This is a genomic window from Streptococcus downii (genome assembly GCF_004353325.1).
In the GTDB taxonomy this organism is placed as follows: Bacteria; Bacillota; Bacilli; order Lactobacillales; family Streptococcaceae; genus Streptococcus; species Streptococcus downii.
Genome location: NZ_MZNX01000006.1, coordinates 245344 through 294594 on the forward strand (window position 1 = coordinate 245344; position 49251 = coordinate 294594).

The 49251-nt window shown below is 42.6% G+C and carries 48 protein-coding genes, 1 pseudogene and 1 riboswitch (1 of these 50 only partly in view); of the genes and pseudogenes, 12 read left to right on the forward strand and 37 right to left on the reverse strand.

What is annotated here, in order from left to right; translation table 11 throughout:
- The 17 genes from cls to uvrA form a co-directional block, all read right to left on the reverse strand.
- Window positions 1-1420: the 5' portion of a cardiolipin synthase gene (gene cls, locus E2R31_RS03105; RefSeq protein ID WP_132972759.1), read on the reverse strand. Its footprint begins 113 nt before the window's first position; the window shows 1420 of its 1533 coding nt (coding positions 1-1420); it begins with the start codon at window positions 1418-1420; the stop codon falls past the left edge of the window.
- 135 nt (window positions 1421-1555) lie between these two features.
- Window positions 1556-2500, reverse strand: a complete 945-nt coding sequence (locus E2R31_RS03110; protein ID WP_132972761.1) for a 3-oxoacyl-[acyl-carrier-protein] synthase III C-terminal domain-containing protein — start codon at window positions 2498-2500, stop codon at window positions 1556-1558.
- A gap of 14 nt (window positions 2501-2514) precedes the next feature.
- Window positions 2515-3777, reverse strand: a complete 1263-nt coding sequence (locus tag E2R31_RS03115) for a F390 synthetase-related protein (protein ID WP_132972763.1) — start codon at window positions 3775-3777, stop codon at window positions 2515-2517.
- Window positions 3755-4570, reverse strand: a complete 816-nt coding sequence (locus tag E2R31_RS03120; RefSeq protein ID WP_132972765.1) for an MBL fold metallo-hydrolase — start codon at window positions 4568-4570, stop codon at window positions 3755-3757. Before E2R31_RS03120 ends, E2R31_RS03115 begins: the two co-directional genes overlap by 23 nt.
- Window positions 4545-5525: an NAD-dependent epimerase/dehydratase family protein gene (locus E2R31_RS03125; RefSeq protein ID WP_132972767.1), complete on the reverse strand. Its 981-nt coding sequence runs from the start codon at window positions 5523-5525 to the stop codon at window positions 4545-4547. Before E2R31_RS03125 ends, E2R31_RS03120 begins: the two co-directional genes overlap by 26 nt.
- Before the next feature lie 3 nt (window positions 5526-5528).
- A complete protein-coding gene (locus tag E2R31_RS03130) occupies window positions 5529-6797 on the reverse strand; it encodes a glycosyltransferase (RefSeq protein WP_132972769.1) in 1269 nt (422 codons plus the stop codon).
- Window positions 6798-6901: 104 nt separating this feature from the next.
- Entirely contained in the window at window positions 6902-8053 is a 1152-nt protein-coding gene (locus E2R31_RS03135; protein WP_132972771.1) for an iron-containing alcohol dehydrogenase, read from the reverse strand.
- 185 nt (window positions 8054-8238) lie between these two features.
- Window positions 8239-8694, reverse strand: a complete 456-nt coding sequence (locus E2R31_RS03140) for an SP_0198 family lipoprotein (protein WP_132972773.1) — start codon at window positions 8692-8694, stop codon at window positions 8239-8241.
- Between the two features lie 91 nt (window positions 8695-8785).
- A complete protein-coding gene (locus E2R31_RS03145; protein ID WP_162284877.1) occupies window positions 8786-10036 on the reverse strand; it encodes a bifunctional folylpolyglutamate synthase/dihydrofolate synthase in 1251 nt (416 codons plus the stop codon).
- Window positions 10037-10243: 207 nt separating this feature from the next.
- On the reverse strand, window positions 10244-10549 hold the full coding sequence (locus E2R31_RS03150) for a DUF1292 domain-containing protein (protein ID WP_000017624.1): 306 nt from the start codon (window positions 10547-10549) through the stop codon (window positions 10244-10246).
- Window positions 10550-10564: 15 nt separating this feature from the next.
- Window positions 10565-10984, reverse strand: a complete 420-nt coding sequence (gene ruvX / locus E2R31_RS03155; RefSeq protein ID WP_084948329.1) for a Holliday junction resolvase RuvX — start codon at window positions 10982-10984, stop codon at window positions 10565-10567.
- A 3-nt stretch (window positions 10985-10987) separates the two neighbouring features.
- Window positions 10988-11254, reverse strand: coding sequence for an IreB family regulatory phosphoprotein (locus tag E2R31_RS03160; RefSeq protein WP_000507060.1), 267 nt, complete (start codon window positions 11252-11254; stop codon window positions 10988-10990).
- A gap of 87 nt (window positions 11255-11341) precedes the next feature.
- A complete protein-coding gene (locus E2R31_RS03165) occupies window positions 11342-11911 on the reverse strand; it encodes an SP0191 family lipoprotein (protein ID WP_000724879.1) in 570 nt (189 codons plus the stop codon).
- A gap of 63 nt (window positions 11912-11974) precedes the next feature.
- Window positions 11975-12373 (reverse strand): transcriptional regulator Spx, encoded by a 399-nt coding sequence (gene spx / locus E2R31_RS03170; protein ID WP_000591165.1) that lies wholly within the window; start codon window positions 12371-12373, stop codon window positions 11975-11977.
- 134 nt (window positions 12374-12507) lie between these two features.
- Window positions 12508-15168 (reverse strand): magnesium-translocating P-type ATPase, encoded by a 2661-nt coding sequence (gene mgtA, locus E2R31_RS03180; protein ID WP_132972775.1) that lies wholly within the window; start codon window positions 15166-15168, stop codon window positions 12508-12510.
- A 195-nt stretch (window positions 15169-15363) separates the two neighbouring features.
- Window positions 15364-15515: riboswitch (M-box (ykoK) riboswitch) on the reverse strand.
- 55 nt (window positions 15516-15570) lie between these two features.
- On the reverse strand, window positions 15571-16632 hold the full coding sequence (locus E2R31_RS03185) for a M24 family metallopeptidase (protein WP_132972777.1): 1062 nt from the start codon (window positions 16630-16632) through the stop codon (window positions 15571-15573).
- Window positions 16625-19456, reverse strand: coding sequence for an excinuclease ABC subunit UvrA (uvrA, locus tag E2R31_RS03190; protein ID WP_132972779.1), 2832 nt, complete (start codon window positions 19454-19456; stop codon window positions 16625-16627). The genes E2R31_RS03185 and uvrA overlap by 8 nt, the downstream gene beginning before the upstream one ends.
- Window positions 19457-19592: 136 nt before the next feature.
- Here uvrA and E2R31_RS03195 point away from each other — a divergent pair, with 136 nt between their 5' ends.
- The 5 genes from E2R31_RS03195 (at window position 19593) to E2R31_RS03215 (ending at window position 23156) form a co-directional block, all read left to right on the forward strand.
- The gene (locus E2R31_RS03195; protein WP_132972781.1) at window positions 19593-20537 is read left to right on the forward strand and encodes a magnesium transporter CorA family protein; all 945 of its coding nucleotides are present in this window, start codon (window positions 19593-19595) and stop codon (window positions 20535-20537) included.
- Between the two features lie 11 nt (window positions 20538-20548).
- Window positions 20549-21226, forward strand: a complete 678-nt coding sequence (locus E2R31_RS03200; protein ID WP_165941781.1) for a DUF1129 domain-containing protein — start codon at window positions 20549-20551, stop codon at window positions 21224-21226.
- A 15-nt stretch (window positions 21227-21241) separates the two neighbouring features.
- Window positions 21242-21589 carry a TfoX/Sxy family protein gene (locus E2R31_RS03205; RefSeq protein ID WP_132972785.1) on the forward strand — a complete coding sequence of 116 codons (348 nt, stop codon included), beginning with the start codon at window positions 21242-21244 and terminating at the stop codon, window positions 21587-21589.
- Between the two features lie 163 nt (window positions 21590-21752).
- Window positions 21753-22787, forward strand: a complete 1035-nt coding sequence (locus E2R31_RS03210; protein WP_132972787.1) for a S66 family peptidase — start codon at window positions 21753-21755, stop codon at window positions 22785-22787.
- Between the two features lie 105 nt (window positions 22788-22892).
- Window positions 22893-23156: a SemiSWEET family transporter gene (locus E2R31_RS03215; RefSeq protein WP_000166112.1), complete on the forward strand. Its 264-nt coding sequence runs from the start codon at window positions 22893-22895 to the stop codon at window positions 23154-23156.
- Between the two features lie 82 nt (window positions 23157-23238).
- Here the strand turns inward: E2R31_RS03215 and E2R31_RS03220 are convergent, their stop codons facing one another.
- Complete coding sequence (locus E2R31_RS03220) at window positions 23239-23802, reverse strand: DNA-3-methyladenine glycosylase I (RefSeq protein ID WP_084971934.1); 564 nt, start codon at window positions 23800-23802, stop codon at window positions 23239-23241.
- A 9-nt stretch (window positions 23803-23811) separates the two neighbouring features.
- Window positions 23812-24405, reverse strand: a complete 594-nt coding sequence (gene ruvA / locus E2R31_RS03225; protein ID WP_084971935.1) for a Holliday junction branch migration protein RuvA — start codon at window positions 24403-24405, stop codon at window positions 23812-23814.
- 158 nt (window positions 24406-24563) lie between these two features.
- Between ruvA and E2R31_RS03230 the strand changes: the two genes are divergently transcribed.
- On the forward strand, window positions 24564-25061 hold the full coding sequence (locus E2R31_RS03230) for a helix-turn-helix domain-containing protein (RefSeq protein ID WP_132972954.1): 498 nt from the start codon (window positions 24564-24566) through the stop codon (window positions 25059-25061).
- Between the two features lie 150 nt (window positions 25062-25211).
- Here E2R31_RS03230 and mutL read toward each other — a convergent pair whose 3' ends face one another.
- Window positions 25212-27161: a DNA mismatch repair endonuclease MutL gene (mutL, locus tag E2R31_RS03235; protein ID WP_132972789.1), complete on the reverse strand. Its 1950-nt coding sequence runs from the start codon at window positions 27159-27161 to the stop codon at window positions 25212-25214.
- A 208-nt stretch (window positions 27162-27369) separates the two neighbouring features.
- Here mutL and E2R31_RS03245 point away from each other — a divergent pair, with 208 nt between their 5' ends.
- On the forward strand, window positions 27370-27810 hold the full coding sequence (locus E2R31_RS03245) for a LytTR family DNA-binding domain-containing protein (RefSeq protein ID WP_084925443.1): 441 nt from the start codon (window positions 27370-27372) through the stop codon (window positions 27808-27810).
- Complete coding sequence (locus E2R31_RS03250; protein WP_084925441.1) at window positions 27807-28265, forward strand: DUF3021 domain-containing protein; 459 nt, start codon at window positions 27807-27809, stop codon at window positions 28263-28265. Before E2R31_RS03245 ends, E2R31_RS03250 begins: the two co-directional genes overlap by 4 nt.
- A 42-nt stretch (window positions 28266-28307) precedes the next feature.
- Here the strand turns inward: E2R31_RS03250 and mutS are convergent, their stop codons facing one another.
- Window positions 28308-30842 carry a DNA mismatch repair protein MutS gene (mutS, locus tag E2R31_RS03255; protein ID WP_132972791.1) on the reverse strand — a complete coding sequence of 845 codons (2535 nt, stop codon included), beginning with the start codon at window positions 30840-30842 and terminating at the stop codon, window positions 28308-28310.
- A gap of 50 nt (window positions 30843-30892) precedes the next feature.
- Window positions 30893-31339, reverse strand: a complete 447-nt coding sequence (gene argR, locus E2R31_RS03260) for an arginine repressor (protein WP_061418468.1) — start codon at window positions 31337-31339, stop codon at window positions 30893-30895.
- Window positions 31340-31486: 147 nt separating this feature from the next.
- Between argR and argS the strand changes: the two genes are divergently transcribed.
- The 3 genes from argS (at window position 31487) to E2R31_RS03275 (ending at window position 35198) form a co-directional block, all read left to right on the forward strand.
- Window positions 31487-33175, forward strand: coding sequence for an arginine--tRNA ligase (gene argS / locus E2R31_RS03265; protein ID WP_132972793.1), 1689 nt, complete (start codon window positions 31487-31489; stop codon window positions 33173-33175).
- A gap of 317 nt (window positions 33176-33492) precedes the next feature.
- Window positions 33493-33738 carry a MarR family transcriptional regulator gene (locus E2R31_RS03270; protein WP_132972795.1) on the forward strand — a complete coding sequence of 82 codons (246 nt, stop codon included), beginning with the start codon at window positions 33493-33495 and terminating at the stop codon, window positions 33736-33738.
- 197 nt (window positions 33739-33935) lie between these two features.
- Window positions 33936-35198 carry an NRAMP family divalent metal transporter gene (locus E2R31_RS03275; RefSeq protein WP_132972797.1) on the forward strand — a complete coding sequence of 421 codons (1263 nt, stop codon included), beginning with the start codon at window positions 33936-33938 and terminating at the stop codon, window positions 35196-35198.
- Between the two features lie 84 nt (window positions 35199-35282).
- Here E2R31_RS03275 and nrdI read toward each other — a convergent pair whose 3' ends face one another.
- From nrdI to E2R31_RS03300, 5 genes are all read right to left on the reverse strand, one after another.
- The gene (gene nrdI, locus E2R31_RS03280) at window positions 35283-35753 is read right to left on the reverse strand and encodes a class Ib ribonucleoside-diphosphate reductase assembly flavoprotein NrdI (protein ID WP_125398522.1); all 471 of its coding nucleotides are present in this window, start codon (window positions 35751-35753) and stop codon (window positions 35283-35285) included.
- Between the two features lie 77 nt (window positions 35754-35830).
- Complete coding sequence (locus E2R31_RS03285) at window positions 35831-36364, reverse strand: ABC transporter permease (RefSeq protein ID WP_125398523.1); 534 nt, start codon at window positions 36362-36364, stop codon at window positions 35831-35833.
- Between the two features lie 60 nt (window positions 36365-36424).
- Window positions 36425-37711 carry a response regulator transcription factor gene (locus E2R31_RS03290; protein ID WP_132972799.1) on the reverse strand — a complete coding sequence of 429 codons (1287 nt, stop codon included), beginning with the start codon at window positions 37709-37711 and terminating at the stop codon, window positions 36425-36427.
- Between the two features lie 12 nt (window positions 37712-37723).
- The gene (locus E2R31_RS03295; protein WP_131199978.1) at window positions 37724-39394 is read right to left on the reverse strand and encodes a sensor histidine kinase; all 1671 of its coding nucleotides are present in this window, start codon (window positions 39392-39394) and stop codon (window positions 37724-37726) included.
- Complete coding sequence (locus E2R31_RS03300) at window positions 39372-39986, reverse strand: YesL family protein (RefSeq protein WP_132972801.1); 615 nt, start codon at window positions 39984-39986, stop codon at window positions 39372-39374. The genes E2R31_RS03295 and E2R31_RS03300 overlap by 23 nt, the downstream gene beginning before the upstream one ends.
- Before the next feature lie 133 nt (window positions 39987-40119).
- On the opposite strand from E2R31_RS03300, the gene E2R31_RS03305 reads away from it, so the two are divergent.
- Complete coding sequence (locus tag E2R31_RS03305) at window positions 40120-40689, forward strand: MptD family putative ECF transporter S component (protein ID WP_132972803.1); 570 nt, start codon at window positions 40120-40122, stop codon at window positions 40687-40689.
- 28 nt (window positions 40690-40717) lie between these two features.
- On the opposite strand, the gene E2R31_RS03310 is transcribed toward E2R31_RS03305, so the two are convergent.
- The 10 genes and pseudogenes from E2R31_RS03310 to E2R31_RS09955 all read right to left on the reverse strand — a co-directional run.
- The gene (locus E2R31_RS03310) at window positions 40718-41410 is read right to left on the reverse strand and encodes a methionine ABC transporter permease (RefSeq protein ID WP_000137510.1); all 693 of its coding nucleotides are present in this window, start codon (window positions 41408-41410) and stop codon (window positions 40718-40720) included.
- Between the two features lies 1 nt (window position 41411).
- Window positions 41412-42473: a methionine ABC transporter ATP-binding protein gene (locus E2R31_RS03315; RefSeq protein WP_132972805.1), complete on the reverse strand. Its 1062-nt coding sequence runs from the start codon at window positions 42471-42473 to the stop codon at window positions 41412-41414.
- Window positions 42466-43839: a M20 family metallopeptidase gene (locus tag E2R31_RS03320; RefSeq protein ID WP_132972807.1), complete on the reverse strand. Its 1374-nt coding sequence runs from the start codon at window positions 43837-43839 to the stop codon at window positions 42466-42468. The genes E2R31_RS03315 and E2R31_RS03320 overlap by 8 nt, the downstream gene beginning before the upstream one ends.
- A gap of 118 nt (window positions 43840-43957) precedes the next feature.
- Window positions 43958-44812: a MetQ/NlpA family ABC transporter substrate-binding protein gene (locus E2R31_RS03325; protein WP_132972809.1), complete on the reverse strand. Its 855-nt coding sequence runs from the start codon at window positions 44810-44812 to the stop codon at window positions 43958-43960.
- A gap of 154 nt (window positions 44813-44966) precedes the next feature.
- Window positions 44967-45812: a transporter substrate-binding domain-containing protein gene (locus tag E2R31_RS03330; RefSeq protein ID WP_125398529.1), complete on the reverse strand. Its 846-nt coding sequence runs from the start codon at window positions 45810-45812 to the stop codon at window positions 44967-44969.
- Window positions 45813-45914: 102 nt separating this feature from the next.
- Window positions 45915-46238 (reverse strand): AzlD domain-containing protein, encoded by a 324-nt coding sequence (locus tag E2R31_RS03335; protein WP_000253910.1) that lies wholly within the window; start codon window positions 46236-46238, stop codon window positions 45915-45917.
- Window positions 46228-46923, reverse strand: coding sequence for an AzlC family ABC transporter permease (locus tag E2R31_RS03340; RefSeq protein WP_132972813.1), 696 nt, complete (start codon window positions 46921-46923; stop codon window positions 46228-46230). Before E2R31_RS03340 ends, E2R31_RS03335 begins: the two co-directional genes overlap by 11 nt.
- 143 nt (window positions 46924-47066) lie before the next feature.
- Window positions 47067-47669 carry a hypothetical protein gene (locus E2R31_RS03345; protein WP_132972815.1) on the reverse strand — a complete coding sequence of 201 codons (603 nt, stop codon included), beginning with the start codon at window positions 47667-47669 and terminating at the stop codon, window positions 47067-47069.
- Between the two features lie 185 nt (window positions 47670-47854).
- A complete protein-coding gene (locus E2R31_RS03350; RefSeq protein WP_132972817.1) occupies window positions 47855-49081 on the reverse strand; it encodes an MFS transporter in 1227 nt (408 codons plus the stop codon).
- 71 nt (window positions 49082-49152) lie between these two features.
- Window positions 49153-49251: pseudogene (locus tag E2R31_RS09955) on the reverse strand (CPBP family intramembrane glutamic endopeptidase); the annotation flags it as partial.

A 49251-nucleotide genomic window follows, 5' to 3' on the forward strand; every position in this document is an offset into this window, starting at 1 on the left:
CCCTCTCAATATCGATGATAGACTGTGTTCTATAAAGTAAAACGGCATTTTCATAGTGGTGAAGCAAGCTACGATAATCAAAATTGATGGTTCCCACAGTGGCCACCTCTCCATCGACAAGCATTTGCTTGCTGTGAAGAAATCCGGGACTGTACTCGTAAATGCGAACTCCAGCAGACAACAAGTCAGGATAGGCTCCGCGAGTAACCAATTGGATGACCTTCTTATCTGGGATATATGGCGTCACAATTCGCACATCTACCCCTCTCAGAGCTGCATTTTTGATACTTTCGGTGAGATCATAGTCGGCAATCAGGTAAGGAGTCGTGATATAGACATAATCTGTAGCTTGATTGATAAGGTTTTGATAGACCGTTTTCCCAACCTGGGAGCGATAGATAGGTTTTGGCCCACTACTATAGGGAATGCAAAGTCCCATCCCATCTTTGGGTTGATTCTCGAGATGGTATTGATCAAAATCACTAATCTCTCCACGGTTGATATACCAAGTGGATAAAAAGAGCCTGGTAAAAGCCTTTACAGCCGGCCCATCCAACCGAATACCGCTATCCTTCCAATAACCAAAGCGTTCGATATGGTTGATGTACTCATCTGCCAGATTGACACCACCTGTATAGGCAATCTGCCCATCGATAATCATGATTTTACGGTGATCACGGTTGTTATAGGCGACGGTCAAGCGTGGAATCACCTTGTTAAATTTATGGGCTTCAATCCCTCGTCCACGAAGCTGGATGGTATAATCTCCAGGCAGGGTAGCCATACAACCAATGTCATCATAGAGGAGTTTGACTTCTATTCCTTGAGCAGCCTTTTCTTCCAAAATCTCCAAAATGCTGTTCCACATCAAGCCTTCTTCGATGATATAGTATTCGAGAAAGATAAATTTCTCAGCTTTTTTGAGATCCTCCAACATCTGGCGCCACATACTTTCACCTGAAGGGAAGAAATGGGTATCTGTTCGATTATAGACATCCGCATTCGTATCCATACTGAGGAGGGATTTGATGACTCCGTAAGCCGACTTATCCTCTTCCTTTAACTCCAAACGGAGGGTTCTGCTATTATCCTCTCTGTCAACCATTGATTGAAGCTGCTTTAGCTGTTTCATTTCTTTTTTCGATAGACGGCGTTCTCCAAACATGATATAGAGCAAGGGGCCAAATACTGGCACAAAGGCTACTAACAGCCATGTTACCTTACTCTCAGGATTCATGGACCGATTGACAATCGATACAATGGTCGCTAAGCTTACTAAAATGACAAGGATAATCCAGAGAATCGGAGCCATCTGTCCTAGATAGATAAATAAACCAAAGACGATAAACAACTCTGCCAACATAATGGTAATACTAAAACCATATTTGGACATGAGTAGCTGCATTTTTCTAGCTGTCATACATCCCCTTCCTTTTCTAACATTCTCCTTAACCGCTTGATAAACTAATGTTTCTACTAGTATACCTCAGTTCAGGGGGAGATGGCAACCTTTTACCTTTGCTAAAGTTCCAGCCGTTCCGTGTTTAGATGATTGTTACAATTTCAGAGCCAACATATTGACCGTCATACCAGCTGCGGTTCCCATAAGGTAGACGACATCTCCCTCCTTGACCAGCCCATGATCTAAAGAATAAGCCAAGCCAAACGGTACAGAGACTGACACCATATTTCCATAGTCAGTGACGAGATTGAGGTACCGATCCTCGGCCACACCTAGTTTTTCCATGACCAAAGGAAGAGCGCGACTTGCTTGGTGAGGAATGATATAGTCCACGTCTGCCAAGGCTAGCTGTGTTTTTTCTTGAAACTCTTCAAACATGACTGGGATTTTACGAGCAGACAAGAGGAGGATTTTCTTCCCCTTCATGTCAAACATATAGTTGGTCTTAGTCGCTTCAGAGTACTCTTTTGGTTGAAAAGAAGTCAGACCTCCACGAATCTCCGTATCGTGAGCCCCTTCTGACCAAGTACGTTGGAGACTTGCAATGACCCCTTTTTCCTGATGACTTTTTTGGAAAATAAAGGCTGCTGCCCCATCACTAAAGAGTTCAAAACTTTCTTTTTGCTTGGGATTTAGCCCTAAACTTCCAACCTCACTAGACACAATCAAGACACAATTGTATTCGCCCGCCTCAATCAAGTGGGACATGGTCGATAGAGCAGAAATAAAGCTGGTACAGGTCGTATTGATATCCATAGCCGGGATTGAGAGTTCTTTTGCCACGCGCTCATGAATCAAGGCAGCCGTACAAGGAATAGGCTGAACACCAACTGCACTAGCTGATACAAGACAATCGATATCTTTAATATCCAGATTTGCATGTTCAAGTGCACGCTGGATAGCTCCTTCTGCCAAGTCAAGTTGCGTTTCTTCATTTTCAACTACACGATAACGGGTCTGGTCTTTGAATTGAACGGTATGCTTGGGAAGGCAAACACCATAACCTGCGATTTCTACATGTCTTTTTACTTCTGTCATTGTCTTTTTTCCTTTCATAAACGTTGAATTCGTTTGAGTTTACGGCTAGTATCCCAGTGATAATCTGAAAATTGGATTTGAGGAACTATGAACTCTTTTTGCTGGGCCAAGAGTTGGAACTGTGCTAAAATTGCTGTCTCTACATCCTCATCTCGTTGGCTTAGACAAACTTCCACTAATTTCTCAGAATGTTGCTTAACTTGATAATCTCCCACATTCTCCACAAAGAGGATGCACCGTCTGATAAAGTCTGGATAGATGGTCACCTGTCCCCCATCTAGTCCTTCAAAATAGAAGATGTCGTCAGAACGTCCTTCGACCTTGTCAATCCGTGTATAGCAGGAGCCACAGGGACAAGGCTCCGGATTTTCAACCAAGATATCATTGAGCTGGTAGCGATAAACAGGCTGACTGCTTCGTTTAAAGTCCGTAATCACTGGATAAAAACGGCGATCATCCAGATAATCTTTTTCCACATAGATAATATCTTCGTTGAGATGCAAATTGCCAGCTGAGCAAGTGCAGGCTAGGAAACCTTCTGTCGCCTGATAAACTTGGTCAATAATGGATAAAGAAAAGGCTTCTGCAATCCGTCCCCTATCACTATCTTCCAAGATTTCCGCCACCGAAACGATTTTTTGTGGGTGAATAGCTAACTCTCCATCCTTGAGACGCTTGCTCAATTCAATTAACATTGAGGCTGGTGCCACAATAATCGTTGGTTGATAGTTGTTGAGTCGCTCTATATGCTCATCTGTATGTTTGAAAATATCAAAATACTCTAGACGAATGAGCGCCGTATTGATGGTCTGATAGAGTTCATTATCAGCTCTCAGGAAAAAGGCGATACGGTGCCCAAAAAGCTGCCCCTTTGGCAACATCTTTGCCAAGATAGCCGCTGCCCACATACTTCGCTCTTTCTCTGTTGTGATAAAGAGGCCTCGATGTCCAGACGTCCCTGAAGACAGCCCAACCGCCACTTCACCTTTGAGCTCGGTAAAATCACGGGTCTGTTCACTTTCAATAGCCAAGGCCAAGGCTTCATCTCTATCCACTCCTTGGGTGTTGAGCTCATTGAAATGTTCCATCATAAAGGCCTTGTCCATATGGTCAAAGTTGCTAGGAACTCCATTTTTAAAGTAGGGCGACTCTCGCTTTAAAAAGTCCATATAGTTGGTTAATTGCTTTTTCTGATAGTTTTCTAAAGCTTCTCGAGATTTGAAATGATGAAGCCAACGCGTTTGGATAAAGGTTTTAAGAAAGGTTATTTTTTTCATACAAAATCCGCTCGATCCTTTCTACAGGGTCATGGCTAACAACTACCTCAATACCGTCTCTCAGGACTTCCTCCAGAAACTCTGTCCCCTTGATATAGTCTGCCTTATTGTCCTGCACCAGGGAAGGAAGCAGGTGCATCTGCTTGGTGTAAGGCAAGAGGTCAATTCCCCAACAGAGGTCTGCTGCGATGAGAAGATTAAGCTCTGGAAGGCACAGACAAGCTTGCCCCCTGGCATGCCCGTCAACAGAGGCTATTAGGATACTGCCATCTCCGAAAAGATCACTAATCAGACGATAGGGAAATGCTGGGTGTTGCTGGTCAGCTCTGATAATAGTTAGATTTTTTTCAAAAGAAGTTGGTAAAAACTCCTTTAAAATCAAGTCTTTCAACTTGGGTTTTTGGTAGACTTCATATACCTCTTTAGTCAGGATAAAGGTTGCATGAGGAAAGAAGCTAGCTCCTCCCAGATGATCTGGATGTAGATGAGATAGGATGACATAATTTATTTCTTCTGGTTTGATTCCCTTGGCTTCCAACAAATGTGAAATCTGGTCCTTTTCCGTCATTTGAACAGGTGTTCCTAGTCTATAGAAACCATAGCGAAGCCGAGTCTTAATATCGTAGTGATAACCTGTGTCATAGAGGAGATAGCCCCTGTCTCTGTGTTTAATCAGAAAGACACCAGCTGGGAAGGTCATCTTTTGATTCTTGACTCCCTTGAATAGCAAAGCCGCATAACTAGTACAATATCCGGCAGGGAAATAATCAATGCTTTCGATAATCTTGGACATATTGTTCAATCCCTTCCGAAATACTGATTTGAGGGCGATACCCCAAGTCTCGCTCCGCCTTGCTGATGTCCAACGTCTGGCTATAACGGAGCAGATAATAGGTATAGCGTGTCAGAGCTGGCTCGCCTTTGAGTTTCAAGGTCTTATAAAGAAACTCCAAACTACTTGCAATAGCTGAAAGAAGAGGAGCCGGCACTTTTCTGTATGTTATCGGATAGCCCAGTCCTCTCAGGGTTTCTTCTATCAAATCCTTAAAGGCTCTTGGTTCCCCATTGGTAATATTATAAACTTCGCCACTAGCTTGAGGGGCCTCTAGTGCCAAGCGAATTGCCAGAGCGACATTTTCCACACAGGTCATATCCATGAGCTGACGACCGTCCCCTATCAAGGGAATGCCAATCTTCTGACTGAGTTTGAGAACTCGGGGCAAAATACTGGTATCCCCAATCCCAAAAAGCCCACGAGGTCGTAAAATAATACTCGGAACATCGGGATAATCCTTAAACAGCTTCTCCGAAGCCAGCTTACTACGAATGTAGTTGTTCAGATTGTTTTCCTGAGGCGCAACACTTTCTTTGATAGCTAGCTGATTTCGAGGCGCAGCATAGATGCTAGGCGAGGACACATAAACCAAACGCTGAATACCAGCCTCTCGGCAAGCATCCAGAACATACTTGGTCCCTAAGACATTTGTCTGGTAGAAATCCTCCCAAGGACCCCAAACGGTAGAAAGAGCTCCCGCATGCACAACCATGTCCATACCCTGACAAGCCTGAGTCAAATCCTCTTGCTTGGTCAAATCTCCCTGAAAAAATGATACTAGGGAGTTCTCCAAAGACTGACCCACCTTGCGATTGCGTCCAAAAGCACGTACCTGATAGCCTTGCTGACTGAGTTCTTCAACAACATACTTACCTAGAAAGCCCGTAGCACCTGTTACCAATACTTTCTTCATTTTTTACTTCTCCTTGTCCCCTAAAAGCCGATGTATTTCGCTCTTCAGAATCTCTGTTGGCTGATAGACTTGGGCTGCGCGACTGAGTTTGTTCAAGTCTGACCAGTCATCTCCAGCCAATAACTCATCAAAAGCTCGCCCAATCGCTTCCGTATCCTCTCGTTTAGCAGTCAGGGCAATCCCCGCCTCTAAGCCACGAACCGCATAGTCATACTGATCATAGTCATGAGGGAGAATCAAGGCAGGCTTGCCATAGATGATACATTGGTAAAAAATACCCGCACCACCATGATGAATCACATAATCCATCTGAGGAATGTATTCCTTATAGGGAAGATAGGATACCACAGAAACATTGTCCATGAGCTCTTCACATTGGAAGTCTTGTCCGCCAAACCCCAGAGTCACAAAGAAGTGACAGTCCGGATGGGCTTTTGCCAATTGTTGTGTCTGGTAGAGGAGGTTGTCTTTAGCCCATGCTAGCTGAGTGCCGCAGGATACAAGGACCTTCTTATAACCTAAAAAAGGAGACAAATCGAGGGGATAATTTTCTGCCCTCTCAATCGAAGAGCCAAAAGGTCCCACCCAAAGGTAATGCTCTGGAAAACCACTTTTCAGCTCCAACTCTTTCATCCCAATCCCTAAGATAGAATAGGGGGAATAGATAGTTTCTTGACCTTTCTGATTGTAGAACTTAAAATCGTAACGTTTTAAGCGTTCTCTCAATAAAAAGGTTACGATTCGTTTCCCTAAACGAGTCACTTTTCTCCCCAGCCATTGCTGGACAGATTGGAACGGTGTCTTTGGACTGCCCATTCCTCCAAAGAAACAAGGCGGTCCATCTGTCGTTTCAATGGCAAATTGTGTCGCCATAGTGGTAATCCAAGGGATTCCCAACTGTTCCGCTACTAACCCCCCAGATAAGGTGATGAAGTCGGCAATCACAATATCAGGTCGATTTTCCTGCCACTCTTGCACTAGTTGGTCAGACACCACATCGATCAAATCAAGACTAGCTGACAACTGTCGATAAGCAGAAATAAGGTTTAATTGCCCTTCATTGTTGGCTACGCGCTCAAATTCATCTACAGAATTTTCTAAAATGGGAATCACCTGGAATCCCATCTCCTCTGCGACAACTTTTCGTTGTGGTCCTGTAAATAATCGAATCTCATACAAGGGATCCTTCAACAAGGGTGCGAGTAGATTCAAGGTTGGGAAGAGATGCCCACTTAAGGGCACTACAACCACATCAATTTTGATTTTTCTCATATGTCTAGGATAGCAAATTTTTAAAAAAAGAACTACCAAAATGATAGTTCTTTCCAATATTATTTATATTTTGGGGGATACGTCGCTTCCGCTCTACTTAATCTTTAGAAGAGTTCTTTGTAGAGAGCAATGGTTTCTTCCAAGGTTGGCATAAATGGATTGCCTGGCGCACATGCATCAATCAAGGCATTCTTAGAAAGGTAGTCAAAGTCAAAGTCTTTTTCTTCGATACCGAGTTCAGTGAGTTTCTTCGGAATACCTACTGTTTCAGACAGTTTCTCAATTTCAGCGATAGCATAGGCCGCACATTCTTGGTCTGTTTTCCCTTCCACATGAAGTCCCAAAGCCTTGGCTACATTGCGGAAAGCTTCTGGTACACGTTTGGCATTTTCACGCTCTACAACTGGAAGAAGCATGGCACAGCAGACACCATGCGGCAAGTTATATACCGCACCGAGTTGGTGAGCCATAGAATGAACATATCCCAAACCAGCATTGTTAAAGCTCATACCACCGAGGAAGATGGCATTGACCATCGCCTCACGCGCTTCAATATCTTGGCCATTTGCCACAGCACGAGGAAGATACTCCTTGATGAGTTCAATCGCTCCGATAGAGAGTTTCTTGGTCACATTATAAGCACCTGGTGTTACTAAAGCCTCGACAGCATGGGTAAGAGCATCCATACCTGTCGCTGCTGTCAATCCTTTCGGTTTTGAAAGCATGAGTTCTGGATCATTGACAGAGATAAGAGCGAGGCTGTTCTTATCAACCATTACCATCTTGACCTTGCGTTCTTCGTCAGTAATGACATAGTTAATCGTAATTTCTGCAGAAGTTCCAGCTGTTGTATTGATTGCAACCACTGGCAACCCTTTTTTATCAGACTTGTGAAGACCTTCGTAATTCTGTGGTTTTCCACCATTTGTAGCGATGATAGAGATACAGCTAGCCGCATCCTGAGGAGATCCTCCCCCAAGACTGATGATGAAGTCACAACCATGCTCTTTCAGGGCAGTCACTCCGTCTGTGACGTTCTTGCAAGTCGGATTTGGCTCAACATCGCTAAAGATCACATATTCAATCCCTTCAGCATCTAGTGGTTTTAGGACCTTAGGTAAAATATCGCTGCCTTCGATGAACTTATCTGTTACCAAAAGGGCCTTCTTATACCCCAGTTCCTTGATATACGGACCTACTTCATTTACAACACCTTTACCAATAAGGTTAACTGATGGAACGTAAAATGTAGCCATATGCTTTTCCTCCTGCGCCTCTGCGCTATTTGATTATTTACTATAAGTATACGACCTTATAAGAAGTTTTACAAATATTTGTAAGCGTTTTAAGTAAAAAGTTAGTAAAGAACAGCCAGCCACTTTTTCAAGAAAAAAAGCTCCAAAAAGATGGATTTCATCTCATTGGAACTTTTACTTAATCATTATTGTTTCGTTAAGACTACTCGGTCAGATGCCTCTTGGTCCATATCGTCGATAATCAATTGATTATCATTAACTGCGTAAATCTTGACATCATCACCGATGATGACACGTTGATTTTCCGGCTCAAAACTAACTTGTTTGATTTCCTTATCTCCATCTGGCTCGACCTCAGTCCATGTACCAGTCTTACCTGTTACAACTAGAGTGATCTGGGCATTCTCATCTTTTCCAGTGTAGGTACCATCGATGTTCGTAGGTTGAGCTACAGTAGTGTCCTGACTTGAGGAGGCTTGTGGTTGGCTGGCACTTGTTGCAGCGCTAGAAGATGATTCTTGTTGAGAAGATGATTGCTGTGCAGATTGCTGGGTAGGGGCTTGTGCCTTAGGTCCACAAGCTGCTAAAAGACTAAGAATTGCTAGGGAAGCAATAGAAAGTGTGAATGTTTTCGTTTTCATAGCGATTTCCTTTCTTTTTGTGCCAATGTTTTGCTGGAATCGTTTCCAGATGTACCTCCTACCTTCAGTATAGCAACTTAAACCTAGAAGGTCAACTAGTCCCATCGCTTCCAACCAAACTCGCTCGAACTTCCGAGATAAAGTAGAGTGACCCCGTCACGAAAAGCAAGTTCTGGTTATTGGCCTTTTCTTCAAATTCTCTGATAAAGTCCCCATAGGAAGGAATCAAATCGTAACCCGCCACATCCTTTTCATCCAGAGAGCCTTGGTAGTCAAAGCCTGTTACCTTAAGTTTTACCTGAGGCAACTGCTCCGTTAGATAGCCTAACATCCCCTGATAATCCTTGCGTTTAAGGGCACCAAAAAGGATATGAACCTGATAGCCTTGCTGGATTTTCCCCTGGATAAACTCGACTAGACGAGTCAAGGCTGGAAGATTGTGAGCCCCATCTAGGTAGATTTTCGGGCGAATCCGTTCTAATCGACCTGCCCAATGTGTCTCCTTCAAAGCCCGTCTGACAAACTCTTCTTCGACCCTTTCACCTCTTGACGCCATAAACAGAAGAAAAGTTTGTAAAGCCAAGGCGGCATTTTCTTGCTGATAAGCACCCTCCAAACTGATTTTAAGTTGTGAAAAGCTTTCTATCCTACTTGAGAAATTTCCAACTTTCAAAGCGAAGTCTTGCCCAGCTTGATAAAGGTCAACAGCTAACTCTCTCGCTTTACTTTGACAGACAAGCTCCGCTTCTGGAGCGAGCTTGGCAATGACCGCCTTCTTGCCGGCCTTGAAGATACCAGCTTTCTGCTCTGCTATTTCTTCCAAACTATCGCCCAAGGTCTCCTGATGATCTAGACCAATCGAAGTAATAACTGCAATCTCTCCTGTTACGACATTAGTGGTATCAAGTAGACCACCTATCCCCACTTCTAGCAAAACCAAATCCACTTCTTGTTCCCTAAAATAGAGGAAAGCAATCAAGGTCAGCAACTCAAAAAAGGACAACTGGTCATGAGTTTCCAAAAGAGTTTTTTCCATCTCCTTAACTTGGTTAGCTATACGGGTAAAGTCTTCATCTACGATCGGTAGCCCATTGATACAGATTCGATCATGGATACTGACGATATGAGGAGAGGTAAAAGTGCCAACTTTTTTTCCATGAGCTACAAACAACTCCCTCATAAAGGCGATAGTTGACCCCTTACCGTTAGTCCCTGTTACGTGGATAATAGGATAAGTCTTCTCAGGATTTCCCAGCAAATCCACAGCTCGCTGCATTCGTCCAAGACCAGATCTAAAGTTTAAACCAATCCGACTATGCAGCCATTCTTCTACTTCAAACACACACATCTCCTTAACAAAAGTACAATCAACTACTGCATCAAAGTATGATTACAAATAAAAAGCGAGGTCGGGACAAAAATTCCAACCTCTTACCTGGTTAGCTAATCACTAGCTACTATGAATTTCAACGTGGGCTAAAAACATCCACTGGATGTTCCAACTCTTCCAATTTTTAGGAGTTGGGCTAAAAACGTCCCCTGGACGTTTTTACTCCTCCATAAAGCTGTTGAAGACTTCTTCAATCATATTCCATTCGTCTTCTGAGTCTTCTGGGATTGGTTGCAATTCGCCTTCTGTTCCGTCTTCGTTTTCGATGAATGAGTAAGCTTGGATTTCAACTTCACCGTTTTCGTCTTCTTCTGCGTTAACTGGCACTAGGAGAACATAGTTTTTACCAAACTCTTCTTTCCCATCAATCGTCAAAAGAATTTCAAACAAGGTTTCATTTCCTTGCTCGTCTACTAGTGTAATCAATTCGCGTTCTTCGTGGTCATGGTTGTGATCGTGTGACATAGTTTCTCCTCTGTCTTAAAATTTTCTATCTAAATAATTTTGCAAAATCAGCTGAGCAGCCAACTTATCAATAACTTTCTTGCGTTTGTTACGGCTGATATCTGCTTGTTCAATCAACATACGCTCAGCTGCGACTGTCGTCAAGCGCTCATCCTGATAGTCTACTGGCAAACTAAAAAGTTCCTCTAGTTTTGCTCCATAGGCTTGACTAGCTTCTACTCGCGGACCGCTGGTATTGTTCATGTTTTTAGGCAGACCTACTACAAAACGTTCCACCTTATAGCTATCAACCAATTCCTTGATACGGTCAAAACCAAACTGGCCCTGATCCTCATTAATCTGGATGATTTCAAGTCCTTGAGCGGTGAAGCCTAGTGGATCGCTAATCGCAACACCCACTGTTTTTGAACCGACGTCCAATCCCATAATTCTCATAGATTATAGATCGACTCCTTGTCCTTTAAGGTAATAGCGCACCAATTCTTCAACAATTTCATCACGCTCATACTTACGAATTTGATTTCGTGCATTATTGTAACGAGGAACGTAGGCAGGGTCTCCACTCAATACATAACCGACGATTTGATTTATCGGATTATAACCCTTTTCATTCAGAGAAGCATAGACATCTGTCAACGTTTCACTGATTTCCTTCTTGTTGGAATCATCCAATTTAAAACGTACAGTTTCTTCAGTAAATCCCATTCTAACACCCTCTTTCCTTAGAATAGTACTATTATAGCATATTTCCTTACGTTCTACAATTAAGTCAATCCATTTATTTGGATTTTCTTACTGTTCTGTCGCACCATTTGCCACTCTGTCTGCGATATATTGGCTTGGTTCATTTTTCAAAAGAGTCTCTAAGCCAAGATTTTTCAAATAATCTGTCTGTGACGCCTTTTTGACATCCAAGACTTGTAAATCATAGGTCGTTGTGGTCTGGATTTCAGTCTCACTGAGCAGTTTGGTTTCAAGTGTAAAACCTGCCAATTTGCGCGCTTCCTGAAGCATTTCATCCTTTTCTTCTGCTTCTAAAAGAGCTTTTTGAGTTTCTTCAAGACCGTGGTCAGCGATAAAGGATTTCAATTCCTCACTTAAGGGCCGTATCTGCCGAATAACCAATTTTAGAAATTGTTTCCCTTTATAGGTGATGGTTTGCGTTTGCTTGACGCCATCTCCTGACTCAGGGAAAATCAAAGTCTTGGTCACAACCGTATTCTTTTCCGCATTTTCCAAAACGGGCAGAGTAGACTGGAGCGTTTCGGATTCATGTTTTGAACTGGATGTCGTTTCCTTCTTTTGGCCACATCCTGCAAGTAGCAGGAGGAGAGTAGCTGCGCCAATTACTATCTTTTTCATAATTCCTCACATAATTTTTTGATAAAAAATGAACAAGGCTAGGAGATACCCCAGCCTCGATGTTTATAGAGCTGCACGCAAACGTGCTTCTGCATTTTCTACATTACGGACAGAGCGTGGTAAAAAGGCACGGATATCATCTTCTTTGTAACCGACCTGCAAACGCTTCTCGTCAACTAGAATAGGACTTTTTAAGATCCGTGGTGTTTCCATGATTAAGTTGAGTACTTCATTCACACTCAAATCTTCGATGTCAACTCCTAAAGCTTTCGCATAGCGGTTTTTTGATGATACAATGCTGGCAATTCCATTATCTGTCTTTGTCAGAATATCAAGCAGTTCTTCTCTCGTAATCCCTTCTTTACCAAGGTTTTGTTCTTTATAACTTAACTGGTGTGCGTTGAGCCAAGTCTTCGCTTTCTTACAGCTTGTGCAACTGGAGACGGTATAAATCTTAATCATGTGCCTACCCCTTTCGCTACATGTTACTATCAGTTTAGTCTATTATACCATAAAAAACATCCGACTTGCGACCTATTTTTAAAAAAATTTAACTTTTTTAGCGATTTCCGTACTTTTTTCTTGACAAAATCAATTTATAGCCAACTTTTAAATTTTTTGATATAGATTCGTTTCACAACTGTAACACTGATCATATAGAGAACGATGATCAAAAGCAAAAAGAGGAAATAAATTAGTTCCAAAGGGGTTAAATGAAGCAGGCTAGCAATTGAAGAGTAGGGAAGGAAGGTCACAAAGCTAGCTGCTAGCAAGGTTGTTCCAAGAACAAACCATGATGGACGACTTTGTAAGAAAGGAAGCTTTGCTGAACGAAGCATATGGATGACCATAGTTTGGGACCACATGGATTCAATGAACCAGCCTGTCTGGAACAGAATGATAAAGCCCGTTGCAGACTCTGCTCCGTGAACATAGGCTTGGCCTGTCGCCATCGGGACAATGACAAAATAGAGCAAGATAAAGGTCAAAATATCAAAGGCAGAAGAAATCGGACCCATCCAAATCATAAAACGAGTAATAGACTTAGCCTCCCACTTATGAGGATGTTTCAAAAAGTCTTCATCCACATTATCAAATGGTAAGGCAATGCAAGAAAGGTCGTAGACGAGGTTTAACACAATCAAGTGAATCGGAGCCATAGGAAGGAAAGGTAAAAAGATACCAGACACTAAGAGTGACAGAATATTCCCGAAATTAGAGCTGACCGTCATCTTGATATATTTGGTCATATTGGCATAGACTTTTCGTCCTTCAACCAGACCTTTTTCAAGCACCATCAAATCCTTATCTAGCAAAATGACATCAGCTGTCTCTTTGGCAATATCTACTGCTGTATCGACAGAAATCCCTACATCTGCTACTTTCATAGAAGGGGCATCATTGATCCCATCTCCCATATAGCCGACACAATGCCCATTAGATTTGATTTGTAAAATGATTCGTGCTTTTTGATCCGGAGAGAGTTTGGCAAATACAGTCACCTTCTCGACCGCTTGGGCCAACTCTTCGTCCGCCATAGCATCAATATCAGAACCCAACAAGATTTGATCAACGTCTAAACCAACTTTTTCGCATACTGCTTGGGTTACCTTCTCATTATCCCCCGTCAAGATCTTGGTTTGAACACCATACTCTAATAAAGCTTGGATAGCAGGGGCTGCAGATGGTTTTGGTGGATCTAGGAAGGCAAGATATCCTGTTAGAATCATTTCCTTTTCATCTTCAACGGAGTAAGCAAAACCTTCTTTTAGACCTGTTTTATAAGCGACTCCCAAGACTCGTAAGCCCTGTTGATTGAGTTGGTCCACTTCTTTTAAGATTTCCACTCGGATATCATCCGTCAGAGGGCTAATCTGACCTTGATATTCCACATGGGTTGAAATCGCAAGCATTTCCTCTAGGGCACCCTTGGTTACCAAACTAACAACTTCGTTTTCATCCTTGACGATGACACTCATCCGTCTACGTTCAAAATCAAAGGGCAATTCATCTATTTTTTGGAAGCTAGTATCCAAATTTTGTAGAATAGCGTGTTCTTTAGCTTCTTTTTCAGTTCTACTGATAATGGCACGGTCCATCAAGTTTTTCAAACCGGTTTGAAAATAGGAATTGAGATAGGCTCGTCTCAACACAGACAAATCCAAATCTCCATGTATATCCAAAGGATATTCAAGGACAATTTCGTCTTGGGTAAGGGTTCCGGTTTTATCCGTGCATAGGATATCAATAGCACCTAGATCTTGTATGGCATTGAGTTTTTTGATGACGACTTTTTCCTTGGCCATGATAATAGAGCCTTTTGCTAGACTGGCCGTGATGATCATGGGAAGCATCTCAGGTGTAAGCCCAACACCCACGCTCAAAGCAAATACGCCAGCCTCTAACCAATCTCCATCCGTCAAACCATTGGAAAGAAATACGATGGGAACCATGACCAACATCAAACGGATTAAAAGCCAGGAGATACTGTTCATATCCCGTTCGAAAGAGGTAGGCTCGTCATAAGTATTGAGAGTCTGCTCTATTTTCCCCATCATGGTGTCATCACCAACTGCTAGAATCAAAGCCTTGGCACTTCCTGATATCACGTTGGTTCCCATAAAGGCGAGCGCTTCTGCTTCTAGCAGACTATCAAAATTTGGCTGACTCATTTTTGACAAAGCCAATTTTTCAACCGAATCACTTTCACCCGTCAAGCCAGACTGTTGAACAAAGAAATCACGTGATTCAATCAAAAGGAGGTCTGCTGGAATCATATCCCCAGCACTTAATTTTACTATATCTCCAACGACCAAATCTTCAATTGCGACCTCTAAACTCTGGCCTTCGCGAATAACTGTGGCTGTATTCACAATCATTTTTGAAAGATTGGTCGCAGCTTTGTCGCTTCGCAGTTCTTGGACAAATCGAATGCCACCAGAAATTAGAACGAGAACGACGATGATGATAGAGGTCGTCGGATCTTCTTGTCCAGGCTTCGCCAACCAGACATTGGTCACCATGGAAATCATAGCGATGACAAGAAGGATGATTGTAAATGGATTGATAATAGATTCGTAAATCTTTTTAAGGATACTGTCTTCTTGACCCTTGGTGATGGTGTTTTCGCCATATAGATCACGATTTTCCTCCACCTGCTCCTCAGTCAAGCCTGTCAGACTTGTCTTATAAAAAGATAGAGTTTCGTTTAAAGGTGTATGAATAGCTGCTGCTAATCTTTCTTTTGTAGTTTTCATTGGTTTCTCCTATCTGTATGAATGATGTGTTTCATACACAGAGACCAATCACTTTATAAGGGCAGAACGACACAAATCAGCGATTGGCTGTGTATATGCGGTTCTGGGTGGTCGTCAATTTGCATCATCTGTCTCCTTTTCCTGTTCTAAAACAGTAGAAAATCCTGCCATAAAATGGCAGGATTAAAAAACTAATTATCTGTTTTTTCGTTCAAGCTTTAACTCCATAGGGCAATGAAATGAGCTTAGTCTTGGCCTTCGCGACCAGGACTGTTGACCAACGAGTAGTGTCTCCACTGCTTTGCGGTAGTCATCCGTATCCCTATGGTAGCCTCACCTACCGTTTTCGTCTATCAGTATAAACCTTTAAAATATAAAAGTCAATGATTTATCATAATTTTCTTAAATAACAATTAATTCCTTCGGTGCTAGAGTCAACAATTCGCAACCGTTATCTGTAATTAAGATATCATCTTCAATACGAACGCCGTATTTTCCTTCAATATAAATACCTGGTTCATCAGTCAAGACCATACCAGATTTAATGACTTCTTTGGAAGTTTGGCTAAAGTAGGGTTCTTCGTGGATGTCCAGTCCGATACCGTGTCCGATACCATGTGTAAAGTATTCTCCATAGCCTGCTTCCACAATGATATCACGAGGAATTTTGTCAAAGTCACGGAAACCTAGACCTGCCTTGGCTTGGTCAATCAGAGCTTGGTTGGCTTTCAAAACTGTGTTGTAGATTTCTGCTTGCTCGTCACTGACATGGCCTAGATAGATGGTCCGTGTCATATCGCTGACATAGTGGTCGTAGAGACAGCCGAAGTCCATGGTGATGGCTTCTCCTGCTTCAACCGGTTTGTGCATCGGATGAGCATGAGGTTTGGAAGAGTTGATACCGCTTGCTAGGATTGTATCAAAGGATAAGCCAAATGCTCCCAACTCACGCATGCGGAAGTCAAGGAAGTTGGCAATTTCAATCTCAGTCTTTCCAGGTTTGATAAAGTCAAGTGCATCGTGGAAAGCTTGGTCTGAGATGGAACAAGCCTTGCGAATAGTCGCAATCTCCGCTTCATCCTTAATCATACGAAGCGCTTCAACAAACTGAGTCTGCGGAAGCAAGTCGATTCCTGTAAAAGCAGCCTGCATACGGTGGTAATAAGAGACCGAAATCTCGTCTTCAAAACCGATTCGAGACAAGCCCATATCCTTAACGATGCCTGCAATAACAGCCAATTCATCGCGGTCAGCCACAATCTCAAAACCTGTCACTTCTTGCTTAGCAGCAATGATATAGCGAGAGTCTGTCACCAAGACTTGACGGTCACGGCTGATAAAAACGGTTCCGTTTGAACCCCAAAAACCAGTCAGGTAATAGACGTTTTTAAGGTTATTGATGATAATACCATCTAGTTCTTTTTCTTGCATTTTATCTAAAAATGCTTGCACACGTTTATTCATGATGTAACTTTCCTTTCAAATAGTGTCCTGTGTAGCTAGCTTCGTTGGCCGCTACTTCTTCTGGGGTTCCTGTTGCGATGATGGTTCCACCACCGACACCGCCCTCAGGACCCAAATCGATGATATGGTCTGCCGTCTTGATGACATCCAGATTGTGCTCGATAACAAGGACGGTATTGCCATCGTCGACAAAGCGAGCCAAGACTTTAAGCAAGCGAGCGATATCCTCGGTATGAAGCCCTGTCGTCGGCTCATCCAGAATGTAGAAAGATTTTCCTGTCGAGCGTTTATGGAGTTCGCTAGCCAACTTCATACGCTGAGCTTCTCCCCCAGAAAGGGTGGTAGCCGGTTGACCTAGCGTTACATAGCCCAGCCCCACATCCTTGATGGTCTGAAGTTTGCGTTGAATTTTGGGAATGTGTTGGAAGAATTCCACCGCATCGTTGACGGTCATGTCCAAGACCTGCGAGATATTCTTTTCCTTATAGTGGACTTCTAGGGTTTCACTGTTGTAGCGAGTCCCGTGGCAGACTTCACAAGCCACATAAACATCTGGCAAGAAGTGCATCTCAATCTTGATAATCCCGTCACCTGAGCAGGCTTCGCAACGACCACCCTTGACATTGAAACTGAAACGGCCCTTCTTGTAGCCTCGAATCTTAGCTTCATTTGTCTGAGCAAAGAGGTCTCGTATATCGTCAAAAACTCCCGTATAGGTAGCCGGGTTAGACCTTGGCGTTCGTCCGATCGGGCTCTGGTCAATGTCAATCAAGCGGTCTACATGCTCAATCCCTGTAATCGTCTTAAACTTACCAGGTTTGTCTGAATTGCGGTTAAGCTTCTGGGCAATGGCTTTTTTGAGGATGCTGTTGATTAAGGTCGATTTCCCTGAACCTGATACACCTGTCACTGCGATGAATTTTCCCAATGGGAAGCGAGCGGTAATATTTTGCAAGTTGTTCTCACGCGCACCTGTCACTTCGATAAAGCGACCATTTCCGGCACGGCGCTCTTCTGGTACTGGAATGGCACGTTTACCTGACAAGTACTGGCCTGTAATAGACTTACTGTTACGGGCCACCTGCTTGGGCGTTCCTGCAGCGACAATCTCTCCACCAAAAACACCAGCACCCGGACCAACGTCAATCAGATAATCCGCCTCGCGCATGGTATCTTCATCGTGTTCCACCACGATGAGAGTATTGCCCAAGTCACGCATCTTTTTCAGACTGGCAATCAAGCGGTCATTATCCCTCTGGTGAAGACCAATCGACGGCTCATCCAGGATATAGAGGACACCTGATAGGTTGGATCCAATCTGGGTTGCCAAGCGAATACGCTGACTCTCCCCACCTGAAAGGGTTCCTGCCGAACGCGACAGAGTCAGATAGTTGAGTCCCACATTATTGAGGAAGGTCAAGCGATCCTTAATTTCCTTGAGAATAGGACGAGCAATAATGGCTTCATTTTCAGACAAGGTCAGCTGGCTCACCAAAGCCAAGTGGTCTGCGATAGACAGGTCTGAGATTTCACCGATATGTGGTCCTTGCTCCCCACCCACACGGACAGACAAGGCCTGGTCATTGAGACGGTAGCCATGGCAAGTTCCGCAGGTTAGTTCATTCATGTAGAGACGCATTTGGGTGCGTGTGTAATCACTGTTAGTCTCATGGTAACGACGCTTGATATTATTGACAACCCCCTCAAAAGGAATGTCAATATCGCGCACTCCACCAAATTCATTTTCATAGTGGAAATGGAATTCCTTGCCATCAGACCCATAGAGAATCAAGTTCTTATCTTCTTCTGACAAGTCCTCAAAGGGCTTATCCATATCCACTCCAAAAGCTGTCATGGCTTGTTCCAGCATATTTGGATAGTAGTTGGATGAGATAGGATTCCAAGGTGCCAGGGCTCCCTCACGCAAGGTTTTGCTGGTATCAGGAACCACTAAATCAACATCCACCTCCAGCTTGATGCCCAAACCATCACACTCACTACACGAGCCAAACGGGGCATTGAAGGAGAAGAGACGAGGCTCTAACTCTGGTACTGTAAAACCACAAACTGGACAGGCATAATGCTCAGAAAAGAGCAACTCCGAATCGTCCATAGTGTCGATAATCACATAACCTTCTGCGATACGAAGGGCAGCCTCGATTGAGTCAAAGAGACGGCTACGAATGCCCTCCTTGATGACAATACGGTCGACCACGACATCGATATTGTGTTGCTTGCTCTTAGACAACTCTGGCACTTCGGTCACATCATAGACTTCCCCATCCACTCGGACGCGGACATAGCCGTCTTTCTGAACCTTTTCAATGATGCTCTTGTGTTGCCCTTTTTTCTTACGAATGACAGGAGCTAAGATTTGCAGACGTTGGCGTTCTGGCAATTCCAAGACCTTATCCACGATTTGCTCAACAGAAGAAGCCTTGATAGCCCCGTGTCCGTTGATACAGTAAGGCGTCCCCACACGTGCGTAGAGGAGACGCAGATAATCATTGATTTCAGTCGTGGTTCCCACGGTCGAACGAGGATTTTTACTGGTTGTTTTTTGGTCGATAGAAATAGCTGGGCTGAGACCGTCAATGGCATCTACATCTGGTTTTTCCATGTTGCCCAAAAACTGGCGAGCATAGGCTGATAGACTCTCTACATAGCGACGTTGGCCCTCAGCATAGAGGGTATCAAAGGCCAGACTGGATTTCCCAGACCCTGACAAACCAGTCACAACAACCAGCTTGTCTCGCGGAATCTCCACATCAATATTTTTTAAGTTATGGGCACGTGCCCCATGAATCACAATTTTATCTTGCATCTTTGTTCTTTCTAGTCCATTATTGCTTTCCATTATACCAAAAAATGTGAAATTCTATTACCCAAAAAACTGTTTTTATAGTATAATAGTACGGTGCAAAAAATCAAACACTGAATAGTAGGAAAGGACAGGGGACATGAAACAAGTTTTTCTCTCAACCACAACTGAATTTAAAGAGATAGACACGCTTGAACCGGGCACTTGGATCAACCTCGTCAATCCTACACAAAATGAATCATTGGAGATTGCTAATGCCTTTAATATTGACATTGCCGACCTTCGAGCACCGCTCGATGCGGAAGAAATGTCCCGTATTACCATCGAAGATGAATACACTTTGATTATCGTAGACGTTCCAGTCACAGAAGAGAGAAACAACCGCACCTATTACGTAACGATTCCGCTAGGGATTATCATCACCGAGGAAACCATTATCACCACCTGCCTGGAATCCCTCCCTGTTCTTGATGTCTTTATCAATCGTAGGTTGCGTAATTTCTATACCTTCATGCGGTCACGCTTTATCTTTCAACTCCTTTATCGCAATGCCGAACTTTATCTAACTGCCCTTCGTTCCATTGATCGCAAGAGCGAACAAATCGAAAGTCAACTGCATAAATCCACTCGAAATGAAGAATTGATTGAACTCATGGAATTGGAAAAGACCATCGTCTATTTCAAGGCCTCGCTTAAGACAAATGAGCGCGTGATCAAGAAATTGACCAGCGCAACCAGCAATATCAAAAAATACTTAGAGGACGAGGATATACTCGAGGATACCCTGATTGAAACCCAACAGGCCATCGAGATGGCAGATATCTATGGAAACGTCCTTCACTCTATGACAGAGACCTTTGCCTCTATCATTTCCAACAACCAGAACAACATCATGAAAACTCTGGCTCTCGTGACCATTGTCATGTCTGTCCCAACTATGATCTTCTCAGCCTACGGGATGAACTTTAAGGATAATGAAATCCCTCTGAACGGTGAGCCACACGCCTTCTGGTTAATCGTCTTTATCGCCTTTGCTATGAGTGTCTCGCTCACTCTCTATCTCATCCATAAAAAATGGTTCTAAGAGGAATCCCTATGTCTCAGATTGATTTACAAAAACTAACTAAGAAAAACCAAGAGTTTATCCACATCGCTACCCAACAATTTCTCAAAGATGGTAAAACTGACGCTGAAATCAAAGCTGTCTTTGAGGAAGTCATTCCTAAAATCCTTGAAGAGCAAGCCAAAGGGACGACTGCTCGTTCCCTCTACGGGGCTCCAACCCACTGGGCTCACAGCTTCACTATCAAGGAGCAATATGAAAAAGAGCACCCTAAGGAAAATGACGATCCAAAACTCATGATTATGGACTCAGCCCTTTTTATCACCAGTCTCTTTGCATTGGTTAGCGCTCTGACTACCTTCTTCTCTACAGACCAGGCTATTGGCTATGGTTTGATTACCCTCTTGTTGGTTGGGCTTGTTGGAGGGGTGGCCTTCTACTTGATGTACTACTTTGTCTACCAGTACTATGGACCAGACACAGATCGTAGCCAGCGCCCTCCTTTCTGGAAATCAATCCTCGTCATCCTCGCTGCTATGCTTCTCTGGTTGGCTGTCTTCTTCGCAACAAGCTTCCTACCAGCAGCTCTCAATCCAATCCTTGCTCCACTGCCTTTGGCTGTCCTAGGAGCAGCCCTTCTCGCCCTTCGCTTCTATCTCAAGAAACGCTTCAATATCCGAAGTGCAAGCGCGGGCCCATCACGTTATTAAGAAAAGTGCAAAGCTATGGCATATAGTCAATCTTTAGCTCAGCAGATTCGAAAAATTCTAGCGCTCAAACTTCCTCCCCAAATTTTCGAAGAAGAGCTAGAAGAAAAGAAACTGTTTGGTGGCCTGGCCTTTATGATTCGTGGGAAAATGGTCCTTACAGTCAGTTCCAGAAAGGACGAGCTGGTTATGGTGAGAATTGGCAAAGAAATGGAAAAGCAAGTTCTACCCCGAACAGGAGCTCATACTACATTGATGAGAGGGCGACCTTATCATGGCTATATAGACCTAGATATAGACGGTCAAAAAGAACTGCCTTACTGGATTGATTTAGCCCTCTCCTATAATCAAGAGTTGACCAAGTAACTCATATCTAGTGAGATTAGTGATTAGAAAAACGAAAAGCAACTGCTCAGGCGGTTGCTTTTTACTACTTTCTTGATTTAAAAGCATTCTTCTGACATTCGCCATAGTTTTCTCTCATCTTTTGTGATAAAATAGGCTCAATCTATTTCTGGGAGGATGAGATATGGTTTCTACTATTGGTATTGTTAGTTTGTCTAGCGGTGTTATCGGAGAGGATTTTGTCAAACACGAAGTGGAATTGGGTATCCAACGCCTCAAGGATTTGGGACTCAATCCTGTCTTTTTGCCCCATTCGCTAAAGGGCTTGGACTTTATCAAGGATCATCCTGAAGCACGTGCAGAGGATTTGATGCAGGCCTTTTCGGAAGATAGCATCGACATGATCCTATGCGCCATCGGTGGGGAGGATACCTATCGTTTGCTACCTTATCTTTTTGAAAACGATCAGCTTCAAAAGGTTATCAAGCCAAAGATTTTTCTTGGCTTCTCGGATACAACCATGAACCACCTTATGTTGCATAAACTAGGGGTCAAGACTTTTTACGGGCAATCCTTTCTAGCAGACATTTGTGAATTAGACAAGGAGATGTTACCCTATAGCTTCCGCTACTTTAAAGAATTGATTGAGACTGGAAGAATCTCAGAAATCCGTCCTAGCGACGTTTGGTATGAGGAACGGACTGATTTTAGTCCCAAGGCCCTAGGAACAGCTCGTATCAGTCATGTAAATACAGGTTTTGACTTGTTACAAGGAAATGCTCAGTTTGAGGGAGAAATTCTCGGCGGTTGTCTTGAATCTCTCTATGATATCTTTGACAACTCTCGATACGCAGACAGCACGGAGCTCTGCCAAAAGTACAAACTCTTCCCTGACTTATCCGACTGGGAAGAAAAGATTCTCTTGCTAGAAACAAGCGAAGAAAAGCCTGAGCCGGAAAACTTCAAAAAGATGTTGCAGGCTTTGAAAGAAACTGGGGTATTTGAGGTCATCAGTGGACTCTTGGTCGGAAAGCCAATGGATGAAACCTTCTATGACGACTATAAGGAAGCACTATTGGATATCATTGATAACAATATCCCGATTGTCTATAATCTGAATGTCGGTCACGCAACTCCAAGAGCCATTGTCCCCTTTGGCGTTCACGCTTATGTGGATGCACAGGACCAAGTCATTCGCTTTGACCATAACAAAAAATAAACAATTTCTCTATTTTTGTGCTTTGGTATTGATTTTCGTTACAATTTGTGTCTAAATTTATTGCATTTTGCTTATTTCTATGATATCTTTTTGAAGGAGGTATATATGACTAAACAAAAAATAAATCAAATTGTCGGTTCAATTGGAGCCTTTATCGGGATTATTGTATTTATCGCCTACATCCCACAAATTTTTGCCAATTTACAAGGCAACAAAGCTCAACCATTCCAGCCTTTATCCGCAGCAGTATCTTGTTTAATTTGGGTTATTTACGGGTGGACAAAAGAACCTAAGAAGGATTGGATACTAATTATTCCAAACTCAGCTGGCGTTGTCTTAGGTGGACTGACATTTCTCACTGCACTATAAAAATTACTAGCATATAATCAAAAAGCTGAGATAATTTTCTCAGCTTTTTCTATATTCTCAGATAGTTAGACGCTTGGACTCACTAACTTCCGCTTTTCCACTCACAATCATTCTCATGGTCATCAACCAGACCTGCAGCCTGAAGAAAAGACAAAACTGCAACGGGGCCTGTAAACTTGAAGCCTCGTTTTTTGAGATCTTGAGATAACTTTTCAGATAAGGCTGTTTTAGCAGGTGCTAGGTGATAGTCAGGAACATCATTGATGATGGTTTTCCCCTCAACAAAGGACCAGAGATAAGCGTCAAAAGAGTCAAAGGTTTTCTGGATTTGTAAAAATGCTTGGGCGTTGGCACGCGTCGCAAAGAGCTTGGCACGATTTCGGATAATGGCTGGATTCTCTAACAAGGCTTCCAACTCCTCATCTGTCATCTCAGAGATACGATGTGCTTGGTAGTTGTAAAAGACTTCTCGGAATCCTTGACGTTTGTTTAGTACCGTTTCCCAAGACAGACCAGCCTGATAAGTCTCCATACAGAGCAGTTCAAAAAGAGCGCGGTCGTCATGAAGGGGTTGGCCCCACTCTTCATCATGGTAGGCTACATATAATGGATTGGTCATCTTGACCCACGAACAACGTTTTGGCATATTATTCTCCTATTTCACCAACATTTTAAGGGCCGACTTGATATAGTTCTCAGCTGTATCTGTCGTTCCTTCAAAGAATTTCTTGATTTTCTTAAGTTCGGTCGCCTTGTAACCCAGTGCCAACATGGCTTCCATAGCTTCTTCCAGTTCTTGGTTTTCAGCGCTGGTTTGCACTGCCACCTTGGCAGGAAGGTCATCACTAGTCACAACTACCTTGCCTTCCAAGTCTAGCACCATCTGTTGGGCTGTTTTCTTGCCAATTTTAGGGAACTTGGTCAAGTAGGTGATGTTCTTAGTCTCAATCGCCTGAACCAAGCCAGCATTATCATCGGCTGCGATGATAGCAAGAGCTGATACCGGACCAATCCCTGAAACCGAGATCAGACTAAGAAAGAGTTTCTTCTCATCTTCTGAGCGAAATCCATAGAGCAGATGAGCATCCTCACGGACAACTTGGTGCACATAAATTTGAGTTTCTTGATTGACCTGACCTGAGTAAGCATAGGGATTGGCTACATGCAAGATATATCCGATACCGTTGGTTTCAAGAACGATGTATTTGGCAGTGATTTTGGTAATGATTCCTTTTAGATATTCGTACATAGTTTTTCTCCATTATTTTGCCTATCTAGTATACCATATTTACCCAAGACAGATGGCAACAAAAGGTGCAACCTCTGGTTGACAAATAGTACAGGAGATTGTATTCTCATTATAAGTAAAAATTGTTAGGATAGAGGTAGAAAAAGGAGGATAGAATGATGAAACTCGCAGAAAAACTATTTGAGCTCAGAAAGGAAAAAGGTTGGTCCCAAGAAAAGCTAGCAGAACAAATCAATGTTTCTCGGCAAAGCATCTCCAAATGGGAGTCTGGACAAGTCCTTCCTGAGATCGAAAAAATCATTGAATTAAGCAAGATTTTTCAAGTGACAACTGACTATCTACTTCTGGATGAAAACTCTGAAAAAGGTTCCACAGCAGTGACCTTGGAAGAAGACAAGGACAAATACTATAAAGATGTTAAATCCTTTGGTCTCTGGCAAGTGATTTATATTTTCGTCTTGGCTCTGGCTATCTATCTCTTTTTAGCCGGTTCTAGTTTCCCAGCTGAATTCACTGCCTGGATTTGGCTGACCTTCGTTCTCTTGATTGCGTCTGCAGTTGCTATCAACAAGGCTCTCAAAACCAAACAACGTTATCTTGATAAAGTGATTGGTCTTGAGAATCCTTCAAACCAAGACGACTCTGCGAAACCTTGAGTCAATTGAATCATATTTCTCAGTACTTTTATAGGACTGGTCTTGTCAAGCAAGTGTAAACCTCGTGTCAAGTTTCCCATGTTCAGTCAAAGTACCTCCTTAGAAAAGCTAAAAAGCCTTGTTCAAAAGGAACAAAGGCTTTTTGTGTTCTTAATATTTCCCCAACTCACGGAGACTGGTATGATTTTCCTGAATACGTCGGAACATCTTTTCCATATCTGACTTGGTGAAATGCACCAAAACAGGACGTCCGTGGGGACAGTTATATGGATTGTCACACTGAGAAAGCTGATAAAGGAGCTGTCTGGCTGAGTGGTCATCGATACGATGGTTGGCCTTGATAGACCGCTTGCAGGACATCATGATAGCCAGCTCTGCTCGGTATTTCTTGATAGAAACTTCCTTGGTCAAGAGCAGCATATCACACATCTCATAGATACCTGATTCGATTTCTTCCTCTGCCATCCAAATAGGATGTTCACGCAGGATAAATTGATTTTCTCCGTACTCTGCTAGAAAGACGCCCACTTCCTCTAAGAGAGGCATTCTTTCCCTGAGACGAAGGGCATCATCTGCTGGAAATTCAAAGATGTAGGGCACTAGGAGTTGTTGCTGGCTCTGGTCAACATTGCCAATGCTTTCACGGTATTCCTCATACTTGACCCGTTCCTGAGCTGCATGTTGGTCTATGATGTAGAGGCCATCTCGCCCTTGGGCAAAGAGATAAGTTCCGTGCATTTGTCCGAAAAACTCCAACTCTGGGAAGCTGGATGCTTCTTCTCGCTCCAGCTTGTCATAAGCCTTATCGAGGCTAGCAAGATCTAACTCTGGATGGTCTAGTTGGTCGTAGTTAGCAGGCTTTCTCTCTGCAAAATTGAGTTTTGCAGGCTTGATCAGCTGATCAAAGGTTTCCTTGGCAAACAGGGTTAGGTCCCTACCTTCCTCAGTTAATTCAACCTGATGATCAGCCACCTCAGCTTGACAAGGTCTTGAGAGTTCTGTTTTTTCATAGTAGAGCGTATTTTCTTTGAGGGGGAGAATGGTCTGCTCTACCTTTTGACGATTGCGCACGGTCGACTTGGCAAGATTTTCTAAGGCATCTGGAATCAAACTCTGTTCCTTTAGACTCTTGGAAATGGCTTCTGAGACCAGCGCCATCAGTTCTTTTTCCTTAGAAATCCGCACCTCTTGCTTGGTTGGATGCACATTGACATCAGCCAGATAAGGATCAATATGGATGTGAATGACAGCCAGTGGAAAACGGCCCACCATAAGTTTACTGCCATAGCCGTCAAGAATAGCACGATTGAGCAAGAAGTTCTTGATATAACGGCCATTGATGAAGAGGCTGATATAGTTGCGATTAGCTCGAGTCAATTCAGGTAAAGACACAAAACCTGTAATTTCAAAATCTAGATCCGAATTCTCAATGGCAATCATCTTCTTGGCACTCGCCAAACCATAAATTCCTGCGATGGCTTGACGCAGTTGACCAGTCCCTGCTGTCCGCGTCATTTCCTTGCCATCACTGATTAAACTAAAAGAAATCTCAGGATGAGCCAATCCCAGACGATTGACAATATCAATGATATGAGACAATTCCGCTTGCTGGCTCTTCATATACTTGAGACGGGCAGGCGTGTTGAAAAAGAGGTCCTCCACACAAACCTTGGTTCCTACAGGACTAGTCGCTGGGATGATTTCCTCAACTTCTCCCCCACGCGCAACGAGCTTGGTCCCATGACTCGCACCATCCACCGCCGTCAACAGAGTCAGAACACTGACAGAAGCAATAGAAGGCAGGGCTTCACCACGAAAACCAAGCGTCCGAATCCGAAAGAGATCTGCCTGATTTTTTATCTTACTGGTCGCATGGCGACGCAAGGCCAACTCCACCTCATCGTGGGCAATTCCATGACCATTATCTGTGATTTGAATCTTCTTGAGACCAGCTTCCTCAATCTCAATGATAATCTGACTAGAACCCGCGTCAATGGCATTTTCTACCAATTCTTTGACCACACTAGCAGGACGTTCAATCACTTCTCCCGCCGCTATCTGGTTTGCCAGCACCTCTGGCAATTCAATAATATGAGACATCTTTCAGCCCCTTTCTGCATCTATTTTCCTAGAAATTGATTAGTGCTATTATACCATATTTCAGATGCTACTAGAAAAAGCAAATACCACATAGACTCCAAATCCCTCCACATAGACAAAGTCCCTTGCCATAGGGAGTAAAATAGTGTTTAATAAAGGTGTACAAGAAGTGAGATTAACTTTATATAACTGAAAAGGAGGGAAGTCTATGAAAATAGAACTACAGATTAAGGAGACGTACAAGGAAGAAAAGCTGATTGTCCAAGCACCTAAATCAACCGAGAAAGTCCAGAAAGTCATCGAGTTCGCAGAAAATCTTGACCAAAAAGAAACAATCAAAGGTAAGATTGATGATCAGGTCTATCTAGTTGAAATTGGCAAGATTCAGCGTTTTTATATAGAGAATCGAAAGGTTCTAGCAGAAACGTCGAGTCAGACCTACAGCATTGATTTGCGACTCTATCAAGTCCTTGAAATCTTACCGACCACTTTTATCCAAATTTCCCAATCTGAAATCGTCAATATCGGCTCCATCTCTCATCTTAAGCTCACCCCCAACGGTCTGGTTGAAATTTTCTTAAAAAACGAAAGTTTCACCTACTCTTCACGCCGCTACCTAAAAACCATCAAGGAGAAATTAGAACTATGAAAAAACAAATCTTTCACGATGCAGCCACTGGTGTACTTATCGGCCTCATCCTCTCTATTCTCTTTTCACTCATTTATGCCCCAAATACCTATGCCCCACTAAGCCCCGAGTCTCTTATCGGCCAAGCGATGGCTCAACATCAGGTTCACGGTGCTCTAGTCTTGCTCTACTGTATGGTCATCTGGTCAGCTATTGGTGTTCTCTTTAGCTTTGGTGGTCGTTTATTCAGCCGTGACTGGAGCCTGCTCCGCGCCACTCTGACTCATTTCTTCCTCATGCTGGCTGGCTTTGTCCCACTAGCAACTCTGGCTGGTTGGTTCCCCTTCCACTGGACCTTCTATCTCCAGCTCATTCCAGAGTTTGCGATTGTCTACCTCATCATCTGGGCTATTCTCTATAAAAGAGAAGCTAAAAAAGTAGACCACATCAATCAACTTTTGGCCCATAAAAAGTAATAGAGAAAAATCCCACTCACAAATGCATGAGTGGGACTCTTTTTATAATTTTTGTTTGAACTCAACTAAGACATTCATAGCCTGCATAGGTGTCATATTGTACACATCCAGTTTAGCTAATTCTGCTAGGATAGGATGTTCTTCAGGCGCATCAAAGAGTGACATCTGTTCTGTGACAGCACTTGTTTGTCTCATCGGAGCAGGACTTTCCGTCCCTTGACTCTCCAGTTGGGTCAAAATTTTATCCGCCCTTGCTAAAAGTTCTGCCGGTAAACCAGCAATCTTAGCAACGTGGATACCATAGGATTTGTCAGCTGGTCCTGGTTCAATCTTGTGAAGGAAGGTGACCTGCCCATCCTGCTCCAAGGTTGCCACGTGGACGTTGACCAAGTGTTCCAAACTGGACTCCAGACTAGTCAACTCATGATAGTGGGTCGCAAAGAGGGTTTTGGCTCCGATATGTTCATGAATGTATTCGATGATGGACTGGGCAAGAGCCATCCCGTCATAAGTCGCAGTTCCGCGTCCCAATTCATCGAAGAGAATGAGTGAGTTCTTGGTCGCATGCGAAATGGCATTATTGGCCTCCATCATCTCTACCATGAAGGTTGATTGACCTGAAACCAAATCATCTGCTGCTCCGATACGGGTAAAGATGGCATCGAAGATAGGCAAATGGGCGCTCTCTGCCGGCACATAAGAACCCAGCTGGGCCATAACCGCAGTCATGGCTAGCTGGCGCATGTAGGTAGACTTCCCGCTCATGTTGGGCCCTGTAATCAGCTGAATGCTGGTATCTTCTGCCATCTGGATACTGTTTGGAATGTAGGTCTGCGCTCCCATGACCTTTTCAACGACAGCATGGCGCCCTTTCTGGATATCGATTTGTGAATCCTCTCCAAACTCAGGTCGGATCAAATGCTGGGTTTCAGCCACAACTGCGAGACTTTGCAAGACGTCAACTGTGGCAATTCCTTGGGCTAGAGCCTGCAAACGCTGTATATACTTGCTGACTTCTTCACGGATGCGCATAAAGATTTCATATTCTAGGTTGGCTGACTTCTCACGCGCCTCCAGCATATCTCCCTCGATACGAGCTAATTCCTCAGTCCCAAAGCGTTCTGAGTTTTTCAGCGTCGCCTTGCGGAAAAAGTGGGCAGGCACATTCCCCAGTTGCGAATTGGTCACATGGAAATAGTAACCATCCTTCTTATTGTAGTCAATCTTGAGCGTACTGATGCCAGAGTTCTCTCTCTCCTTGGCCTCAATCTCAGCAATCCAACTGGTCCCTTCTCTGAGCACTCGACGGTATTTATCCAAAGTCTCATCAAATCCCGTCCGAATAATGCCACCTTCCGTAATCACGTGAGGAGCTTCAGGAGCAATGGCAGCGCTAATCAAGCTCTCCAACTCTGGAATAGCATCCAACTGTTCGATGAGATAGGCTAGAGCAGGTTGCTCCATTGCCTCTAAAATCGCTCGAATCCGTGGCACACTGGATAAGGTGGTCGCCAACTGCAAGAGATCCTTGGGATTGGTCTTGCCAAAAGAAACCCGACTAGCCAAGCGTTCGATATCATAAACACCCTTGAGACTGTCTGTTAAATCACTGCGCTCAAAGAAGTGGTCAAGAAAGACCTGCACCACCTCTTGACGTTGGACGATTCGCTCCTTATCAATCAAAGGACGATGGATCCAAGAACGCAAGAGTCGCATACCCATAGCTGTTTTGGTTTCATCCAAAAGCCAGAAAAGACTGCCTTGCTTCTTGCCTGAACGAGCATTCTCAACCAAATCCAGACTAGCCTTTGTCGCATAGTCCATCTGTAAGAAATCTTTGATTTCATAGCGGATAACTGGTTTGAGATGGTTCAATTCCCGCATCTGGGTCCGGTGAACATACTGGAGCAGCTTACTAGCTGCTGCTTGCTCCACAGATGCCAGTCGTGGATCCAGTAAATGAATATCCTCAAAGCCATCCTTCTCATAAGAAAGCACCAGATTCATCTGACGGCTGAGGATTTGTTCTTCTTCCTCAGACAAGTCATAACCCAGCACCACTTCTCGAGCCTTGAGGTTACGGATTTCCCCACAAACCAGCGTGAAATCCAATAAACCCGTCACATAAAAGTCACCGGTCACCAGATCCATATAAGCTAGGCCAAATTGATTGCCATCACGATCTATGGCAACCAAGAAATTGTTCTGACTATCTGGCTTACTGCTATCAACGACTGTACCGGGTGTGATGACCTGAACCACCTCTCGCTTGACAACCCCAACCGCTTGTTTAGGGTCTTCCATCTGCTCGGCAATAGCCACCTTATAGCCCTGCTCAATCAAAACATCAATATACTGCTGGGCAGAATGATAGGGAACACCAGCCATGGGTATCGGATTTTCTGCATTTTTATTACGACTGGTCAGTGAAATCTCTAAAATCTGCGCCGCATTGACCGCATCTTCATAAAACAGCTCATAAAAATCACCCATCCGAAAGAGCAAAAAAGCATCTGGATATTGCTTTTTAATATCCACATACTGTTGCATACCAGGTGATAGTTTTTCTGTCGTCATATTGGCTCTCTCCTTGTCAAAAATAAGGCTTGGGAACAAGTCCCAAAACCCTATTCATCCTTCATCAAATCTAGCAAACGCTCTTCCATGAGCTTGGCAACATGCTGGTCTCGACAAATAACCAGTAAGGTATTGGCACCAGCAACCGTCCCTAAAATCGCCTCGTCCTTATTTTCATCAACAATATTTGCTAAGACAGCTGCTTCTCCCAGCTTGGTATGAAGTACCAAAGTAAACTCTGCTCTCGCAACCCCTTCTAGATGATGCGACAAAAACTCTACCAAATCAATCTTTTCTGTTTCATTCGCTAGCACATAATACACCATACCATTTTTCTTAACCTTGATCAAGCCGATCTCGCGCAGGTCGCGCGACAAGGTCGTTTGCGTCACAAAGACATTCCGAACTTCTAGGCGATCTTGGATATCCTTTTGTGTAGCTAGTTTTTCCTCAGTGATCATCTTTTTAATCAACTGGTGCCGTTCTTTTTTTCTCATATCAACCTCTTACATGAATATTTATAACCGATTTCAGGTTTATTTTTAGATATAATTATACCAAAAAAACTGAATAATTCAAAAAAATCTTTCTTCTTTCACTAAATTTATGATAAAATAGAATAAAAGTCCAAAAGGAGCCTACTTATGAGTACAAAAAAACTGATTGCTAGTGAATTGGCTAGCGTCATCGATAGCCTGGATCAAGAGGCTATTTTCAATTTACTAGAACAACCAAAAAACTCTGACATGGGAGATATCGCTTTTCCTGCTTTCTCACTTGCAAAAGTCGAACGCAAAGCCCCTCAAATGATTGCTGCTGAAATCGCTGAAAAAATCAACAGCCAAGCTTTTGAAAAAGTTGTTGCAACTGGTCCTTACGTGAACTTCTTCCTTGATAAATCTGCCATTTCTGGAGCAGTTATCAAAGAGATCATCGAAAAAGGATCTGACTACGCTCAACAAACGGAAGGCAAAGGGCAAAATATCACGATTGACCTATCAAGTCCAAACATCGCAAAACCTTTCTCAGTCGGTCACTTACGTTCAACTGTTATCGGAGATGCTCTTTCTAATATCTTTAAGAAAATGGGCTACAACACTATTAAAATCAACCACCTTGGAGACTGGGGTAAACAGTTTGGTCTTCTCATGGTTGCTTATAAAAAATGGGGAAGTAAGGAAGCCGTCGAAGCTAATCCGATTGACGAATTGTTAAAATTGTACGTTCGCATCAATGCTGAAATCGAAAATGACCCAGCTCTTGATGATGAAGGACGTCTCTGGTTTAAAAAATTGGAAGATGGCGATCCAGAAGCAACTCAACTTTGGCAATGGTTCCGTGATGAAAGTTTGGTTGAGTTCAACCGCATTTACAAACTGTTGAACGTTGAATTTGACAGCTTAAACGGGGAAGCCTTCTACAACGATAAGATGGATGAGGCCGTGCAAATCCTTGAAGAAAAAGGTTTGCTAGAAGAATCACGCGGCGCTAGCATTGTCAACCTCGATGATGTTGAACTTCCACCCGCTATGATTAAGAAATCTGACGGTGCAACCCTCTACATCACACGTGACATTGCGACAGCTATCTACCGTGCACGTACTTACAATTTTGTTAAAAATGTCTACGCAGTTGGTCAAGAGCAGTCTAACCACTTTAAACAGTTAAAAGCCGTCTTGAAAAAGATGGGATTTGACTGGAGCGATGATATGATTCACGTAGACTTCGGTTTGGTAACCAAGAATCGTCAAAAGCTCTCTACTCGTAAAGGAAATATCATCCTGCTCGAACCTACTCTTCAAGAAGCTATCAGCCGTGCCAAAGCACAAATCGAAGCAAAAAATCCTGACCTTGAAAACAAGGATCAAATTGCTCAAGCTGTTGGAGTGGGAGCTGTTAAATTCTACGACCTCAAGACTGACCGCAGAAATGGTTACGACTTTGACCTCGAAGCTATGGTTTCCTTTGAAGGAGAAACTGGTCCATACATCCAATACGCTTACGCTCGTATTCAGTCTCTACTTAGAAAAGCAGACTTCCAACCAAATGCTCAAGCGAATTACAGTCTAAATGATGCTGAAAGCTGGGAAATTATCAAACTTCTCCAAGACTTTGCCCGTGTCATCAAACGCGCATCTGTTAACTATGATCCGTCGCTCATTGCTAAATACGCAATCAGCTTGGCTCAAGCCTTCAATAAATACTATGCACATACACGCATCTTAGATGAAAGCCCAGAGCGTGACAGTCGTCTAGCCCTCAGCTACGCAACAGCTGTTGTTCTCAAAGAAGCCCTTCGTTTGCTTGGAGTAGAAGCACCAGAGAAGATGTGATTCAGTACTAACAATTGGAACTAAAGTTCCTAATTGTTAGACGCTAGCCGCTTATATGCGAACTAGCTAACTGCTTCACTAGTATTGTAATAGAAATAACATCGATTTCTATTACAATACGTCGTAACTATGGCGAATTGCCTAAACGCTTTACTAGTCTTCATTAGAATTGGACGGACTTTTCAGTTAAAGGTCAAGACCGTCTTGTTTTATCTGTCGGATACCTGTTCCGCTAGTCTAATCACTTAGTTGAAAAGCGAAAATTTCTTTCGCTTTTCTTATACCATCAACTTTTTTATCAAACCAGGAGAGATTTTATGAGCCAGTATGCTTATATCTTAGTTCTTATCAGTCTTGTCGTTCTTTTTCTCATCAATAAATACGAAAAAGAAAAACTTCAACAACTCCTTCAGGAACAGCTTCTGAAGGACGAAGTTTTCAAAACAGACATACGCGAAAGGATCCAAACAACGGAAAATATCAATGATGTGATTGACTACATCAATAAAGGTTACCGTTTGGGACTCCTGCTTTCTAAGGAAATCACTGAGCAATTGAAATAAGGGAATCCGAGAAGTTTTTTTCTCGGTTTTTTTACTCCCATCAATACCATTTCCTTGTGATAATCATATCTTTCATATGATTTTTCTGAAATTTTCTAAATTTTTCAAAAATTCTCTTGCATTTTTCATAAGTTTCTTGTAGAATAGTAGCTATCTATTCAGATTATTCTGAAAATTCAAAAATAGGAGTGTTTATTATGTCACAAGTTACGTTATCAAACCAGTCAACCTGGGCAAGCAAACTAAAGGCAATGGGACCAGGAATTCTGATGGCTTCTGCCGCCGTTGGAGGTTCTCACATTGTGTCCTCCACTCAAGCTGGTGGTTCTTATGGTTGGTCGCTGCTTCTCTTAGTTATCTTGGCCAATGTCTTTAAATATCCATTTTTCCGTTTTGGTGCCGAGTATACTGCAGACACTGGCAAAACCTTAGTCGAAGGCTATGCCGAAAAAGGAAAACTCTATCTCTGGATTTTCTTTATCCTCAATGTCTTTTCTGCTATGGTCAATACAGCCGGAGTTGCTATCCTTTGCTCAGCTATCATTGCTAGCGCCTTTCCAATGATTGGTCTTAGCATCACTCAATGGTCCCTTATCCTTGTTGCAGTCATTTGGGCCATGCTACTCTTTGGGGGCTACAAACTATTGGATGGTATGGCCAAATGGATCATGTCTGCTTTAACCATTGCAACTGTTCTTGCAGTTATCATTGCAGCAATTAAGCATCCAGAATACAGCTCTGATTTTATCGAGAAAACACCTTGGCAAATGGCGGCACTCCCCTTTATCGTTTCCCTCTTAGGATGGATGCCTGCCCCTATTGAAATTTCAGCCATCAACTCACTCTGGTCTGCTGAAAAGAAAAAGACCGTTAACTTTAATACAGCGGATGCTCTTTTCGACTTTAACGTTGGGTACATTGGGACTGGTATCCTAGCTGTATTCTTTGTGGCACTAGGAGCACTCATTCAATATCCTACAGGGCAAGCGGTTGAAGCTGCTTCTGCCAAATACATCTCGCAATTTGTGGGCATGTATGCCTCTGTCCTTGGCGAATGGTCTCGATATTTGATTACCTTCATCGCTTTCCTCTGTATCTTTGGGACAGTCATTACTGTCATCGATGGCTATTCACGTGTCAACCAGGCCTCCCTTCAACTCTTAGCAAATCAAAAAGAGGATAATCGTAAATCTTTGAACATCTGGATGACCATCACAGCTATCATTGGTATCGTCATCATCAAGTTCTTTGCCGGTCAAGTTTCAACCATGCTCCGCTTTGCCATGATTGGATCTTTTCTTACAACACCATTCTTTGCCCTTTTGAACTATGTGTTGGTCACAGGTGAAAATAAAAATCTTCCTTCTTGGCTAAAACTCCTCGCTATCGCAGGATTGATTTTCCTCTTTGGATTTGCTATCTTCTTTATCTATGCACTTGCCATCGGAAAAGCAGGATAGTTCACAAAGCAGCACCCTCGTCTGGGTGCTTTTTTTTGCATTCAAAAGGCAGTTGAGAAAATCCAACTGCCTACTTGAACGATTCTAACTTTCTGAATCCAATCCATATAAGTCCGCAATAATCGCTGCGACTTTTTTTATATCTCCCAGCATGCCACGCATTTCAAAGTCTGCTAGGACCGGGAAGCCAAAGCGCTGACTATACTGCTTGGCTGTTAAGCAGTATTGATTGTTAAAATTGCGATTACCAGATCCCACTACCCCAAAACACTTACTAGCATTGTCCCCATAGGCGATAAAATCACCCACTGGAGTTGTTAAAATCTCGACATCGCCGTTATCGACACCATTCCCACCTTCTAGGTAGGTCGGCAAGAAAGCGATATAGGGATGTTCCATTTCAAAGAATTCTTGACCTTCCTTGACCAGATCCTTGATATGGATTTTTTGGACCTCAATCCCTTCGTACTGGGACAAGAGATAGTCCTTAAGTCGGGTTACAAAACTCTCTGTATTCCCACTCAAACTGATATACACTAAGGATATTTTTTTCATGTTAACCTCGATTTTTATGTTTACGATATAAAAAGAACTAACAAGATTGTAACTTGATAGTTCCCTTTTGTCAACTCTTATGCGAGCTCTTCTGTTTCGACTTCCTCAGACAAATCTTTTTGTTGACGCCACATCTTGTAAAAAACAATGGCAAGGAAGAGGACATTGATAACAACAAATAAAATCGTTGTTCCCTTTCCAAGGACTTCTGTTCCTAGTCGCAAAGTTTCATCACGGATGGCTTGTACAGCATCTTGCATACCCATATAAGTATAAATCGAACCAACAATGGCAAGCAAAACATAAGCAATGTAAGCATAATTTGCATATTGCAAATGATTACGAACCAAGAGCACAATACCTGCGACTACTAAAATCGCAGATAAAATAATCAAAACGATGTTAACAGTCGAATGCGATAATTCAGCTGTCTTATGTAGATAATTAATCGTATCCTCCAGCTGCTGAGCGCTAATGCCTTGTACTTGTGCTTGACTGGCACCTAGTGCTTCTTTACTAGGTACTGGACTTAGTATTCCAAACAAAGACATAGCTGAAATCAATGCTGATAGGACTAATAAAACCCAAAGATAAATAGGTTTCTTTTTCATAATTTTTCCTCCTTAAGGTATTTTGGACATTATAGCATTTTTTGCACGTAAATACAAGTTTTACAGGGAACTTTCGACTTGTTTGCGGTAAGCTTTTGGTGATTTTCCGCACAATTTACGGAAAACCTTGTAGAAATATCCAACATTGCTGTAACCAACAGCATAGCAAACATCTTCAATACTATCATTAGTTGAAAGCAAGAGCTGTTGCGCTGCCTTAATCCGCTGTTTGTTGAGCAATTCTGCGAAGGTTGAGTTGGTTTCTCGCTTGATTAACTGACCGAGGTAGACAGGATTGATAAAGAGATCCTTGCTGATATCCTTAAGCGAGAGCTCTTTCTGATAATCACGTCCAATGACTTCAAGAACACTCACTACGTTTTCATTCATACGATACTGGCCAAAGAACTTGGTCAAGGTTGCTTTGATGTAGGCAACCAATTCTTTAAAGGAGTTAATAGCATGGATGGCTTTGACAATCTCGGTCATATCATCCGCTTTTAAGTGCTCAAACAAGTGGAAGACATCCATGACAAACTGAGTAAAGAGCTGTTTGGTGATAGCCACGCGCGGTGTGTTCTCTAAGACAACCTTCTCCAGTAGGGTCAATTCTTCGATGATTTGATTGATATTTCCTTGGATAATCACCCGATAAATCGGTTCATAATAAGCAAACAAACTCTCGGATTTTTCTAGATTGACAGAACCGTAAAAGAGGGCTTTTTCTGCGTTGATCTTCCATTTTTCAAAAGCTTGTTGGTAGGGTGCTACAAAAGGCGTTACTACTATTCCATCTAGTGGTTGATCAGAGATAAAAATCTGCCAGTCTTGACCTAAAACATAGTAAGGAATAGTGAAAGAGCCTTGCTTTTCCTTTGAAAGACCTATCCACCAGCTGTCTTTACTTGCTAAGGAGTTGACAAAGCCCTCTTCATCCAATTCTTGGCTGAGAGTTTGGCTTTGCTCCACCTTTTCTTGAAGCTGTCGCGCAATTTTTTCTAATAGATGACTCAACTCCACCTTATCCACTGGCTTGACCAGATAATCTACAACACTAAGATTCATTGCTTTTTTGACGTAGTCAAATTCCTGATAACCAGACAGCAAGATATAATAGGTATCTGGAAGCAGCTCCTTCATTTCCTTAATCATCTCAAGCCCTGTCTTATCTGGCATATTGACATCGGAAATGATCACATCTACTGGATTTTCCTTGACATAGTCTAAAGCATCATCAGCATGATTGGCTGTTGCGACGACTTGCATATCCCATTTTTCAAAGGGGATTAATCGCTTGAGCCCCTCTGTCACCATATACTCGTCGTCTACTAATAAAACTTTATACATTTCCCTTCCTTTCTATTCATTTTGAATAGTAATACGGTAACGAACACCTTCTTGCTCAGCTGACTCGACACTGATTTGGTAGCGATCCCCAAAATAGAGGACAAAGCGTTCGTGTACATTGACTATTCCAATTGATTGTCGCTCTCCGCTATAGCTTGCCTCGTGCTCAAAACTTCTCTGAGTTAGTTTTTCTTGCAAGCTAGCTAGTTTCTCAGCAGTCATCCCGCGACCATTGTCTACTACTAGGATTTCAACAAAACCTTGGCCCTTCAAAACCTTGATACTGATCACATTGTCTGTTCGACGGTGATCAATACCGTGGGCAAAGTAGTTTTCGACCAATGGCTGGAGCGTAAACTTGGGAATCCTCATATTTTCTAATTCGGGTGCAATCTTAAAACCATAGGCAACTGACTTTGGATAACGCACCATACAGAGATAGCTGTATTTGCGACAAAATTCTAATTCTTGCTTCAGCGTCGTTTCCCGCTCATCGGAGATATTATTGCGTAGTAAACTGCTAAATTCATAGATAATATCCGCCAGTTCATCTTGGCTTTCCATGACGGCATACATGCGCAGAAACTCTAAGGTATTGTACATGAAGTGAGGATTGATTTGAGCTTGTAAGGCCCGCATATTGGCATCTTTCTGACTGAGCTCTAGCTGATAGATATCATGGATATTTTTTTCCAGTCGATCCAACATATCATTGGTGGTTTCTGCGATGAGGAGCAACTCTTGGTCTTTTTTAGAGGTATCGATTCGAAGGCCTTCTTCTCCTTGAGCAATCACCTCGATAGACCCGACCAGATCCACAACCTGCCTTTGGTAATTGGAGAAGGTCTGCCTCAAGGTCACATATAAAATAATAATAAAGAGACCACTCAAACCAACAATGACAGCAGAACTAGTTAAAGTCCCAGTAAGAACAAAATTCTTTGGAACTGCTGATTGGACTTGATAGCCGTGTGATGTCAAACCTACAATCCAATTTTCCCGTTCAGCTACTACATTTTCTCCTATATGAAACAATTCAGTATCAAAAGGGGAGGTGATCGTCACGGCCACAGGAATCAGACCGCGAGTATTATCAATTGCTTGGTAAAGTACATCCTGCGATAAAGAAATGTAGATAACACCTAGAGACTGATCGGAGTTAGGATCAAGTACTGGTATGGCAAAACTATTGGCTGCTGGTTTGAAATCCTCAGCAAGAATTTTCTCCCCGCTACGTTTCTCTCTAGTAGAAACGTAGACTTCCTTGTAGTCTTGCAAAACAATTGCAACACCTGTCACAAAGTCATTTCTTACATACAAATCATCAATGTTTTCATACAAGGATACTGAGACATAGGGAGACGCTTTGCGTTGCAACAGCCAGTAAAAATAATCCGATGTACTGAGACTAAAATACTTGTAAATCCCCTCTATCCGTGCTCGATTTTCAACCAGTTCCTGCGCTAGCTGAGTCGACTCCCTGTGGTAATATTCAATCTCACTCACTGTCCGAGTGGTCACACGTTGAGCTACTCGTTGGGCTTCTTTTTCACGGGAACTCCAGTCAGCATAGGAGAGCATGACCGCAAAACTTGCAATGATGACAATCATCACCAAGGTATATATGCGCAAGAGCGAGTGGAGCCAGAACGGCTTCATTTTATTTTGTCGCCAATTTTTCATGGATACTTTCATATACAGGTTCCAACATATCACTGATAAAGAAATGCCACATACCAATTCCTACGAAGGAAAGCAAGGCGGGCATATAGTAACCAATTCCTATAAGCATAACCGTACCAAATAAAACCTTGGCAATTGCCGGCAAATTCATAAAAATCCCGATAAGAGCGAGTTTTACAGTATTTCGATAAGAGAGCTCATAGTGGACTTGGAGTTTCAATGAAACGGTATAAGCCAAAAAAACAAAGGCAACAACAAGGATATTGAGAAAGGTCGCCAAGAGATGGAAGATAGTCTGATGGGGCAATTGAACCAAAAGGTACAAACCATAGACTAAGACTAGATCCACAAGTACAAAACTGTAGAAAGCTAGGTTGCTCTTGACAAAGTTACTCTTATACAATTCCCAAGCTTCTTTCAAGCTATAAGCTCGGTAAGTATAACCGTGCTCCGCATATAAACTCATAAGAGTTGCGCTAGCTGGTGCCAAACCAAAGACTACACCTCCTGCTAGTGTGAATAACCAGAAAAAAGCCGTCGCAATCATTCCTAAAAAGAAACGATTAAAGACGAATTCTAGAAACTTTCCCATAATATCCTCCTTAAAACAACTATGTAACTATTATATCATATTTCAAACGTTTTCAAAAACATGGAGCACCCATTTACAATCCTCTAAAAGCGTGCTACAATTGATTTTGACAGATTTATATAAGGAGATTCTCATGAAGAAAAATATCTTAACTACCCTCTTAGCCGTCGTTCTCTACTTCCTCTGTCTAGGAATTGGAGTATTACTTGGACACCTGGTCGACTCAACGGGCAATATGTTCTATGCGCCTGCCTTTTCTGCCCTTGTTGGAGGGAGCGTCTACATGCTTCTTTTAGCAAAGGTTCCTCGTTTTGGCGCCATTACTACTCTCGGATTCTTTATGGCTCTCTTTTTCCTAGCTAGTAAACACGGCGCTGGTACCTTTCTACCAGCTATCACTTGCGGTCTTGCAGCAGATGCCACCGCTCGCCTCGGCCACTATCAGGATAAGATTAAAAATCTTTTCTCCTTCCTCGTCTTTGCTTTCAGCACAAGTGGTCCCATCCTCCTCATGTGGATCAATCCTGCATCCTACGAAGCAACTCTCCTCGCTCGTGGAAAATCCCAAGAATACATTGACCGTATCATGGTCGCTCCAGAGTTAGACAAAATTTTTCTCTTTGTCGCAAGTATTCTCCTTGGTGCCTTGATTGGTGCTTTACTTGGGCAAACCATTAGTAAAAAGTTTACACACAAAATCTAATCACTAAAAAAGAGCCCTTCGGCTCTTTTTATTTATGACTTAATTTCTTGGTCAAGAAATCTCCCAAGAACTGGATTGTAAAGATAATCAGAATGATAATGATGGTTGCCAAGATGGTCACATCGTGATTGTAGCGGTTAAATCCATAAGCGATAGCTACGTTACCGATACCACCTGCTCCAACCGCTCCCGCCATAGCTGTTTCACCAACAAGGGAAATCAAAGTCACAGTCGTCACACGAATCAGATCTGGAAGACCTTCTGATAGGTAAACACCCACGATATCCCAGAAAGTCGCTCCACTGGCCTGCGCAGCCTCAATGACACCGCCATCCAGTTCAGCCAAGACCACCTGCACCTGACGGGCAAAGAAGGCAAAGACCGCAAAAGAAAGTGGAACAAGGGCTGCATTTGGCCCAATACTAGTCTTGACAATCAAGTGAGAAAGTGGTGACAAGATAGCCAAAAGGATGATAAAGGGAACCGCACGGAAAATAGAGGTAATCTTATCCAAAATCCAGAAAACGACCTTATTTTCCAAGACACCACCTGGCGCTGTCAAGACAAGGAAAAGACCTGCCACGAGTCCCAAGAACCCTCCGATGATAAAGGAAAGAACTGTCATATAAAGAGTTAGGTAAATGGCTGTTCCCCAACCTGCCTGACCAGACCAGCCCATCTTATAGACATTTGGTAAATAAGTTTGAATCAACTCTGTCATTTTACTGTCCTCCCTTCAATACTTTTAACTGGACACCAGCCTGACGGATGGCATCTTGAGCACCTGCTAGTGCTGATTTTTCACCTGACAAGACCACAACCAATTCTCCAACGGGAGTACCATCGAGAATTTCGATATTCCCATAGAGGATATTGGCCGTTACTTGGGAATGTTTGTACAATTCATTCAAAAGTGGTTCGTCTGTCGAAGCCCCTGCATACTTGAGCTGCACTAAAATACTGTTCTCAGATAAATGTTCTACGATTTCTTGCTTCTCAATCTTGACCATGGCTTCATCAATACCTGTAGCTGTTGAAATAAAGTCCTGGGTCAAAGGTTGTTTAGGGTCTGAGAAGATTTCAAGAACACTGCCCTCTTCAATCAAATGCCCATCCTGCATAACCGCCACACGGTTGGCAATGTCTTTGACAATCTGCATTTCGTGTGTAATCAGGACAACAGTCAAGCCTAATTTTTGGTTCAAATCTTGCAATAAAGCCAAAATTTGCTTGGTTGTCTTAGGGTCAAGGGCAGAGGTTGACTCATCTGAAATCAAGATTTTTGGATCATTGGCCAAGGCACGCGCAATCGCCACACGCTGTTTTTGCCCTCCAGATAGTTGGGAAGGATAGTTTTCTGCACGATCTGCAAGTCCAACCAAGTCTAACAACTTAGCTACTTTTGCTTTCTTTTCTTCCTTACTTAGTCCAGAGTGTTTAAGGGCAAAGGCCACATTTTCCTCTGCTGTCTTTTGACTCATCAGGTTGAAATGCTGGAAAATCATCCCAATGTCTTGACGTTTGCGACGTAACTGCTCTGCCGTTAAGGTCACCTTACCGTCAAAAATGACGTCGTTATCAATGGTAATTTTCCCTGCAGATGGCTTTTGCAAGAGGTTAATCACCCGGACAAGAGTGGATTTCCCTGCTCCAGAATATCCTACGATTCCGTAGATATCCCCTTCTTGGATGTGAATGGTCACATCCTTGACCGCTGTGATGGTTCTCTTCTTTTGATGAAAAGTCACATCGATCTGATCTAACTTGATAATATCTCTACTCATAGCTTCTAATCAGCTCCTCTACTAATTCAATATGGGTGTAGTAATCGGCGATTCGCACGTTTTCATCTCCACCGTGGTCTCGGCTATTGGCATTCCCTAGACCGAAGGCCACCATGGGTACCTCTAAGGCATCAAAGACCGTATGCATAGGTCCTGTCCCCGCTGTGGTCGGCAAGACTGATACGCCCTGAGGATAGAATTTCTTGGCCAACTCGATGACATTGAGAATGGCTGGCGCGCTCATATCGCTTCGATAGCTCATCTCTCCCAAGGTATAGTATAATTCTACCTTATCAAAGCCATTTTTGTCTAGCTGTTTCCGAATTTTTTCCAGAACATCATGCGGTTCTAGGCCAGGAACCAAACGAACCTCTAGCTTGGCACTAGCTTCTGCTGGCAAAATCGTTTTAACCCCTTGCCCCTGATACCCTGACTGAATCCCTTCGATATTAAGGGCTGGTTCAAAAAAGAATCGTTTGAGAAAGGCGGCACGATCCTCTTGTAAGAGAGGCAATTCCAAGCCATAAATACGACTAATTTCCTCAGGATTGCGTTGGGCATAGGTATCTACCAAGGCTAGTTCTCGTTCATTTGGCTCTTGAACATCCTCGTACAAGCCTTCTACTAAGATACGTCCATCTGCTGCACGTAGGCTACTTAAGGCCTGGATAAGATACCATGGAGCTGATTCCACAACTCCACCATAACTCGAGTGGATATCCACATCAGCACTTTTCACCTTAGCATCAAAGGTTACAATCCCTTTGTTTCCGCCAGAAATCTCTAACTGCTCCAAGGCATTTTTGGTTCCTTGCTCCCAAACTAGTAAATCCGCCCCACGAAGTTTGTCTGCGTGTTTCTCTAAATACTTATCTAGATCCATGGAAGCAGACTCCTCTGCCCCTTCCATGATAAAGCTAATATTGACAGGTAGGTCATCGTGGTGCTGCATATACTTTCTCAAAGCACTCAAACGAGCTGTGATATGGCCTTTGTCATCGTCAACACCACGTCCATACATAAAACTATCTCGCACAGAAAGGGTAAAAGGATTCTCTGTCCACACCTGGTCGCCATCTGCTGGCACAGTGTCATAGTGATTATAGAAGATCAAGGTCTTGGCATCTGGACGCGAACTCTTGAAATGCGCCATGACAAAAGGCGCCGTGTAGCTCTCATCAATCTCCACTTCAGCCCCTACACGCTTAAAAATCTCACCCAAATAGTTTGCGACTTCCTTGAGTCCAACCTGCTGGGCAAAGACTGATTTCTTGGAAATTAAGGTGCGCAAGACTTCAAAATAATGCTGGGCCACATGATCCTTTTCAAATTTTTCAATCTGCTCTTGTTCGCTAGGAAAAACCATTTTCTCTCTCTTTCTACTATGTACTTGTGTCCTTGGAACGACTGCAAGTGCTTCTTTAAAATCAACTCTCTATACAAAAGCAAGAGGTGGGAACTCTCTCCCACCTCCCTGTGTCTTATTACCAAACTGGTTGATCCAAACCGTCTGATGTTTCTTCGATAACTTTTTTCACTTCATCAGTGTGGTAAGCTGCGATAATTTTCTTGATGGCATCAGCTTTAGGTGATGATTCCCAATCTTTTTTCGCAACGATGATGTTGTACCATTGTTTTGAGTTTTCATCAGCTTGTTCTTTGAAGAGTGCTTTCTTGTAGTCCAATTTTGCTTCTGTAACGAAAGTATTGTTTACAACGGCAGCATCAACTGATGACAATGAACGAGCTGTTTGGCTAGCATCCAATTCAGTAATCTTCAAGTTCTTTGGATTTTCTTTGATGTTTGCGATAGTAGCAAGTTCAGTTCCTGAAACATCCAATTTAATCAAACCAGCTGATTGAAGCAAGTAAAGCGCACGGCTTTCGTTTGTTGCATCGTTTGGTACAGCGATTTCACCCTTATCTGGGATTTCTTCCACTTTAGTGTACTTGTTTTCTTCTCCATTTTTACCTGAGTAAAGGCGGATTGGTGAGATGTAAGTATCTGCAATCGCTGTAAGATCTTTTCCGTTTTCTTTGTTCCAGTTGTTCAAGAAGTTGTAGTGTTGGAAGGCGTTCAAGTCTACTTCACCATCAGCAGTTGCCTTGTTTGGTTGAGAGTAGTCAGTGAACTCTGTGAATTCCAATTTAATACCGTCTTTTTTAACCAATTCTTGGATTTTATCCCAACGTTTTTCTTCAGAACCACTACGGTTAACTGTTGCGATTTTAACAACTGTTTCGTTGTCCGCTTTCTTTTCTGAATTTCCGCAAGCTGCAAGAGCCAAACCTGCGACTGTAGCAAGAGCTGCTACACTGAGCCATTTTTTGATTTTCATGATTCTATCTCCTTTAAAAATAATACCGTAATAGTATCTCATACTTTATTTGATTTCGCAAATTGTTATTAGATAGGCAGACATATAGTTTAAAACTATATGTCTGAAAATTGAGAAATCATCCGCCTTTCTCAGACTGGATGATTTCATACGACTATTTAATATCAGCTTCTGCTGGGAGGTAAGTGTCCCCGAAGAACTGTTTAGACAATTTTTCAAGAGTTCCATCTTTGTAGAGTTCTTGGATACGTTTGTCCACAAATGATTTCAACTCATCTTGACCTTTAGCAAGAAGTGGGTATACGTAAGGTTGTTGGTCGCTTGGAAGCTCAATCACTTTCAAGTTGTCCAAACCTTGATTTTTGATAACTGTCTCCACACCAATTTTATCAAAAATCTTGTAGTCAAACTGACCATCGCTCAAACGAGACATGATTTGCTGGAAATCAGCCTTGGTGTAGTTAAGAACCGTTGGGTTGTCTGCGTGTTGTTTGTTATAGTCTTCCAGTTGTTTAGCTGTTGTTGTTCCTTGAACGACTTCAGTAGATTTTCCACCAATATCATCGAGAGACTTAATACTGTTATCGTCTTTCTTTACAACGAGAACGTTAGGATTTTTAGCAGTTGGAGCTGCATAAAGGTATTTTTCAGCACGTTCTTTGGTATAGCTGATATTGTTCACAGCCATTTGGTAGCGATCAGCGTCAAGGCCCGCAAAGACACCTGACCACTCTGTCTTTTCAAACTTGACATCGTATTTGTCAGAGTCTTTAAAGATAGCACGAACTACTTCAATCTCATAACCAGTCAACTCACCGTTGTCTTCATAGTTAAATGGTTTTGGTGAAGCGTTGGTCGCTACAACAATTTCTTTCTTACCAGGTGTTGCTGCTTCGCTAGATGCGCTATCTTTCTTATCTCCACCTGAGCAAGCTGCTAGCACACCTGCGGCAACGAGTCCTAAGGCAGCAAGAGATGAATATTTGACGATTTTTTTCATGTCATTTCCTCCAAAATAGAATACTGTACTATCTTAACAGAAAATATTTTTTTTCGCCATTATATGATACCTATCTCGGTGATAGGTTTTTCTTATAGCTGATTAAAAGACCAGACGCAAGACTGCAATCAAGACAACCCCAAAAAGAACCGTACCCACTAGATTGCGGTAGCGAAAGGCTACCCAAGCCGTTGGAAAGACTGCTAAAAAGTCTAGCCATTTGATTTGAGGAAGGCTTCCAACCTTACCTGACACCACACTTGAAAGGATCAAGGCAAAGATAATGGAAACAGGTAAAAACTTCAAAAAACGCTCAACGATAGCTGGCAAACCCTTGTACTTGACCAAGATGAAAGGAATCATACGAGGAATCCAAGTCACCAATCCAGAAAAGACGATTGCCATTAAAATATACTTACTGACCATCTAAGAACACCCCCATGGTACAACCTAGCAAAGTCGCAAAAAGAACAGCTAGCGACTGGGACACTACTGTCAAGAGGAAAAAGAAAGACACCGCAACAACTGCTAGGATAATGAGCAGATTGCGGACAGGAATCCGTCTTTGCATAATCTGGAATTGCGAAGCAAAAATTCCGATGAACATCCCAACCAGGGCAAAATCTAATCCAAAGACCTCAGGATTTGGAAGAAGGCCACCTAAAGCAGTTCCCACCACTGTTCCAATAAACCAGGCTACATAACTGTTGAGATTGTTCCCATGCATCCACATAGGATTGACCTTGTCTGTATGGGCTAATTCTCCCATCAAAACCCCATAGGTTTCATCTGTCAGGAGACTGGACATGCCGATATTTTGCCAGAGACTAGTATGACGGAAATAAGTCGACGCATGCAGACTCAACAAGAAGAGACGCAAGTTGATCAAAAAGACCGTCATGGCAATGGCCGCCACAGGCGCTTGGACCGCAATCAATGCCAACATGGCAAACTGGGCACTCCCAGCATAAACAAATAGGCTCATCAGGCCCATCTCAACAGGTGTCACATGGGGAGCGCCGATAATCCCGCAAGCTAGACCGATACTAACATAGCCAAGGGCAGTCGGCATAGCCGCCTGAACACCCTCCCAAAATCCTTTTTCTTTCATCTCTCTCCTCTTATTTTCTTCGTTTGAGGCTGTTCATGGTCACAGCCACAGCACGGACTATTATAACATATTCAAAGAAGAGAAAAAAGTTTAGAGTTTGAAACTTAGAGCTAGTAAAAAATGCTGAAATCCCATGAGTGTTATTAATGCATCCTAAACTGATCCACCCGAATAGTATACTTTTTATCTTCAATTTCTTTAGCATCTTCATCTTCTGTCGGATAAACATCGATCCAAAATTCTCTACTTTGTCCTTTCAACTTGACTTTATAGCGATAGCCGTCATCGTATAGTCCTACCGTCTCGGTAGTTACAGATTGAAAATTCGGAAGAGCTTCAATTTCTTTTTTTATAGTATGGGATAGATTGTTGAGCACTACATATTGCTCCCCTTTTGAAGCTACAGGAATATGAGCTGTCGCTTCTTCCAAGCGATGCGATTTTGAAAATGTGAATCTTGCTCGACCTGTATAACCATTCAAAGCAATATTTTCGTAATCATAGAAAAGACGTCCCGTTTTATAGAAATAAGGGTCTTCAGCACGCCAAGTATCTCGATAGGCCATCTCTGTTTCCTCCACTACTTCGCTAGCCTCTCCAAACACTTCTTCAAAGGATTTAAGGGACATATTGAATGAAAGGGATTCAAACAAGACCAGTTGTGTCTTTTTAACATTCTGGCAAGCTGTTAAAAGCATGAGGAAAGCTCCAAGAGCAAGCAGACTGTTTATTATTTTGTTTCTCATATACCTACTATACTAAAAAACTCTCAGACTGACAAACTTTGATAGAGTCGGATTCCGTGATTAGATTTTAAAATTGCTTCTTTTTATTTTAAATTGAGCAATGGTCAGTAACAAACCGCCATAATAAGAAAAAGACTGGGAAGCCAGCCTTATCGTATGAACAAAAGTTAAATCAGAAATCCCTACTAAATGCTCTCACGAATATTCAAGAGCATGACAAATGCGGTTAGGAGTAATAGCAATAGAATAAAGCTGACCGCTAGGGTTCCAAAACTTGTAGCAATCGTTACGAAAACGATTGTGAATAGACTTGGTAAAACAACCGTAATAGCACCAATAGAGGATTGAACCGCTCCCATTGACTCCTCAGGTATTTGTTTAAAGACGAGTTCTTGCAATCTAGGAGAGAGTATACCTGCGATGAAGGCATCCAAGGAGCTGAAAAGCAGAATCAAGCCAAAATGAACTGTGGCAAATCCTACTAAAAGGAATAACTGGATGACGACCGAAGCGTATAGAGCTGTTTTTATAGAAATCGTATTTTTCAGATAGCCACTCACAAGACTTCCGACAATAAGTGCTGATAATTCTAGTGTTGATAACAAAGCAAGAGATTGACCAGTTTGTAAATTCAAAAACGGTTGGTTCCTTAAAAAAAGAGTCGAAATAGGAACAGTGACATTAATCACAGCTTGGCTGATAGAGACGATAAATAAAATGAAGATCACTCTATCCATATTCCAGATCAATTTCGATGATTGGAACAAATGCTGGCAAAACGATTTTACAGAAAGACCTTCTTGATAGCTAATTGTTTTTTCAACTTTCAAAAGATCATTTTTTATGAAGAGAATACCTACAAATGCTATCAGAAATGTAAGAGCGTTTAGCAAGGAAATAAACTGAATGGAAAGAATTCCTAGTAAAATCCCTCCTAGAATATTACTGATTGTCCGAACTAAACTAACTGTTGATTGTTTAAAGCCAATGGCTTCTGTCAGATGTTCTTTCCCAATGATTCTTATAAAAATAGGAGTTAGCATGGCTCCTGAAAAATAACTCAATGTATCCGACAAGAGGTTCATCAAACAAATAAAGAATACGAGCCATAAGGAAAAGGACTGCCCTGAAAGCGAAAGTGCCACTATAGAATAAAGTACAAATTTGACAAAACTAATAACCGTATACTTTAGAACGCGATGATGTTGAAAGTCAGCCAAAACTCCCATAAAGATTTGCAGAACTTGAGGAACAGTCTCTGAAATCGTGATGAGTAAAATTGCCAAGGGGGCAAACGAAGCATCTGCCACATAATTCAAAAAAGCAAGATAAAAAATCGTATCCCCAACCGTTGAAATCCACTGGTTGATGGTTAATTGCCTAAAATCTCTATTTTGAATAAATACTTTCATCGCAACTCCTTTTTAGTTCAAATGGGAAATTTTCCCCCGCAAGATAGACCGGTATTATTGAGCACCTAAAATTACAGCAACGGTAAAATCTGACCAATGCCGTTGTAAACTATATGCAGTCCAATAGGCCAATAAATGGACTTTGTTGCTCTAAATAAGACTGCAAATAT

Bases quoted from the DNA above. Each gene is read 5' to 3' on its own strand.
- E2R31_RS03110 (WP_132972761.1), bottom strand. From the start codon at position 2,500: ATGACAGAAGTAAAAAGACATGTAGAAATCGCAGGTTATGGTGTTTGC.
- E2R31_RS03115 (WP_132972763.1), bottom strand. From the start codon at position 3,777: ATGAAAAAAATAACCTTTCTTAAAACCTTTATCCAAACGCGTTGGCTT.
- E2R31_RS03120 (WP_132972765.1), bottom strand. From the start codon at position 4,570: ATGTCCAAGATTATCGAAAGCATTGATTATTTCCCTGCCGGATATTGT.
- E2R31_RS03125 (WP_132972767.1), bottom strand. From the start codon at position 5,525: ATGAAGAAAGTATTGGTAACAGGTGCTACGGGCTTTCTAGGTAAGTAT.
- E2R31_RS03130 (WP_132972769.1), bottom strand. From the start codon at position 6,797: ATGAGAAAAATCAAAATTGATGTGGTTGTAGTGCCCTTAAGTGGGCAT.
- E2R31_RS03135 (WP_132972771.1), bottom strand. From the start codon at position 8,053: ATGGCTACATTTTACGTTCCATCAGTTAACCTTATTGGTAAAGGTGTT.
- E2R31_RS03140 (WP_132972773.1), bottom strand. From the start codon at position 8,694: ATGAAAACGAAAACATTCACACTTTCTATTGCTTCCCTAGCAATTCTT.
- E2R31_RS03150 (WP_000017624.1), bottom strand. From the start codon at position 10,549: ATGTCACACGATCACAACCATGACCACGAAGAACGCGAATTGATTACA.
- ruvX (WP_084948329.1), bottom strand. From the start codon at position 10,984: ATGAGAATTATGGGATTGGACGTCGGTTCAAAAACAGTGGGTGTTGCG.
- E2R31_RS03160 (WP_000507060.1), bottom strand. From the start codon at position 11,254: ATGGGATTTACTGAAGAAACTGTACGTTTTAAATTGGATGATTCCAAC.
- E2R31_RS03165 (WP_000724879.1), bottom strand. From the start codon at position 11,911: ATGAAAAAGATAGTAATTGGCGCAGCTACTCTCCTCCTGCTACTTGCA.
- spx (WP_000591165.1), bottom strand. From the start codon at position 12,373: ATGATTAAGATTTATACCGTCTCCAGTTGCACAAGCTGTAAGAAAGCG.
- mgtA (WP_132972775.1), bottom strand. From the start codon at position 15,168: ATGAAAACTACAAAAGAAAGATTAGCAGCAGCTATTCATACACCTTTA.
- E2R31_RS03185 (WP_132972777.1), bottom strand. From the start codon at position 16,632: ATGAATAAACGTGTGCAAGCATTTTTAGATAAAATGCAAGAAAAAGAA.
- uvrA (WP_132972779.1), bottom strand. From the start codon at position 19,456: ATGCAAGATAAAATTGTGATTCATGGGGCACGTGCCCATAACTTAAAA.
- E2R31_RS03195 (WP_132972781.1), top strand. From the start codon at position 19,593: ATGAAACAAGTTTTTCTCTCAACCACAACTGAATTTAAAGAGATAGAC.
- E2R31_RS03200 (WP_165941781.1), top strand. From the start codon at position 20,549: ATGTCTCAGATTGATTTACAAAAACTAACTAAGAAAAACCAAGAGTTT.
- E2R31_RS03205 (WP_132972785.1), top strand. From the start codon at position 21,242: ATGGCATATAGTCAATCTTTAGCTCAGCAGATTCGAAAAATTCTAGCG.
- E2R31_RS03210 (WP_132972787.1), top strand. From the start codon at position 21,753: ATGGTTTCTACTATTGGTATTGTTAGTTTGTCTAGCGGTGTTATCGGA.
- E2R31_RS03215 (WP_000166112.1), top strand. From the start codon at position 22,893: ATGACTAAACAAAAAATAAATCAAATTGTCGGTTCAATTGGAGCCTTT.
- E2R31_RS03220 (WP_084971934.1), bottom strand. From the start codon at position 23,802: ATGCCAAAACGTTGTTCGTGGGTCAAGATGACCAATCCATTATATGTA.
- ruvA (WP_084971935.1), bottom strand. From the start codon at position 24,405: ATGTACGAATATCTAAAAGGAATCATTACCAAAATCACTGCCAAATAC.
- E2R31_RS03230 (WP_132972954.1), top strand. From the start codon at position 24,564: ATGAAACTCGCAGAAAAACTATTTGAGCTCAGAAAGGAAAAAGGTTGG.
- mutL (WP_132972789.1), bottom strand. From the start codon at position 27,161: ATGTCTCATATTATTGAATTGCCAGAGGTGCTGGCAAACCAGATAGCG.
- E2R31_RS03245 (WP_084925443.1), top strand. From the start codon at position 27,370: ATGAAAATAGAACTACAGATTAAGGAGACGTACAAGGAAGAAAAGCTG.
- E2R31_RS03250 (WP_084925441.1), top strand. From the start codon at position 27,807: ATGAAAAAACAAATCTTTCACGATGCAGCCACTGGTGTACTTATCGGC.
- mutS (WP_132972791.1), bottom strand. From the start codon at position 30,842: ATGACGACAGAAAAACTATCACCTGGTATGCAACAGTATGTGGATATT.
- argR (WP_061418468.1), bottom strand. From the start codon at position 31,339: ATGAGAAAAAAAGAACGGCACCAGTTGATTAAAAAGATGATCACTGAG.
- argS (WP_132972793.1), top strand. From the start codon at position 31,487: ATGAGTACAAAAAAACTGATTGCTAGTGAATTGGCTAGCGTCATCGAT.
- E2R31_RS03270 (WP_132972795.1), top strand. From the start codon at position 33,493: ATGAGCCAGTATGCTTATATCTTAGTTCTTATCAGTCTTGTCGTTCTT.
- E2R31_RS03275 (WP_132972797.1), top strand. From the start codon at position 33,936: ATGTCACAAGTTACGTTATCAAACCAGTCAACCTGGGCAAGCAAACTA.
- nrdI (WP_125398522.1), bottom strand. From the start codon at position 35,753: ATGAAAAAAATATCCTTAGTGTATATCAGTTTGAGTGGGAATACAGAG.
- E2R31_RS03285 (WP_125398523.1), bottom strand. From the start codon at position 36,364: ATGAAAAAGAAACCTATTTATCTTTGGGTTTTATTAGTCCTATCAGCA.
- E2R31_RS03290 (WP_132972799.1), bottom strand. From the start codon at position 37,711: ATGTATAAAGTTTTATTAGTAGACGACGAGTATATGGTGACAGAGGGG.
- E2R31_RS03295 (WP_131199978.1), bottom strand. From the start codon at position 39,394: ATGAAAAATTGGCGACAAAATAAAATGAAGCCGTTCTGGCTCCACTCG.
- E2R31_RS03300 (WP_132972801.1), bottom strand. From the start codon at position 39,986: ATGGGAAAGTTTCTAGAATTCGTCTTTAATCGTTTCTTTTTAGGAATG.
- E2R31_RS03305 (WP_132972803.1), top strand. From the start codon at position 40,120: ATGAAGAAAAATATCTTAACTACCCTCTTAGCCGTCGTTCTCTACTTC.
- E2R31_RS03310 (WP_000137510.1), bottom strand. From the start codon at position 41,410: ATGACAGAGTTGATTCAAACTTATTTACCAAATGTCTATAAGATGGGC.
- E2R31_RS03315 (WP_132972805.1), bottom strand. From the start codon at position 42,473: ATGAGTAGAGATATTATCAAGTTAGATCAGATCGATGTGACTTTTCAT.
- E2R31_RS03320 (WP_132972807.1), bottom strand. From the start codon at position 43,839: ATGGTTTTTCCTAGCGAACAAGAGCAGATTGAAAAATTTGAAAAGGAT.
- E2R31_RS03325 (WP_132972809.1), bottom strand. From the start codon at position 44,812: ATGAAAATCAAAAAATGGCTCAGTGTAGCAGCTCTTGCTACAGTCGCA.
- E2R31_RS03330 (WP_125398529.1), bottom strand. From the start codon at position 45,812: ATGAAAAAAATCGTCAAATATTCATCTCTTGCTGCCTTAGGACTCGTT.
- E2R31_RS03335 (WP_000253910.1), bottom strand. From the start codon at position 46,238: ATGGTCAGTAAGTATATTTTAATGGCAATCGTCTTTTCTGGATTGGTG.
- E2R31_RS03340 (WP_132972813.1), bottom strand. From the start codon at position 46,923: ATGAAAGAAAAAGGATTTTGGGAGGGTGTTCAGGCGGCTATGCCGACT.
- E2R31_RS03345 (WP_132972815.1), bottom strand. From the start codon at position 47,669: ATGAGAAACAAAATAATAAACAGTCTGCTTGCTCTTGGAGCTTTCCTC.
- E2R31_RS03350 (WP_132972817.1), bottom strand. From the start codon at position 49,081: ATGAAAGTATTTATTCAAAATAGAGATTTTAGGCAATTAACCATCAAC.